Annotated in this window: 52 protein-coding genes (2 of these 52 only partly in view); 18 read left to right on the top strand and 34 right to left on the bottom strand. The window is 63.2% G+C overall.

The features are described from left to right. Both dkgB and ABB26_RS11805 read right to left on the bottom strand, forming a co-directional pair. Nucleotides 1-581, bottom strand: partial view of a 2,5-didehydrogluconate reductase DkgB gene (dkgB, locus tag ABB26_RS11810; protein WP_057634345.1) — the 5' portion only. Its footprint begins 220 nt before the window's first position; only the first 581 of its 801 coding nucleotides appear in the window; the start codon lies at nt 579-581; the stop codon falls past the left edge of the window. Between the two features lie 69 nt (nt 582-650). Beyond that, a complete protein-coding gene (locus ABB26_RS11805; protein WP_057634344.1) occupies nt 651-1865 on the bottom strand; it encodes an MFS transporter in 1215 nt (404 codons plus the stop codon). 126 nt (nt 1866-1991) lie between these two features. On the opposite strand from ABB26_RS11805, the gene ABB26_RS11800 reads away from it, so the two are divergent. After that, entirely contained in the window at nt 1992-2894 is a 903-nt protein-coding gene (locus tag ABB26_RS11800; RefSeq protein ID WP_057634342.1) for a LysR family transcriptional regulator, read from the top strand. Nucleotides 2895-3114: 220 nt separating this feature from the next. Here ABB26_RS11800 and ABB26_RS11795 read toward each other — a convergent pair whose 3' ends face one another. Both ABB26_RS11795 and ABB26_RS11790 read right to left on the bottom strand, forming a co-directional pair. Then, nucleotides 3115-3414 (bottom strand): hypothetical protein, encoded by a 300-nt coding sequence (locus tag ABB26_RS11795; RefSeq protein WP_057634340.1) that lies wholly within the window; start codon nt 3412-3414, stop codon nt 3115-3117. Between the two features lie 81 nt (nt 3415-3495). Then, nucleotides 3496-4455 carry an aldo/keto reductase gene (locus ABB26_RS11790; protein ID WP_057634338.1) on the bottom strand — a complete coding sequence of 320 codons (960 nt, stop codon included), beginning with the start codon at nt 4453-4455 and terminating at the stop codon, nt 3496-3498. Nucleotides 4456-4640: 185 nt separating this feature from the next. Here ABB26_RS11790 and ABB26_RS11785 point away from each other — a divergent pair, with 185 nt between their 5' ends. Continuing rightward, nucleotides 4641-5498, top strand: a complete 858-nt coding sequence (locus ABB26_RS11785; RefSeq protein ID WP_057634336.1) for a class I SAM-dependent methyltransferase — start codon at nt 4641-4643, stop codon at nt 5496-5498. 161 nt (nt 5499-5659) lie between these two features. Further along, nucleotides 5660-6196, top strand: coding sequence for a pseudouridine synthase (locus tag ABB26_RS11780; protein ID WP_057634335.1), 537 nt, complete (start codon nt 5660-5662; stop codon nt 6194-6196). A 173-nt stretch (nt 6197-6369) separates the two neighbouring features. Here the strand turns inward: ABB26_RS11780 and ABB26_RS11775 are convergent, their stop codons facing one another. The 3 genes from ABB26_RS11775 to ABB26_RS11765 all read right to left on the bottom strand — a co-directional run bounded on the left by ABB26_RS11775 (nt 6370) and on the right by ABB26_RS11765 (nt 10228). Then, nucleotides 6370-6726 carry a hypothetical protein gene (locus ABB26_RS11775; protein WP_057634333.1) on the bottom strand — a complete coding sequence of 119 codons (357 nt, stop codon included), beginning with the start codon at nt 6724-6726 and terminating at the stop codon, nt 6370-6372. A 211-nt stretch (nt 6727-6937) separates the two neighbouring features. Then, complete coding sequence (gene hrpB, locus ABB26_RS11770; RefSeq protein ID WP_057634330.1) at nt 6938-9553, bottom strand: ATP-dependent helicase HrpB; 2616 nt, start codon at nt 9551-9553, stop codon at nt 6938-6940. A 42-nt stretch (nt 9554-9595) separates the two neighbouring features. Further along, nucleotides 9596-10228 carry a hypothetical protein gene (locus ABB26_RS11765; protein WP_057634328.1) on the bottom strand — a complete coding sequence of 211 codons (633 nt, stop codon included), beginning with the start codon at nt 10226-10228 and terminating at the stop codon, nt 9596-9598. A 105-nt stretch (nt 10229-10333) separates the two neighbouring features. On the opposite strand from ABB26_RS11765, the gene ABB26_RS11760 reads away from it, so the two are divergent. Beyond that, complete coding sequence (locus ABB26_RS11760) at nt 10334-11128, top strand: TatD family hydrolase (RefSeq protein ID WP_057634326.1); 795 nt, start codon at nt 10334-10336, stop codon at nt 11126-11128. 16 nt (nt 11129-11144) lie between these two features. On the opposite strand, the gene panE is transcribed toward ABB26_RS11760, so the two are convergent. From panE to ABB26_RS11670, 18 genes are all read right to left on the bottom strand, one after another. Further along, the gene (gene panE, locus ABB26_RS11755; RefSeq protein WP_057634322.1) at nt 11145-12083 is read right to left on the bottom strand and encodes a 2-dehydropantoate 2-reductase; all 939 of its coding nucleotides are present in this window, start codon (nt 12081-12083) and stop codon (nt 11145-11147) included. Nucleotides 12084-12158: 75 nt separating this feature from the next. Beyond that, nucleotides 12159-12779: a hypothetical protein gene (locus tag ABB26_RS11750; protein WP_245626207.1), complete on the bottom strand. Its 621-nt coding sequence runs from the start codon at nt 12777-12779 to the stop codon at nt 12159-12161. Beyond that, nucleotides 12769-13446 (bottom strand): TadE/TadG family type IV pilus assembly protein, encoded by a 678-nt coding sequence (locus ABB26_RS11745; protein ID WP_057634319.1) that lies wholly within the window; start codon nt 13444-13446, stop codon nt 12769-12771. The genes ABB26_RS11750 and ABB26_RS11745 overlap by 11 nt, the downstream gene beginning before the upstream one ends. After that, nucleotides 13443-13832 (bottom strand): DUF192 domain-containing protein, encoded by a 390-nt coding sequence (locus ABB26_RS11740; RefSeq protein ID WP_057634317.1) that lies wholly within the window; start codon nt 13830-13832, stop codon nt 13443-13445. Before ABB26_RS11740 ends, ABB26_RS11745 begins: the two co-directional genes overlap by 4 nt. After that, on the bottom strand, nt 13829-14719 hold the full coding sequence (locus ABB26_RS11735; protein ID WP_057634316.1) for a type II secretion system F family protein: 891 nt from the start codon (nt 14717-14719) through the stop codon (nt 13829-13831). The genes ABB26_RS11740 and ABB26_RS11735 overlap by 4 nt, the downstream gene beginning before the upstream one ends. Continuing rightward, nucleotides 14716-15567: a type II secretion system F family protein gene (locus tag ABB26_RS11730; RefSeq protein WP_057634314.1), complete on the bottom strand. Its 852-nt coding sequence runs from the start codon at nt 15565-15567 to the stop codon at nt 14716-14718. Before ABB26_RS11730 ends, ABB26_RS11735 begins: the two co-directional genes overlap by 4 nt. Continuing rightward, nucleotides 15564-17261, bottom strand: a complete 1698-nt coding sequence (locus ABB26_RS11725; RefSeq protein ID WP_211261964.1) for a TadA family conjugal transfer-associated ATPase — start codon at nt 17259-17261, stop codon at nt 15564-15566. The genes ABB26_RS11730 and ABB26_RS11725 overlap by 4 nt, the downstream gene beginning before the upstream one ends. A gap of 8 nt (nt 17262-17269) precedes the next feature. Next, entirely contained in the window at nt 17270-18790 is a 1521-nt protein-coding gene (locus ABB26_RS11720; RefSeq protein ID WP_057634313.1) for a type II and III secretion system protein family protein, read from the bottom strand. A 3-nt stretch (nt 18791-18793) separates the two neighbouring features. Next, a complete protein-coding gene (gene cpaB / locus ABB26_RS11715; protein ID WP_057634311.1) occupies nt 18794-19582 on the bottom strand; it encodes a Flp pilus assembly protein CpaB in 789 nt (262 codons plus the stop codon). Beyond that, the gene (locus ABB26_RS11710) at nt 19579-19764 is read right to left on the bottom strand and encodes a hypothetical protein (protein ID WP_057634309.1); all 186 of its coding nucleotides are present in this window, start codon (nt 19762-19764) and stop codon (nt 19579-19581) included. The genes cpaB and ABB26_RS11710 overlap by 4 nt, the downstream gene beginning before the upstream one ends. A gap of 7 nt (nt 19765-19771) precedes the next feature. Further along, nucleotides 19772-20437, bottom strand: a complete 666-nt coding sequence (locus ABB26_RS11705) for a hypothetical protein (RefSeq protein WP_057634305.1) — start codon at nt 20435-20437, stop codon at nt 19772-19774. Then, the gene (locus ABB26_RS11700; RefSeq protein ID WP_057634302.1) at nt 20421-21218 is read right to left on the bottom strand and encodes a hypothetical protein; all 798 of its coding nucleotides are present in this window, start codon (nt 21216-21218) and stop codon (nt 20421-20423) included. The genes ABB26_RS11705 and ABB26_RS11700 overlap by 17 nt, the downstream gene beginning before the upstream one ends. Further along, nucleotides 21215-21985, bottom strand: a complete 771-nt coding sequence (locus tag ABB26_RS11695; protein WP_161809047.1) for a hypothetical protein — start codon at nt 21983-21985, stop codon at nt 21215-21217. The genes ABB26_RS11700 and ABB26_RS11695 overlap by 4 nt, the downstream gene beginning before the upstream one ends. A 17-nt stretch (nt 21986-22002) precedes the next feature. After that, complete coding sequence (locus ABB26_RS11690) at nt 22003-23511, bottom strand: pilus assembly protein TadG-related protein (RefSeq protein WP_245626206.1); 1509 nt, start codon at nt 23509-23511, stop codon at nt 22003-22005. Nucleotides 23512-23684: 173 nt separating this feature from the next. Further along, nucleotides 23685-23954 carry a hypothetical protein gene (locus ABB26_RS11685; RefSeq protein WP_057634298.1) on the bottom strand — a complete coding sequence of 90 codons (270 nt, stop codon included), beginning with the start codon at nt 23952-23954 and terminating at the stop codon, nt 23685-23687. 190 nt (nt 23955-24144) lie between these two features. Further along, entirely contained in the window at nt 24145-25173 is a 1029-nt protein-coding gene (locus ABB26_RS11680; protein ID WP_083490801.1) for an OmpA family protein, read from the bottom strand. Nucleotides 25174-25616: 443 nt separating this feature from the next. Then, nucleotides 25617-26411: an ABC transporter permease gene (locus ABB26_RS11675; RefSeq protein ID WP_057634296.1), complete on the bottom strand. Its 795-nt coding sequence runs from the start codon at nt 26409-26411 to the stop codon at nt 25617-25619. Continuing rightward, a complete protein-coding gene (locus tag ABB26_RS11670) occupies nt 26408-27361 on the bottom strand; it encodes an ABC transporter ATP-binding protein (protein WP_057634294.1) in 954 nt (317 codons plus the stop codon). The genes ABB26_RS11675 and ABB26_RS11670 overlap by 4 nt, the downstream gene beginning before the upstream one ends. Nucleotides 27362-27461: 100 nt before the next feature. On the opposite strand from ABB26_RS11670, the gene ABB26_RS11665 reads away from it, so the two are divergent. The 3 genes from ABB26_RS11665 (at nt 27462) to ABB26_RS19020 (ending at nt 31497) form a co-directional block, all read left to right on the top strand. Then, entirely contained in the window at nt 27462-28211 is a 750-nt protein-coding gene (locus ABB26_RS11665; RefSeq protein WP_083490800.1) for a ferredoxin--NADP reductase, read from the top strand. Between the two features lie 325 nt (nt 28212-28536). Further along, complete coding sequence (locus ABB26_RS11660; RefSeq protein WP_161809046.1) at nt 28537-29586, top strand: fimbrial protein; 1050 nt, start codon at nt 28537-28539, stop codon at nt 29584-29586. An 885-nt stretch (nt 29587-30471) separates the two neighbouring features. Next, nucleotides 30472-31497, top strand: coding sequence for a fimbrial protein (locus tag ABB26_RS19020; protein WP_152982655.1), 1026 nt, complete (start codon nt 30472-30474; stop codon nt 31495-31497). Between the two features lie 38 nt (nt 31498-31535). Here the strand turns inward: ABB26_RS19020 and ABB26_RS11650 are convergent, their stop codons facing one another. Then, complete coding sequence (locus ABB26_RS11650; protein ID WP_161809045.1) at nt 31536-34499, bottom strand: hybrid sensor histidine kinase/response regulator; 2964 nt, start codon at nt 34497-34499, stop codon at nt 31536-31538. A gap of 298 nt (nt 34500-34797) precedes the next feature. Between ABB26_RS11650 and ABB26_RS11645 the strand changes: the two genes are divergently transcribed. The 5 genes from ABB26_RS11645 to ABB26_RS11625 all read left to right on the top strand — a co-directional run bounded on the left by ABB26_RS11645 (nt 34798) and on the right by ABB26_RS11625 (nt 41787). After that, nucleotides 34798-36030, top strand: coding sequence for an EAL domain-containing response regulator (locus ABB26_RS11645; RefSeq protein WP_161809044.1), 1233 nt, complete (start codon nt 34798-34800; stop codon nt 36028-36030). Nucleotides 36031-36810: 780 nt separating this feature from the next. Beyond that, complete coding sequence (locus tag ABB26_RS11640; protein ID WP_057634286.1) at nt 36811-37338, top strand: fimbrial protein; 528 nt, start codon at nt 36811-36813, stop codon at nt 37336-37338. Between the two features lie 115 nt (nt 37339-37453). Continuing rightward, the gene (locus ABB26_RS11635; protein ID WP_057634284.1) at nt 37454-38206 is read left to right on the top strand and encodes a fimbrial biogenesis chaperone; all 753 of its coding nucleotides are present in this window, start codon (nt 37454-37456) and stop codon (nt 38204-38206) included. Nucleotides 38207-38422: 216 nt separating this feature from the next. Then, nucleotides 38423-40924: a fimbria/pilus outer membrane usher protein gene (locus ABB26_RS11630; protein WP_245626208.1), complete on the top strand. Its 2502-nt coding sequence runs from the start codon at nt 38423-38425 to the stop codon at nt 40922-40924. A gap of 173 nt (nt 40925-41097) precedes the next feature. Next, nucleotides 41098-41787: a response regulator gene (locus ABB26_RS11625; RefSeq protein WP_057634283.1), complete on the top strand. Its 690-nt coding sequence runs from the start codon at nt 41098-41100 to the stop codon at nt 41785-41787. Between the two features lie 21 nt (nt 41788-41808). On the opposite strand, the gene ABB26_RS19015 is transcribed toward ABB26_RS11625, so the two are convergent. Then, nucleotides 41809-42027: a hypothetical protein gene (locus ABB26_RS19015; protein WP_152982653.1), complete on the bottom strand. Its 219-nt coding sequence runs from the start codon at nt 42025-42027 to the stop codon at nt 41809-41811. Nucleotides 42028-42500: 473 nt separating this feature from the next. Here ABB26_RS19015 and ABB26_RS11620 point away from each other — a divergent pair, with 473 nt between their 5' ends. Beyond that, nucleotides 42501-43178, top strand: coding sequence for a response regulator (locus ABB26_RS11620; protein WP_057634281.1), 678 nt, complete (start codon nt 42501-42503; stop codon nt 43176-43178). Nucleotides 43179-43673: 495 nt separating this feature from the next. Here the strand turns inward: ABB26_RS11620 and ABB26_RS11615 are convergent, their stop codons facing one another. Continuing rightward, nucleotides 43674-43934 (bottom strand): hypothetical protein, encoded by a 261-nt coding sequence (locus ABB26_RS11615; protein WP_057634279.1) that lies wholly within the window; start codon nt 43932-43934, stop codon nt 43674-43676. A gap of 170 nt (nt 43935-44104) precedes the next feature. Beyond that, on the bottom strand, nt 44105-45481 hold the full coding sequence (locus ABB26_RS11610; RefSeq protein WP_161809043.1) for an amino acid permease: 1377 nt from the start codon (nt 45479-45481) through the stop codon (nt 44105-44107). A 142-nt stretch (nt 45482-45623) separates the two neighbouring features. Between ABB26_RS11610 and ABB26_RS11605 the strand changes: the two genes are divergently transcribed. Next, complete coding sequence (locus tag ABB26_RS11605) at nt 45624-46361, top strand: hypothetical protein (protein WP_057634278.1); 738 nt, start codon at nt 45624-45626, stop codon at nt 46359-46361. A 14-nt stretch (nt 46362-46375) separates the two neighbouring features. Here ABB26_RS11605 and ABB26_RS11600 read toward each other — a convergent pair whose 3' ends face one another. The 5 genes from ABB26_RS11600 to ABB26_RS11580 form a co-directional block, all read right to left on the bottom strand. After that, entirely contained in the window at nt 46376-46954 is a 579-nt protein-coding gene (locus tag ABB26_RS11600) for a methyltransferase family protein (RefSeq protein WP_057634275.1), read from the bottom strand. 110 nt (nt 46955-47064) lie between these two features. After that, nucleotides 47065-48207, bottom strand: a complete 1143-nt coding sequence (locus tag ABB26_RS11595) for a nitrilase-related carbon-nitrogen hydrolase (RefSeq protein ID WP_083490798.1) — start codon at nt 48205-48207, stop codon at nt 47065-47067. A 519-nt stretch (nt 48208-48726) separates the two neighbouring features. Next, nucleotides 48727-49233 (bottom strand): DUF3598 family protein, encoded by a 507-nt coding sequence (locus tag ABB26_RS11590; protein ID WP_057634270.1) that lies wholly within the window; start codon nt 49231-49233, stop codon nt 48727-48729. Nucleotides 49234-49279: 46 nt separating this feature from the next. After that, nucleotides 49280-49642 carry a hypothetical protein gene (locus ABB26_RS11585; protein ID WP_057634268.1) on the bottom strand — a complete coding sequence of 121 codons (363 nt, stop codon included), beginning with the start codon at nt 49640-49642 and terminating at the stop codon, nt 49280-49282. Further along, nucleotides 49639-50826, bottom strand: a complete 1188-nt coding sequence (locus tag ABB26_RS11580) for a class I SAM-dependent methyltransferase (RefSeq protein ID WP_057634266.1) — start codon at nt 50824-50826, stop codon at nt 49639-49641. Before ABB26_RS11580 ends, ABB26_RS11585 begins: the two co-directional genes overlap by 4 nt. A 458-nt stretch (nt 50827-51284) precedes the next feature. On the opposite strand from ABB26_RS11580, the gene ABB26_RS11575 reads away from it, so the two are divergent. The 4 genes from ABB26_RS11575 to ABB26_RS11560 all read left to right on the top strand — a co-directional run. Beyond that, nucleotides 51285-52139, top strand: coding sequence for a DUF1838 family protein (locus tag ABB26_RS11575; protein ID WP_057634265.1), 855 nt, complete (start codon nt 51285-51287; stop codon nt 52137-52139). Between the two features lie 90 nt (nt 52140-52229). Then, the gene (locus ABB26_RS11570) at nt 52230-54665 is read left to right on the top strand and encodes a TonB-dependent receptor (protein WP_057634264.1); all 2436 of its coding nucleotides are present in this window, start codon (nt 52230-52232) and stop codon (nt 54663-54665) included. A gap of 183 nt (nt 54666-54848) precedes the next feature. Continuing rightward, entirely contained in the window at nt 54849-56249 is a 1401-nt protein-coding gene (locus ABB26_RS11565; protein ID WP_083490796.1) for a flavin monoamine oxidase family protein, read from the top strand. A 56-nt stretch (nt 56250-56305) separates the two neighbouring features. Further along, a protein-coding gene (locus tag ABB26_RS11560) for an acyl-CoA dehydrogenase family protein (protein ID WP_057634261.1) crosses the window boundary here: on the top strand, nt 56306-57375 show its 5' portion. 103 nt of this gene lie beyond the right edge of the window; 1070 of the gene's 1173 nt are visible here — the first part of the coding sequence; it begins with the start codon at nt 56306-56308; its stop codon lies beyond the right edge, outside the window.

Below are 57375 nucleotides of genomic sequence, written 5' to 3'. Positions count from 1 at the left end.
GCCTGGATCACCGGGTCGTTCAGCACCGCGCCATACGCCAGACTCATGAACGCGGTGACATGGATGCCTTGTTCGCGCAGGTAAGCGATCAACGCGCGGTTCTGCAGATACGGATGCACTTCGATCTGGTTGGTGGCGATGGCATCGGCACCGAGGATATCGATGGCCTGGCGGGCCAGGTCGATGGTGAAGTTGGAAATGCCGATGGCGCGGGTCAAGCCCTGCGCTTTTGCTTCGGCCAAGGCGCCGAGATACTCGCGAATCGGCACCTCGTTGTTCGGCGACGGCCAATGGATCAACGCCAGATCGACATGGTCGGTACGCAGCTTGTGCAGGCTTTCGCGCAGGCTGGCCAGCAGGTCGTCGTGGTGGAAGTTGCTGATCCAGACCTTGGTGGTCAGGAACAGTTCTCCGCGCGGCACATTGCCGCTGGCCAGCGCAGCGCCGAGGTCGGCTTCGTTGTCGTAGATCTGCGCGGTATCGAAGGCGCGATAGCCCAGGTCCAGCGCGTTGTGCACGGAATCGGTGAGTACCTGGCCTTTCAGGCGGTAGGTGCCAAGGCCGATGGAAGGAACAGTCATGGGAGTCTCCACAATGGTGTCGCGATACAGGCTGCGCCGCGTATCGCGAACGGAAAGTAACGGGGGATGTCAGTGCGCGGCGACGGCGATGCCTTCGGCGCGGTCGTCGATGCCATCGCGGCGATCCAGGCGGCCGCTGAGCACGGTCAGCCCATAAGCGCCCACCACGACCAGCGCGCCCAGCCATGGCGTGTGCATCAGGCCGACGTGGTCAACGACCAGGCCACCGAGCGATGCACCCAGGGCGATGCCGACATTGAACGCGGCGATGTTCAGGCCCGAGGCAACATCGGCGGCCTGCGGAACGAAACGCTGCGCCTGCTTGACCACGTACACCTGCAGGCCCGGCACATTGCCGAAGGCCACCGCGCCCAGTGCCAGCACCGTCAGCAGCACCAGCCAGGTGTTGTAGGCGGTGAAGGTGAGCACGAACAGCACCAGCGCCAGCAGCGCGAAGATACGCTTGAGCGCGGGAATCGGGCCCATGCGGTCGGCAAGGCGGCCGCCCCACAGGTTGCCGATGGCTACCGACACGCCGTACACCAGCAGCACCAGGCTCACCGCATTGGCGGAAAAACCGGTCACGTCCTGCAGGATCGAAGCCAGGTAGGTGAAGGAGAGAAAGGTGCCGCCGTAGCCCAGCGCGGTGATCGCGTACACCAGCAGCAGGCGCGGTTGTGCCAGTACCGCGAACTGCTGGCCGAACGTGGCCGGTGCGCTGCGCGGCAGGTTGCGCGGTACGAACAACAGGCTGCCGACCAGCGCGATCACACCCAGCGCGGCCACGGCCAGGAAGGTCGCACGCCAGCCCAGGTGTTGGCCGATGAAGGTGCCGAGCGGCACGCCGGTGACGAGTGCAACGGTCAAGCCGGTGAACATGATGGCAATCGCGCTGGCGGCCTTTTCCTTCGGCACCACCGAGGTGGCGATGATCGAGCCGATCGAGAAGAACACACCATGCGCCAGGCCGGTCAGCACCCGCGCCACGATCAGCGAGCCGTAGCCTGGCGACATCCATGCGATCAGGTTGCCAACGGTGAACAGCACCATCAGCGCGACCAGCAGCGCTTTGCGCGGCACCCGGCCGGTAAGTGCGGTGAGCACCGGTGCGCCGACGGCCACACCCAGCGCATAGAGCGACACCAGCAGGCCGGCCGAAGGCAGGCTGACGTGCAGGTCGGCGGCGATGGTCGGAATCAGCCCGACGATGACGAATTCGGTGGTGCCGATGGCAAACGCGCCTAGTGTCAGCGCCAGCAGGGCAAGGGGGATGCCACGGGACATGGGATGTTTCCGGGAAGGGACAGGCTGCGAAGTCTGAGCGCCCGACTCTTGCTGAAAAAGCGGTCTTCACGCCAATGACTGTTGAGTTTCAGTCAATAATTGGCCGTCCCCCCCGAATGCACGCCGATGAAAACCACCCTCGATGAGATGCAGGCCTTCATTGCGGTGATCGACGCCGGCTCGATCACCGCCGCAGCCGAGCAACTGGATCAGACCACGTCCGGGGTCAGCCGGGCGCTGGCGCGGCTGGAAGAGAAGCTGGGCACCACGTTGCTGACCCGCACCACCCGGCGCCTGCACCTGACCGAGGAAGGCGAAGCCTTCCTGGAGCAGTCACGCGCGATTGTCGCGTCGGTGGAAGCGGCCGAGGAGCAGATCGCCGCGCGTCGCGAGCGTCCTTCTGGCCGTTTGCGGGTGGATGCGGCCATGCCGTTCGTGTTGCATGTGATCGCACCGTTGGTCGCCGGTTACCGCGCCCGTTACCCGGAAGTCGCGCTGGAGCTCAACAGCAGCGAGCGCTATATCGACCTGCTCGAACGCCGCACCGATGTCGCCATACGCATCGGCCCCTTGGCCGATTCCACGCTGCACGCAAGGCCGTTGGCGCACAGCCGGCTGCGCGTGCTGGCCAGCCCGGTCTATCTGCAGCAGCACGGCGTGCCGAAGAACCTGGCGCGGTTGCGCGAACACTCGCTGCTCGGTTTCAACGAGCCGGATTCGCTGAACCATTGGCCGCTGCGGGATGAGGACGGCACGTTGCTGCACGTACGTCCGGTGCTGGCGGTGTCCAGTGGCGAAACCCTGCGCCGGTTGGCGTTGGAAGGCGTCGGCATCGTCTGTCTGTCCGACTTCATGACCGAGCGTGACCGCGAGGCCGGCACCCTGGTGGAAGTGCTGCCGAAACAGACCGTGGAAGTGCGCCAGCCGATCCACGCGGTGTACTACCGCAACACGGCGGTATCGGCGCGGATCACCTCGTTCCTGGATTACCTGGCGCAGGCGATGGTGAACGCACCATTCGCCCGGTGACTGCAGCGCTGCTGCGTTGCTTTTGCTTAAGCCCCTCTCCCCTTGCGGGAGAGGGGTTGGGGAGAGGGGAGCCGACGTCGCGCTGATGGCCGAGTACCTGTCTTTTCGAAGCCAATCAAAAAGCGCAGAGCCCCCTCATCCGCCCCTTCGGGGCACCTTCTCCCGCATGCGGGAGAAGGGAGGAGCCTTGGCCCAAGCCAGAGCCAGCTCTTTCAACTCCTCAATGCAGTCCCCGGCCCGACTCCGCGTGGTGCCATGCATGCCGCACCAGCCAGCGGGCTTCATCCCATGGCACGGCCAGCGACGGGTTGTGCCGGTGATAGCTGTCCTGCAGCACACGGTAGAGCTGCTCTTCGTTGGCGCGGGGATACGCCTGATAGACGTCGTAGCCCATTTCCAGCAGGCGCTGGTAATGGTCGAAGTCGTGTTGGCCAAGCCGACCGATGGCGTGGACGCCGCGCCAATAGGCAAGTTCAGCGTCACGGTCGATGGTGCGTTGGGCTGCGGATGTGGTCTTCATGGGTAGGACTCCATTCGCGGTCTACCCCCCTGTCCGGAGATGCTACGACGCGGTCAGTGCCGCGTCCAATCACCAGCGCATTCAGTCTTGTTCGGTGCTGGCCCCATCCAACTGGACGATGTCGGCTTCTGAAAGCGTCAACCGTGCTGCAGCCAATACATCGTGCAACTGCTCCACGCCGGTCGCACTGACGATGGGCGCGGTGATGCCGGGGCGGGCGATCAACCATGCCAGTGCCACCTGCGCCGGCGTGGCCTTGTGCCTGGCGGCCAGGTCGTCCAATGCCGTGAGGATGCGCAGGCCGCGCGGGTTGACGTAACGCTCCACCACTTTGGCACCGCGCGCGCTGCTTTTTGCCGCATCGTCGGCGCTGCGGTATTTGCCGGTGAGGAAGCCACTGGCCAGCGAGTAGTAACTGATCACGCCCAGCGAGTGTTCGCGGGCCAGCGGTTCCAGTTCTGCTTCGTAGCCTGCGCGGTCATAGAGGTTGTATTCCGGTTGCAGCGTCTCGTAACGCGGCAGGTGATAGTCGGCCGAGACCTTCAGGGCATCGCGCAAGCGCGCGGCGCTGTAGTTGGAGGCACCGATGGCGCGCACTTTTCCGGCTTCGATCAGGCGTGCGAACGCGCCCAGCGTTTCTTCCAGCGGTACTGACTCATCGTCTTCGTGTGCCTGGTACAGATCGATGACATCGGTCTGCAGGCGGCGCAACGAGTCTTCGACGGCTTCGTTGATGTTGTCGGCCGACAGGCCGGGGTGCTCGGCCCACTTGGCCACCTTGGTGGCGATGAGCACCTTGTCGCGTTTGCCGCTGTGTTTGAGCCAGCGGCCGATGATCGTTTCCGATTCACCTCCGCGGTTGCCCGGCACCCACGCCGGGTAGACGTCGGCGGTGTCGACCAGGTTGAAGCCGGCATCGACGAATGCGTCGAGCAGCGCAAAGGAGGTTTTTTCATCAGCACTCCAGCCAAAGACGTTGCCGCCAAAAGCGATGGGGCTGGCCTGCAGGCCGGAGCGACCAAGTTCACGGAGCTGGGTCATGGGCTTCTTCCTGTTTTTTTCTCAAGCCTCGCAGCATAGACGCAGATCGTTCCGGTGCGATGGCAGCAACGAAAAAACAGCGTTCCGCATTGCGTCATGACGCTAACGCAATGTGAACATTTGCGCCGCATTGCCAGCGGTTCAACGCGTGCTAGGCTCGCGCCACACCCTTGCCGGAGTACGTGATGAACAAGCCAGTCCCGTTGCTGTGTGCCTGTCTGTTGGGCGTGGGCACATTGATGTCCAGCCTGCCCGTGTTGTCCAAGGATGCTGCAGTTGCCGCTACCGACATCCATGTGTCGCCGCAGCTGCAGGCCGCAGTGGCCAGCAGTAGCCGCACGCCGGCCAATGTCGTGCGCGATGCGTATCGCCATCCGGCGCAGACGCTGGCGTTCTTTGGCCTGCAGCCGCAGCAGACGGTGATCGAAATCACCCCGGGCGGCGGCTGGTACGCGGAAATCCTTGCGCCGTATCTGCGCGAGAGTGGCCAGTACGTGGCCGCGGTGGTCGATCCCACGGCATTGCCGGCCGGTGGCGGCCGTGATTACCAGCAGCGTTCACGCGATGGGCTGGCCAAGAAGTTCGCCGAAGCCCCGGCACTGTTCGACCGCGCCACCGAAGTGGCCTACAACCCGGCGGCACCGGTGCTGGGCAAGCCGGGCTCGGCGGATGTGGTGCTGACGTTCCGCAACGTCCACAACTGGCGTTCCAGCAACCAGGCCGAAGGCTTGTTCCGCGCCTTCTTCGATGTGCTCAAGCCCGGCGGCGTGCTGGGTGTGGTGGAGCATCGTGCCAAGGCCGACGTGCCCGCTGACGACAAGAGTGGCTACGTTGGCCAGGCGCAGGTGATTGCCATGGCCGAAGCGGCCGGCTTCAAGCTCGACGCCAGCAGTGAGGTCAACGCCAACCCGCGCGACACCAAGGACCATCCCAACGGCGTATGGACGCTGCCGCCGTCCAACAACCATGACGCCGCCGATGCCGCCAAGTACAAGGCCATCGGCGAGAGCGACCGGATGACGCTGCGGTTTGTAAAGGTTTAAGGCAGGGATCAAGCGGGGAGTGGGGAACAGGGAATGCGGCAGTGCTGCGGCTGTGGGTTCATGCGGCATCGCCGCTGAAAGCGGGAGCTGATTTCTGGCTGCTCTTGCAGCACGCAGTAAACTTTCATTCCCGATCCCCGCTCCCCCAATCCCCGCATTCAATGCTCATCGCCTTCAACAAGCCCTTCAACGTGCTGTGCCAGTTCACCGACCGCAGCCAGCCGCCGCGCGCGACGCTGGCCGGTTTTGGCCTGCCGCCCAACGTCTATGCCGCCGGGCGGCTGGACTACGACAGCGAAGGGTTGTTGCTGCTCACCGACAACGGCAGCCTGGCCCATCGCCTGACCGACCCGAAGCACAAGCAGCCCAAGACCTACTGGGTGCAGGTGGAGGGCGTGGCAAGCGAGGACAAACTGCAGGCGCTGCGTGATGGCGTGCAGCTCAATGATGGCCCGACCTTGCCGGCCCGGGTGCAGCTTCTGGAAGACGCACCGGCGTTATGGGAACGCGATCCACCCGTGCGTTTCCGCAAGACCGTGCCGGATGCGTGGTTGGCGGTGACGATTACCGAAGGCCGGAACCGACAGGTGCGGCGCATGACGGCCGCTGTCGGGCTGCCGACGTTGCGGCTGGTGCGCGCGTCGATGGGGCCGCATGCCCTGGGCGATCTGCAACCGGGGCGGTGGCGGGAGGTTTGACTGTGAAGTGAGCCATCGCGCGCTCACTCCACTTCACTCAGGCCTGCATCAACGTTGCTCGGCAGGTGAGAGCCGCGGGAAGCCAGGAGCGAGTAAAGCCTGAAATCAGAGCAGCGTTGCTGTTTCGCCTGTCTCACTTCTCACGCTTCTTTACTCACTCCTGCTTAAAAAAATCAGGCGTCGCTACCGATATCGCTGGTTTCATCGGTGACGCTGGCGGCGTGGCGACGGCGCTGGGCAATCTGGCGCGACTTGGCTTCGACCGCTTCGTTGTCACGCTTGTTCTTGCGGTACAGCGCATAGCCGAGCAGGCCCAGGCCGACGGCGGCCACGGCGATGGTGGCAGTGGGGTTGCGCTTGGCGACGCGGGTAACGGCCTTGCCGCTGGTTTTCATCGCACCGATGGCAGCACCGGCCTTGAGCCACTCGGCGGCATTGGCACCGCCACCCTTCAGGCTGCCACCTGCGTGGTTGACCAGTTCCATGGCGCGCTCCAGCGCCGGACCAGTGATATCGCTGAACTTGCTCATGTGGGGAGTCCTTGTTGTCGCGGGTCAGATGCCCATCTTCGCTGCATGGGCGTGTAGGGGATGTTAGCCGCTACTGCGGGAGTCGGGAGCGACCCACGCTGAATGAAAAGAGTGCGGCGTGATTGAGGCAACAGCAGGAGCAACGGCCTCTCTTCCCGACTCCACCCTTGCCAGCTTCTCTTCACGCACTCCGGGCCTGCCTGCAGCACCCTCAGGTCCCGCGTGGTTTCGCCCGATGCGTCGCCGTCGCACTCCACGGATCGTCCGGCCACGGGTGACGGGGATAGCGTCCCTTCATTTCCTTCTTCACCTCGGCATAGGTGTTCTGCCAGAAGTTCTTCAGATCGCCCGTCACCTGCAGCGGCTTGCCACCTGGCGAGAGCAGGTGCAGCAGCAGCGGCACGCGGCCATCGGCGATGCGCGGGGTATCTGCCAGGCCGAACAACTCCTGCAGCTTCACCGCCAGCACCGGCGGGCGCGGGGTGATGCCGTCATCGTCCAGTGTGTAGTCGATGCGCCGATCCATGCCTGAAGGCACACTGATGCGCACCGGTGCATGGCGATCGATCAACTGCCGCGTGTTCCAGTCGATGCCGGACTTCAGCGCTTCACCGAGCTCTTCTTCGGATAAGGCATCCAGCCGCGTCTTGCCAGTGAAGGCAGGCAGCAGCCAATCGTCCAGCGTTGCCAGCAGGGCGGTGTCGGAGAGATCGGGCAGTTCGAGTTCCGACATCCAGTGACGCAGGCCCATCACCCGCCCACGCCATTGCTGCAGGTTCTCGGTCCAGGGCAGGGCATCGAGGCCCAGCTCGCGCACGGCGTCGGTCAATGCGCGTGCAGCGTGCGCTGGATTCACCTGGCCGGCGGGACGGCTGTCGAGCACGATGCGCTCGAAGCTGCTTTCCCTGCGCGCTTCCAGCGCACGCTTGGCGCTGTTCCAACGCACCACGTCCTGCTGCCGGAAGCGCTCGGGGAAGTCGCTGCGCAGGCGTGCCTCGTCCACCGGTGCGGCACGCAGGATCAAGGCATCGCGTGGGTCGTGGCGCAACTCGCTGATGACCAGCCACGGCTCGCCGCGCAGGTCGCTGTTGTCGAACTGACGCGCGCTGCGGCCATTGGCCAACTGGTAGCGCATCGGGTCACTCGGGTGCTGCACGGCAATGCGGTCGGGGAAGGCATGCGCGAGCAGGTCGCCCAGTTCGTGCGCTTCGATATCGGCCGGTGGCGCGCCATCGCAGCGCAGGCGTCGGCGCCATTGCTTGGCCGCCGCGTCGATGGCGGCCAATGCGCTGCGATTGGCATCATGCGGTGCGCGGCCACTGCGGAAGGCGGCGAGCGCGCGCCAGCGGGCGGCCAATGCATCGCCGCCCTGGCGCAGTGGATCACGTGCTTCCAGCAGCGCGGCCAGATCCGCCGCCAGAGCCTGTTCGCGGGCATTCGTCGCCGACAACAGCATCGCGGCCATGCGCGGATGGGTGCCGAGGCCGAGCATGCGTTTGCCCAGCGCGGTGATGGTGTTGTCCTTGCTCAGTGCGCCCAGGCGTTGCAGCAGTTCGCGTGCGGCAGCCAACGCGCCCGCTGGCGGTGGATCGACGAAGCGCAGTTCATCGCTGCCCCAGGCGGCCAGCTCCAGCGCCAGTGAGGCCAGCTCGACCTGCATCATCTCCGGGCGTCGTTGTGGTTCCAGTCGCTGCGATTGCGGCCACAGGCGCCACGCCCAGCCCGCGGCGACGCGCCCGGCGCGACCGGCGCGCTGGTCGGCCGAAGCCTGCGAGATGGCCACCGCATCCAGCCGCGAGAAGCCGCTGTTGGGGTCGTAACGTGGTTCACGTGCCAGGCCGGCGTCGATCACCACGCGCACGCCAGGCAGCGTCACCGAGGATTCGGCCACGTTGGTGGCCAGCACCACGCGGCGGCGGCCGTCCGGGTCAGGTTGCAACACGCGCGATTGCTGCTCGATCGGCAATTCGCCGTGGAGCGGGAGCACTTCGTACCCTTCTCCCTGCGGGAGAAGGTGGCGCGCAGCGCCGGATGAGGGTGCGGACGAAGCCTGGTGCTGTTGAGAGTTGTGGGAGGCTGCGGCTCCTACCCTCTCCCCAACCCCTCCCCCGGAGGGGGAGGGGCTTAAGGCAGCCTGCACCTTGGCGATTTCCCGCTGCCCCGGCAGGAACACCAGCACATCGCCGGGATGCTCGGCCAATGCCTGCTCCACCGCGCGGCGGGTCTGCGCTTCCAGTGCTTCATCGCGCCGGGCCGGGAAGTGGCTGACCTCTACCGGGTAGCTGCGGCCTTCGCTGGACAGGCGCGGCGCATCGAGGAAGTTGGCGAGGCGTTCGCCGTCGAGCGTGGCCGACATCACCACGATGCGCAGGTCGTCGCGCAGCTGGCCTTGCACGTCCAGCGCCAAGGCAAGGCCCAGGTCGGCCGACAGGTGGCGCTCGTGGAATTCGTCGAACAGCAGCGCGCCCACGCCTTCCAGTAGTGGATCGTCCTGCAGCATGCGGGTCAGGATGCCTTCGGTGACCACTTCAACGCGGGTGCGTGCGGACACCTTGTTCTCGAAGCGGATGCGGTAGCCGACCGTCTCGCCAACCGGTTCGCCCAGTTGCCGGGCCATGAACAGCGCGGCGCTGCGAGCGGCCACGCGGCGGGGTTCGAGCATGATGATCCTGCGCCCGGCCAACCACGGTGCATCCAGCAGCGCCAGCGGCACCTGGGTGGTCTTGCCGGCGCCGGGCGGGGCTTCCAGCACCAGGCGGGTATGGGTTTCCAGCTGCGCCAGAATCCGCGGCAGCAGGGGAGTGATGGGAAATTCGGTGGTGCTCATAGCCGCGCAAGAATACGCGCTGGCGCGGGAGTCTGCAGATGCTCAACCGACCTTTGCTGCAGCCTCCGGCTCGCAGGTGATGAACACCTTGTTGGGGTCGAACAGCGCTTCGGCCTGGCTCTCCGGCACCAAGGTGCCCTGCTCGGTATCACCCAGCGTGGCGAATACCTCGCTGCGCAGGGCAGGGTCCAGGATGCGGAAAGCGCCGTCTTCTTCCAGCTGGTGAACCATGCGGTTGTTTGCGTCGAAGGCCATGACGCCGGGCAAGAGTACGCCCCGCTTCGGTTCAAGCAGGCGCCCACCGCCAAAGCTGCGGTGAATGAAACGCTGCATCAGCACACCGCTGATCAATGCCTTGGCCGTGAAGCGTGCAACGCTTGGAGTGTCATATAGCGTGGTGGGGTAGGGAAGACAGGCCAACGAGCGGCGCATCGCGGCTTCCGCGCGCTGCAGAGTGGCTTCGTCCGGCTCCCACTGGTTACGGTGTGCTGACAGATATTCATATATCGCCGGCGACAAGGTCAGCTGGACCAGCTTGTCGACCTCGGGTATGTCCCCTGCAAGCTGAGAGCGCAGGATGGGCGTGTCGTTCCGGTAAGCAACCACCTCGTCGGCGAAGACGGTCGGCACGGCAAGCAGCAACGGCCAAAGTAAAAAGAAGACCAGGCTTCGCATCGGCAATCTCCGCAGCAGCTTCGCGCGAATCTAGCATAAAGACGCGGTCCCGGCGGAACCAGGGCGTGGCGGTAGAATGTCGCCTCCTTGGACGTTCCCCGCACCATGCAACTGATCGACATCGGCGCCAACCTTACCCACGAATCCTTTGATCGCGACCTGGACGCGGTGCTTGAACGCGCGCGTGCGGCCGGCGTGGTGCAGATGCTGATCACCGGCGCCAGCCGCGAGCATTCGCCGATGGCGCTGGAACTGGCGCAGCGCCACCCCGGTTTCCTGTACGCCACGGCTGGCGTGCATCCGCATCACGCCAGTGAGTATACCGACGAATGCGATGCGGAGATGCGCGCGTTGCATGCGCACCCGGAAGTGGTGGCGGTGGGCGAATGCGGGTTGGACTACAACCGGGATTTCTCACCGCGCCCGGCGCAGCGCAAGGCCTTCGAGCGTCAGCTGCAGATCGCCAGCGAGAACGGCAAGCCGCTGTTCCTGCATCAACGTGACGCGCATGACGATTTCATCGCGATGATGAAGAACTTCGATGGCCAGATCGGCCCGGCGGTGGTGCATTGCTTCACCGCCGAACGCCGTGAACTGTTCGATTACCTGGATCGCGACTGGTACATCGGCATCACCGGTTGGCTGTGCGATGAGCGCCGTGGCGCGCACCTGCGCGAGCTGGTCAAGCACATTCCGGCAGAGCGTCTGTTGATCGAAACCGACGCGCCGTACCTGCTGCCGCGCACGATGCGGCCGTTGCCGAAGGACCGCCGCAACGAGCCGGCGTTCCTGTCGCATATCGTGGAAGAACTGGCGCGTGATCGCGGCGAGGAGGTTGCGGTCACGGCCGCCAACGCCACCGCTGCCACGCGCGCGTTGTTCCGCCTGCCGCCAGTCTGACGGCAGGCGCTTTCAGTCACGCCGCGCGCTGCGCCTCGTAGGCCTGCAGGTGGCAGTACGCCGCCTGCAACAGCGGTGCCACATGACCGGCAGCAAGCGCACGCTCCAGCATGTCACCGACGATGTGCGCCGCTTCCACGCGTTGGCCGGCTTCCAGGTCGCGCAGCATCGAGGCCTTGATCGGTGAACCCGGCTTGGTCACCGCGCCGACTGCGATGTCCTGTGCTTTGGCCGGGATCGGCTGCCCGGCCTGCGCGGCGACCGCCACACATTCGGCGTACAACGCCTGCATCAACGCGGTGCCGTGATCGGTGGCGACGATGCTGCCGACATCGGCGCGCATCAGGCAGGTACCGGCGGCCAGCGCGGTCAGGAACGTGTACTTGATCCATTGCTCCTGCGCGATATCGGCCGAGGCGACATGATCGAGGTTGGCGCTTTCACACGCGGCTGCCAATGACGCAACGCGTGCGCTGATCGCGCCGCCATCGCGCTCGCCGAAGGTCAATTTTGCCGGCTTGTCCAGGTGCAGCACGGCACCATCATCGGCCTTGGTGGCACTGATGAAGCACAGGCCACCCAGCACCTTGTCGCGACCGAAGCGCGCATCCAATGCAGCATAGTGGCGTAGACCATTGAGGATCGGCAGCACCGTGGTGTTGGCGCCAACGGCCGGGGCAATCGCATCGACGGAGCTGTCCAGGTCGTAGGCCTTGCAGCTGAGGATCACCAGATCGAACGGCCGCGCGTGCGCCAGTTGCGGCAATGCATCGGCGGTGACGTGGGTTACCGGGAAGGTGGCATCGCCGAGCGGGCTGCGGATCACCAGGCCATCGCGATCCAGCTGCGCGGCGCGGTTGGGCCGTACCAGGAACGTCACATCGACTCCGGCCTGCGCCAGGCGGCCGCCAAAGTAACCGCCGGTGCCACCGGCGCCAAGAATCAGAATACGCATCTGTGGGGAGTACCGTTCAACAGGAGTGTGCGTCCTCATCATAGTGAGTAAGCCCACTCATTGGCAGCACGGCACTCAGTCCTTCATGCCCTTGGGCGTGTTCAGTTGTGTGGGCATTGCAAACAGCGTGGCGTCGACGGGTTCGTAGCGGACTTGGCGTGCGCGGAAACTGCGGGTGTCCTGGCGATTGCCGACAGTGCCGCGGTAAGCCAGCAGCAAGCCGGTTTCAGTGTCGATCCACAAGGTGCCACGCGTGGTGCCATCCGGGCCGTTGCGGGCGTCCTGGTAACGCAGTGCCTTGGCCAGACGGCCTGCAATGAACTCACCGGGCGCAGCCGAGCAACGTCCCTGCACACTGTCGCAGGGGCGACGGACGTCATACCAGTAGGGCCCGCTGGCATCGGTGACCGGGATCATGTAGTTGCCACGCGGACTGATCCACCAGGCACGTGGTTCGCCGCCGCGTTTCAACAGGTAGACATCCGAGCCGCTGCCATCGAAATGGAAGTCCACGCGCAGGTTGTCGCTGCTGGTGTGCAGGGTGATGTTGATCGGCTTGTCGGTGCCGCGCGGGGCGAGGTTGCCATAGCCTTCGATGGTGGCTTCAATCCGCGCCTGGATATCCTGTGGCTGCGCCTGCGCCGCTCCTGCGGCAAGGAGCACGGCAACAAGGAATGACCAGGATTCAGCGCGCAAGCCGGTTGCTGTCATAGATGGGTGTCTGCATGCGGACGACTGCATAGGATTCGATGGGAAGGCGGCGATGGCCGCTCACTGGCTCCTCGATCAGCATCGATGCGGGACGGTAGCTCTCGCCCTCGGTGAGCAGTGAGGAGAAGCCGGCAATCACCCGGTCGGCGAAGGGGACGATCAGGGGAAGCTTGTAGGTGACTTTGATCTTCAGCAGGTTGGCGTCCTGGACACTCACGCCACTGGAGCCGACGCGGTTGTCACGGAAGGCGAGGCTGTCGTTGGGAAGGGCGTAGCGGCCGTCGTACTGTCGCTCGCGATGCTCGTTGAAGGCGGCGCGTGTCGGCGCGATGACATCGATGCTGGCGAACAGCCGTGTTTCAAGCTCGGCCTTGGCGCGGGCGCGCGCCACGCCGGCGACATCCGGGGAGGTTGCCAGCAATGGGGTCAGGCCGAAGGCAAGCGAGCTCTGCATCTTCGAGCGGTCCACGCCACTTATCGAACCGGCACGGGCTGCCTGGAAGGCGGCATAGTCCAGGGTCGTTTTCGCACGGTAGATCAGCACCAGTTGAAACGTGACCAGGATCAGAAAGAGAAAGGCCGGCACCACGATGCAGAACTCGACCAGGGACTGTCCCGATTGCGCGCGTCGGGACGCGTGGCTTTGCCTCATGGAAAACCTCCGGATGCTGGCTGGACGTGAAGGGGCGTGGGGGCGGCTTGCCACCGCAGACGCTCCCCGATCTGTGGTGCCATCGCGGTGAGCGCACCGGCCGGCAATTCCAGGGTGCTGCGGGCGCCCCGCAGAGAAGCGGCACGCCACGGGGCGAGGTTTTCGCGCCAGCCAAGCACCTGGTTGTCGGGAGAAAGAAACAACAGATCGAGCGGGTATCGCATGCCCAGGGTGTGGACGCTGGCGCACGGTTCGATCAGCAGGCCGTGGCCCTGGCCCAGCCGTGGCAGGAGCAACAACCCGAACAGGCGTTGATGCCAGTACCGGGCATGAAGCACATGCGGCACCAGGCAGGTTGATCCGCGCAGCAGGGACAGCGTCTTCATAGGATTCCCTGCTGCTTCATCTGCAGGTAGATGAAGTAAGCCAACACCACGAAGATCAGCGGGAAGAAGAACATCACCAGCGGCAGCATCATCTTCACCGGTGCTTCCAGTGCCAGCTTCTCGGCCCGGAGAAAGCGTTCTTCGCGGCGTTGGTTGGCTTGGGCACGCAGCGTATCGCTGAGGTTCGCGCCCACCTTGTCGGCCTGGATCAGCGAGCTGGTGAAGCTGGTGACCTGCGAGATATCCATGCGGTCGGACATGCGCCGCAGGGACTCGGAACGCGGCAGACCTGCACGCATGTCGCGCAGCATGCGCGAGAACTCCTGCGACAACGGCCCGGTCGGGCCGCGCTGCACGGACTGCTCGATCGCACCGGAGATGTTGAGGCCGGCCTCCACGCCCATGGTGATGAAATCCAGGAACACCGGCAGGTCGCGCACGACGTACTTGGTGCGCACCTTGCGCCGCTCACCCAGCCACAGCGAGGGATACATCCAGCCGATGGGAATGCCCAGGCAGATGCAGAAGAACAGTGTCGCCATGCTGGCCTTGCCCAGCATCACCACCAGCAGCACCAGGAACATGGCCACCACGCCGGCAGAAACAATGCGGGTGCCATACAACTCCTCGGGCGTCAGCACGAAATCCTGTCCCGCCGAAGTCAAGGCGCGGTGTGCCCGCTCCAGCTGCGCCGCCTTCAGCCGTGGGCCTACCGCATGCGTGGCGGCAACCACCACCGGCCACAGCAGGCGCAGCATCAGTGGCAAGGGATCCTGGTAGTTGCGGTCGCTCTGCGGCACCTGCTGCAGGATGCCGCGCAGGGCGAGCATCACCAGCACCACCGCGGCCACGGCCATCAATGCAACGAGTGCGATGATCCAGTTCATATGTCGATCGTCATGATTTTGCGGCACATGCGATACCCCAGATACTCCAGCACGAAGATCAGGGCGATGACGCACCAGCCCTGCCACGTGTGGAACATCGGGTTCATTGTTTCCGGGTAGAACAGCACCAGGAAGCCGACCAGGCCGGCCGGCAACATCGCCATCACGATGCCCTGCAGCCGACCCTGCGCGGTGAGCGCCTTGACCTTGCCTTCCATCATCAATTTTCGGCGCAGGGTCTCGGCCAGTGTGGCCAGCGTCTCGGCCAGGTTGCCGCCGACCTCGCGCGAGATGGTCACCGCGGCGACGAACAGCTTGGCGTCATCGATGGGAACGCGTTGGGCAAAGTGCTCCAGTGCCTCCTCGGTGCGCACGCCCATGTGCTGCTCGCGCAGGATCAGCGACAGCTCCTGTGCCAGCGGCGGTTGCCCGTCCTGGGCAAGGGTTTCCAGCGCGGGGTTGAAGCCGACGCCGGCGCGCAGGCTGCTGGCCAGCATCAGCAGGCCATCGGGGAGCTGCTGCTGGATGCGATCCAAGCGTCGCTGCTTCAGCCACAGGTAGATCTTCCGCGGCAGGACCGCCAGCAGGAGCAGCACGATGATGGGCAGCAACAGGTTGCCGGTAACCACCCAGAGCACCAGCGGCAACAGAACCAGCAGAAGGGCGTTGCCGACGAACAGCGAGCGCGCGTCCACGAACAGGAACATGTCGGCCAGGTTCAAACGCGCCTGGTTCATGAAATTTTCGCGATAGCGCTCCATGAAACCGGCGCTGCTGCTGGCCAGATACATGCCGGCCAGCGCGAAGCTGCCGAACGCAAGCAATGCGATCAGCCATATCTCATTCATCCGGGAGCTCCCGTGCGGAAGATGCTCAGGTCGACGTTCACCCCACGCTCGGCCAGCATTTCGTAGAACTCCGGCACCGCGCCGGTGGCACGGAAATCGCCGACCACCTTGCCGTCGCGACCACCATAGGAGCGGGCATTGAACAGGAAGATGTCCTGCAGCTGGATGGTGCCGCTTTCGATGCCGGTGACTTCGGAGATATGGCTGACCTTGCGCGAGCCGCACGGGTACCGCTTCTGATGGACGATCAGATCCACCGCCGAGGCGATCTGCTCGCGTACCACCGTCATCGGCAGTTCCATGCCGGACATCATCACCATCACTTCAAGGCGAGACAGCGTTTCACGCGGGTTGTTGGCGTGCGCGGTGGTCAACGAACCTTCGTGGCCGGTATTCATCGCCTGCAGCATGTCCAATGCTTCGCCGCCACGGCACTCGCCGACGACGATCCGGTCCGGGCGCATGCGCAGGGCGTTCTTCACCAGATCACGGATGGTGATCTGGCCCTTGCCCTCCATGTTCGGTGGGCGGGCTTCCAGTGCCACCAGGTTGGGCTGGACCAGGCGCAGTTCGGCGGCATCCTCGATGGTGACCACGCGGTCGTCATCGGGGATGAAGTTGGACAGGATGTTGAGCAGGGTGGTCTTGCCCGAGCCGGTGCCGCCACTGACCACGATATTGCGGCGTTCCTTGACCGCCATGATCAGGAATTCAAGCATCGGCGGATTCAGTGAGCCGAACGTCAGCAGATCCTTGCCTTCGAGCTTGCGCTTGGAGAACTTTCGAATGCTGATGCTGGGCCCGCGCAAGGCCACCGGTGGGATGATCGCGTTGACACGCGAGCCGTCTTTCAGACGGGCGTCAACCATCGGCGAGCTTTCATCGATCCGCCGGCCAAGTGGTGTGACGATGCGTTCGATGGCCGACAGAACCGCACGGTCGTTGGTGAAGTTGACCGTGGACTGCTCGATGCGGCCGGCGCGCTCGATGAAGATCTGGTCGTGGGCATTGACCATGATTTCAGTCACGCTGTTGTCGTCCAGCAGGTCTTCCAGCGGGCCGAGGCCGATGGCCTCATCCAGCACTTCCTTGGCCAGGCGTCGTCGGTTGATGGTCTTGGGCAGGTCGTTGAATTCCTTCTCCATCACGCCGTCGATCAGCTTGATCGTGGTGGAGCGCAGGATGTCGTCGGACATGCCGCGTACATCGACGCGGCGCAGGTCCATCTGCTTGACCAGCGCGGCGTGCACTCTCGCCCGCCATACCGTTGCCTCCACCGCGAGCTCATCGGGTTTTGCCAACGCTTGCGAAGCGGATTTGGTTTCACTGATGGGTTCGTTCGCCGGAGGGGGCGTCTCGGCCACGGTCGCCGGCACCTCCTGTGATCGGGTTTCCGGCGGATCTTCATCGATCACCTGCAGGCGGTAGTCACCAATCTCCACCTGGTCATTGCTGCTGAGCGGGCCATGCAGCGCCTGCACGTGCTCGCCGTTGACCCGCACCGCCGTGCGTCCACTCAGGGTCTGGATGAAGATGCCGTTGGCTTCACGCTTCAAAGCCGCGTGTTGTTGGGCGATGCTCCAGCCCTGCAGGACGATGAGGTTGCCATCGCCGCGGCCGATGCCGCATTCGCGATGCATGCAGCGGACGCGGCGTTCTTCCCGATTCGAGGTGGTGATCAATACATTGAACATGGCGGTCCTTACTGCATGAACTCTTTGTTGCGACGAGGCATGGCATCCCTGCCACGCTCCTGGATGTTGTTGCCACGTTCAATCGCGTCGAGGTTCTCCTGCGAGTCGGGTGTGATGATGCGCGGGGTCACGAACATCACCAGCTCGGTGCGGTTGCCACGGAAGCCGTCGGAACGGAACAGCTTTCCGAGAATCGGGATATCCCCGAGGAACGGGAATTTTTCAGCACTCTTGGCGGCATTGCTGTCCACCAGCCCCGAGACGACGATGGTTTCGCCGGCGCGCACGTTGATCTCCGAAGAGGTGCGACGGGTCGTGAAGCCAGGGACACCCTGCACCATCACCGACGGATCGATGCGGCTGACTTCCGCCATGAGCTGCGTGGATATCTCCTGGTTCGAGTTGACCAGTGGCTCGATGTCCAGCTTGATGCCGTATTCCTTGAAGTCCACGGTAACCTGGCCGAAGCCCTGCGGGATCGGGATCGGCACTTCACCGCCGACCAGGAATTTTGCCGAACCGCCGCTGCGTGCGCTCAACTGCGGCGATGCAAGCATGAACGCCTTGCCCTTGTTCATCAGCAGGTTGATGCTGGAGCCGATCGTGGTCGCGATGCCGAAATAGGCCTGGGTGCCTTTGAGCGCGGTCGGCAGCGGAGGTTGCAGGCTCTCGAACGGTGAGCCCTCGGGCAGCACACGGAAGTAATCGTTGGTGGTGAAGTCCTTGATCAGGCCTCCCATCGGGCCACGGATCACGTTGTCCCATTTGATGCCGAGCTCTTCCAGTGCGTTGGAATCGAACTCCATGATCTTCACGTCCATCAGCACCATCGGGCGCATGCCAACCGGATCGGAAGAGGTGAAATCCAGCAGCTGCGGGTAGATCTCCTTCAGGCTCTGGATGCGCGCGGCGATACCCGGATGAACGTCCTGGCCGGTGACGACGACACGGTCGGCAACGGTATGCACACCGATGTTGCCGGCGTCGGCGAGCAGCGTACGTACGGTTTCGGCAAGGCTTTCGGTGTCGTTCTCGCCGATGCTGACCGGTACGTCGATCTGGCTGCCGTCCTGCATCCACAGGTGGATCGTGCTGTCGCCGGTTTTGTTGCCGATGACGACCAGCTCGTTGCGGCCGATGTTGGTGACCTGCAGCAACTCGCCGTTGCCGACGGCCACGCGCTTGAGCGCACGCGGCAGGCGATACACCTTCGCTTGGCCGACATACAGCCGAGCGCGCTCGGGTAGCGGTACGGCTTCGCGATTGGATGCCGGGCGGCTGTAGGCGCCATTGGTGGTCGGGGCGGGGAACGCGCGCCCGGGAACCAGCGAGCCGGCCGCCGCATTGGAGGCCGGTGCCGCGCGGGCGTTGCTTGCCGGCGTCACCACCACCGGTGCGCTGGGGGCCGTTGGTGAGGTGCTGGGCGTTGCTCCCGGGACGAAGTCCACCTGTTGTGCGGAGGCGGTGCTGGAGAAGGACATGGCGACGAGTGCGCCGAGCATCGAAAAACGTGAGGTGCGAATACGCATACTTCAGCCCTTGCCTCCAATGATGAAATGAACGCCGCTGCCTTGCGAACCGCTGGACTGGCTGCCTTTCTGCAACAGTTGCTTCTGGGTCAGACCACCGAGGCCGAATGAATCCGAATCCTGGCTTTGACGCAGCATCACCCGCAGGACGCCGGCCTTGCCGGCCACGGTCAGGCGCTCGGCCTCGCGCGGTGCCAGTTCCAGGGTGATGTTTGAATAGCCGGGGTTTTCCGGATCGACCGGTTGTTCGCCCACGCGGTTGCCGGTGGCCAGCACGTTGATGTTTTCCAGCAGTGGCAGCACGCGTGCGCCGCCGTGGTCCTCATCGACGGTCAACAGGATGTCGACATGATCGCCCGGGCTGACCATGCCCGAGATGGAGTTGGTTTCATCCACCGACATCGTGTAGGCCACGTTGCCTGCCTTGATCACCGAGGAAAACTGCTCGTAAAGCGGCACCAGCGCAGCACCCGGCACAGGCGCACCCTGCGGCAGCGGCGCACGCAGCACGCGGCCGACGTACTGGTCGTAGTTGTCCGGCGTGATCGCATCGGCGGGTACCAGATCCACCGGTACCGGGCGCGCGGCCAGATCATCGGAGGTGATCTGCGTCCCCTGCTCAAGACTCTGCTTTGGCACGGCGACGATCACGGTTTCGCCATCGTCCTTGGTGCGTTCGGCCACGGTCTTCTGCACGTAGTTCACCGCCAGCAGTGCAGCCAGGCCACCCAATGCCAGGGCGACGATGATGAAGATGAGGTTGCGGTTCGGCTTGATGTTGATTTTCTTCATACCCATCCAAGCGATAGTGCGTAGACGAAGCTCGAATAGGCATTGCGCAGCGCCTGGACCAGTTCGAGGATGATGTTGGGCTCGGCAACCAGCACGATGATCCCGAGCACGGTAACGATGGTGTATTCGATGAGCGCAGCACCGCGTTGCGTGCGTCTGCTTGCCGTTGGTGGATGTCTCATGGCGTGGCTATCTCGATATCTGGTTGACCACCACGTCGGTGGTCTCGCCATTGCGGTTGAAGGTCAGGGTCAACTGTTCCTTGCCATTGCTGTAATTGGCGATGCAGCTCAGGGCCATCATCGGGCAGGGCTTGTTGTCCTCGTTGCGCCAGCCGCGATCGGGCAGGCGTGACTTGTAGAACGTGTCGGCCTGGAACGGGGACATCTGCGCGTTCATTGCCAGCGTGCGGCCGGGGTTGTCGATGTAGACCGTGTCGGTGATGACGCGGGTGCCCGATGGCTTGAGGAAATCCGCACCGGGCTCGGTCCTCGGCTTTTCCTTCAACACCTCGACGATGCCGATCTGACCTTCGCTGCCGGTCGCGCCACCGCTGATCTCGATGGTGAAGAAATGCTGCTGGGTGCCGTGGGCGACGATCTTCTTGCTGCCCAGGTCGGTGACCGTCACCTGGCCGGGCCAACGCTGTTCGTAGTACCGCACCAGCTGCGCCGGTGTCAGCCTGCTCTGGAAGCGTGCTGCGCGCATCGGCACGCCGTTGTGCACCATGTGCCGCGAAACCCACTCGCCCTGCGTGTCATCGGGAAGCGGCAGCTCCGGCCAGTTGCTGGCAGTTGCGTGTTGGCTGGCTGCGACCAGCAGCACAATGCACAGAGCATCACGGACGTGGCGCATAACGCTCCAGCTTGTCCATCGGCACCACATCCGGCTCGATATGGCCCGGCTTGAGATCGCCCAGCACGCCGAACAGCGGCAGCGACGACACACCTTTCAGCATCTGCGCGCCCTGCTCGAGATTGCTGGTCGGCACCATGTTGCGGATCTGTGCCTTCACCGAGCGCGGGTTGTTGCCGGTGATGCCGGCACCGGCCGCGTTCCACGGATCGGTCAGCAGGGTACTGCTGGTCTGCATGCGCAGGCCGATCGTGTCGAACGGCTCCAGGTACGCGGCGGCACTACCGTCGGCGGTACGCAGGTCGCGGATCCGCATGTCCATGCGGGCGGTGATCAGGCCGCGCTCATTGGGCGGGAACGGCCCCGGTAGTTTCGAGATCAGGCCGCTGAGCTTGCCCATGATGCCGGGCTCGCGATCATTGCGGTAAGCGTTGAGGGTGATGTCGCTACGCTGCAGCAGTGGCTGGTCGGAGAACGTGTTGAGCAACGGGTCATCCAGACGCTCGGCGGTGGTGCTCGGCGCGGTGCTGGTGATCCTGCTGTCGGCCGCGCCGAAGTGGCGGGCGATCAGCTGTGGCCGTACCTGAGCGTTGGATGGCACCGCATAGGAGCGTGCGCTGGTCGCTTCCCAGGCCGCCGAGCGGGTGGCCTGTTGCGACTGCTGGCGGATATGGATGTACTTGCCAAGGATCGGGATCAACAGGAACAGTGGCACCAGGACCAGGCACAGCACCACCATCTCGACCATGCTCTGGCCCCGCTGCAGGCGGCGGAAACTCATTGGCGTTTCTCCGTTGCGGCGGTTGGCGCGGCGAATGCCTGCCCGGCGGAGAGCACCTGCGTGACCACCCGGTAGCCGTTGCCGTTTGCCGGCTCGGCTTCGAGCACGATGCCGTTCGACGAAGGACGGTAGTCGTCGCCCCGGGTCGAACCGAATCCCCAGGCCCTGCCGCCGGACCACACGCAGAAACGGTTGTCGTCAGGCGTCGTCCATTCCTCGCAAGGCTGTCCGGCCACCTGCTTGGCGACCGGTCCACGGAAGCCCTCTGGTGCCTGTTCGTCCTGCGCGGCGATGGCGAAGCGTTGCATCGGTTCCGCGGCGACGGTCTGTTCCTCACGCTGGCCGGTGGCCAGGTCCTGCTCGACGAAGGTATCGGCGGTGCTGCTGGAAAACGTGCCGCTCAGTTCCAGGCGGAACTGGCACAGCGCGTCGGGGGATTCCTGGCCGGCATCCCATGCCCGCGTCTGGGTTGTTTCACTGGTGCCATCGAGCCACATCTCATAGCGGGTGACGCCGACCAGTTCGACCTCCGACGCACTCAGCCGCCGTGTGGGTATGCCACCGGCCTCGCACGCGTCGGCGGCCTGCATGTATGCCGTACGCGCTGCGTTCTCGCCATCTATCAACAACTCGGCGGTCTGCTCCAGATGGATCGGCGGCATGTTCTTGACAACGCCTGGCGTGTTGGCATCACTGGCGTCGCTGTTGCACGCCACCAGCAACATGCCAGCGGAAATTGCCAGCGTCAGGCAGCGGAGACCGCGCAAGGGGGCGTGCTTGCTGGTCATAGGCGGGTGATTCCCAGCAGGGCTTCCACCGAGTTCGGTGTGTCGGTCAGGCGCGCCTGCCAGTACGGGCTGAACAGGTTGCCTACTTCCAGGCGGTTGTCGCCGCGCTTGAACAACGCGTAGTTCGGCGGGCGGTTGAAGTAGACCTGCCCGGAGGCATAGGCCGAGATCTTGCCGCCGGCTGCCTTGTCTTCCAGTGCCATTGGCGAACCCGCCGGTCCACCGATGCCATCGATCGCGGCACTGGTGCGCGCCTTGGCGACGTCGGTTTCCACGTGCACGGTGAAGATCGGGCCGGTGTTGCTGGCCGGATTGGCGCGGCTGCCGGGTTCGGTATACGGGCGCAGTGCCTGGCCCGCCTTCACGTCGTCGTAGTCGCGCAGCCCCTGGTATCCGGTGAAATACGCGCCCTTCTTCTGCCCGTTGTCGAGGCGGACATTCGGGTCGCTGTCGATCATGCTGCTGGCCGCGCGGTTCTCGCGGCGGATATCACCGTAAGGCCGATAGCGACGGTTGTTGTTGAATTCCGATACCCAGCCGCTGCCGTTGCCAAAGCCGGACATGAAGCGTTGCTGCTGATAGCGCTCGACCGCCTGCGCGCCGCCCCAGCCCAGTGGGATGTTGATGTCATCCAGTGGCCACGGCAGGCTGATTTCCAACCCCATGGCATCGGCGGCGACCCAACGGTTGTAGTCGACCATGTCGGTGCCGCCGGACTGGTTGAACTTGATCAGGAACAGGTTCAGGTCATGGTTGCTGCGGCTCCACGAGAACGGATCGCGCGATTGCATCACCACATTGCGGAAGCGGTCGGCACCCTTGCGATCCTGCGCCGAACCGGCGCTGCCACCACCTGCCCGTGAGCGCGGAATGCGGTAGCTCTGCAGGAAGCTGCTGTTGGCGCTGAGCAGCTGCGAGGTCAGCACGCCGGTACCCACTGCACTGAGCGAGGCGTCGGCGGAGTTTCGTTTGACGATGTCCCTGGCCACGATGATGCCGTCTATGCGTGCGACCGCATCAAGGATGGTTCGTGAAGAAGTGGCCAGCGCACCATTGAGCATGTCCAGCGCGCTCACCGCCGCCTGCGCAACGCCGTGATACGCACGGCGTATGCCTTTGAGTGCCTGGCCGATGGCTTTGAACACCGATGACAAGGCCTGGAAGATCGGCCCGACATACGGGATCTTGGCCAGCACGCTCATCACCTTTTCCAGCACGATGGAGGTGGTGTGGAACTGGTTCATCCATGAGTACAGGCCGATCACCTGTGCGATGGCGACTTCATTGGCCACGCGTGCGCGGTTGGCATACGCGGCGTAGTTGAGGGCGCGTGCCTCCTGCACGGCGACGCTGTAAGCGGCGGCGTCGGCGGCATTGACCAGCTCGACTTTCTTGCTGACGGTCTGCCCGGTATCAAACAGGACGATGACGCCGACGCAGAGCACCAGCAACATGACCAGGCCGAGCACCATCGCCTGGCCGGCCATGCTGCGTCGTTGACTCACGGAGTTCATTTTCTGGGTACAGAAAGCGTGTGCTCTGGCACGAGGACTCATGATCTTCACCGGGCAAAGACCGACCATCGGCGCTCACATCGTGAGCACCTGGGACGAAATTGAACGACGGAAGACATCACGCGCAGCGGGCGCTGCGCGTGACGTGGGAGAACGAGGGAGGCTTACTTGTTGCCGTAAGCGTCCATGCCCTTGTCTTTGTCCGCTTCCTGCTGCGCCTTGTTGGAGACGTTCTTGGCGCGGTTGATCGATGCCGTTGCGCTCTGGCCGGAGAGTTCCTTGGCCATACCGGCAACCTGGCTGCGCGCGGTTCCACCGAAGTAGGTGAAAGCGGCGATGGCGGCAATGGCCACCAGTGCGGTGATGATGATGTACTCGGTCATACCCTGACCGCGTTGCTTCTTGAAACCAAACTTGCGGGGCGTGTGATGCATGGGCTTTCTCCTAGTGATTGGCGTTGCAGTGCGATGAGTCGCACTGCGTTGCCGTCCTGGTACTTCGGAAATTAAGTCAATGCCACCAGTCGCTAATGACGCCCCCTGAACTGATGCGGGCTCGATATAAGCACGGCTTTATTTCATGTTCAAGACGATTCTTATTTAGATAAGTGATAGTGAAGTTAATTCAGATCTTCACAAGCTCAACGCGTCGATTGCGCGCCTTGCCGTCATCGGTGGTGTTTTGTGCAACTGGTTGGGAGTCGCCAAAACCGCTTGATTCAAGCCTTTTTTGATCGATTCCGGCAGCGATTATGAAGTCGCGAACGGCGGCTGCACGATGTTGTGAGAGCTGTAGATTGTGTGACGCACTGCCCGTGTTGTCGGTGTGTCCATTGATTGAAAGACGCAGTGCGGAATTTTCATTCAACAGCGAAATGACCTGCTCGAGTTGTGGTTTCGAGGTCGGCAGGATCGCCGCCTGGTCGGTTTCGAACTGCACCTGGATGGCCACCTTGCCCGCTGCATCGAGTGATTTCTTCAATTCATCGGCAGGCAGCGCCTTGGCGGTGATCGCTACCGGTTTGGTCTCGGCGATCAATACGCCAGCCTGGTTGCCGTTCTTGGCAACGTGCAGCCAGATGTCGCGGTCCGCGCGGTGAATGACATAGACCTCCGCGCTTTCGTTGTAGATATCACCGAGCGCATCGACACGATTGACTGCCGCATCGGAAGCCTGGATGCCCTCCTTGCCTTCGGCCGGAATCCTGCCGCTGAACACGCGCTGCCCGCCGAGGCTTTCAACCAGCGCCTGGATATTGCGGTTCAATTCCAACTGCGAGAAAGGATGATCGCCCTTGGCCTGGACAAGCGCACCGTAGGCCTGGCCCTCGACCCATTCCAGGCGATCGCCTGTCCAGAACGGCACGCGTTCGAATGTGTTGGTTTCTGGACGAAGCGCTTCATAGCCATCGGGTAGGCCGATATACGGAAATCCACCCAGCGTCGCGGTGGAAACGGGCACGGTGCTGATATCGAAGGCATTGCTCGTGGCCTTTGTCTCCTGCGCAACAGCCTGCTCTGCCGATGCCGATGCGTCGGCAACGGGCGAGGTGGCTTCGCTGGGCGCTGGGGTGCGGTTGCATGCCGCACCCAGCAGCAGGGCGATGGTCGAGGCGGCAAGGACGGTGCGCTTGGAAACGGTAAGTGGCTTCATGCGTTGCTCCGGCAATGGAATCGAGCCCGGTCGACGCGTCTGGTCGTCCGGGATTGGAAAGGAAGCGAGTGTGCGGGGGGAGAGCATCAGTACGGTGTCAGCAGCCGAACAACGGCATGCGATCGATCGAGCGGACCTGCACCGTGGCGGCATGTGCCGACCCCAGGATCGCGGTGGGCGCGGGCGTCATTGCGATTGCAGGCAGCATGGCTGCCGTTGTGGGACTGCGTGGTGCTGCGGTCATTCAGTGCCCTGTCGACGTCTGGTCCAAAGAGCCCCCTGTCGGCGCAGCATAACAACAGCATCGTGGCATCAGAAGATGGCACCGCCGAAGGTTCAGGGGGCGCATTGAAAATGTCCTGGCGACGACGTGCCGGGGGATCGACAAAAAAAGGGCGGGGCCATTGCGGCCCCGCCCTCATATCCTGCATGGGTGGCGTGGATCAGCTGCGCAGGCCAACACCACGCTTGAGCAGCCACAGTGCCAATGCGGTGAGCGCAGCCACGAAGCCGAACATCAGTGCATAGGAGATCCACAGCGGCACGTCGCTGCTGCCCAGCAGGCCATAGCGGAAGGCGTTGACCATGTAGAAGATCGGGTTGGCATGCGTCATTGCCTGCGCCCAGCCCGGCAGCAGCGTCACCGAATAGAACACGCCGCCCAGGTAGGTCAGCGGGGTCAGGATGAAGGTCGGCACGATCGCGACGTCGTCGAACTTCTTGGCGTAGACGGCGTTGATGAAGCCGGCCAGCGAGAAGATCGTCGCGCCCAGCAACACCGTGGTCAGCGTCACCAGCGGGTGCGGGATGCGCACCGGGGTGAAGAACATGGCGATGATCAGCACGATCACGCCGACCATCAGGCCGCGCAGCACCGCACCGGCGACATAGCCACCGAGGATCACCCAGTTCGGCATCGGGCTGACCAGCAGTTCTTCGATATGACGGCCGAACTTGGCGCCGAAGAACGAGGAGCTGATGTTGCCGTAGCTGTTCTGGATGACGCTCATCATGACCAGGCCAGGCACGATGAACTGCATGTAGCTGTAGCCGCCCATGTCGCCGATCTTGGAGCCGATCAGGCCGCCGAAGATCAGGAAGTACAGGGTCATGGTGATGGCCGGCGGCACCAGGGTCTGGCCCCAGATGCGCAGGATGCGGCTGACCTCACGGCGGACGATGGTGCCCAGCGCCACCCAGTTGCGGCTGCTGTCGGTCACGGGAACGGGGGTACTCATGCTGCGGTGGTCTCCAGGTTGCCGGTAAGACGCACGAACAGCTCTTCCAGGCGGTTGCTCTTGGTACGCATCGAGCGCACACGGATGCCGGCGTCGCCCAGTGCTGCGAACACGCGGTTCAGATCCATCGCGCGCGGCATGTCCAGGTCCAGCGTGTGTGCATCGGTGGCCAGCAGCGTGGCACCTTCGATATGCGGCAGCTGCGTGGGCAGTTCACCGTCGATGTCGAAGATGAAGCCTTCCACATCCAGCTTGGCCAGCAGGTCGCGCATCGGGCCCTGCTCGACGATGCGGCCGTGGTTGATGATGGCCAGGTTGCGACACAGCTGCTCGGCTTCTTCCAGGTAATGCGTGGTCAGGATGATGGTGGTGCCGGCGGCGTTGATTTCCTGCAGCGTCTTCCACATGTCGCGGCGGATTTCGATGTCCACACCGGCCGTGGGTTCGTCCAGGATCAACAGGCGCGGGCGGGTCATCATCGCGCGGGCGATCATCAGCCGGCGCTTCATGCCGCCGGACAGCGTGCGGCTCATCATCTGCGCCTTGTTCCACAGATGCGCGCGCTTGAGTTCCTCTTCGGCGCGCACTTCGGCCTCGGCACGCGCAATGCCGTAGAAGCCGGCGTAGTTGACCAGGATGTCGAAGGGCTTTTCGAACAGGTTGAAGTTGATTTCCTGCGGCACCAGCCCGATCAGGCGCATGGTGGCGCTGCGGTTGCTGACCAGGTCGGTACCAAACACTTCCACCTGGCCTTCACTCAGGTTCACCAGCGAGGAAATGATGCCGATCATGGTCGACTTGCCGGCCCCGTTGGGGCCCAGCAGGGCGAAGAAGTCGCCCGGGGCAACCTCCATCGAGACGCCCTTGAGCGCCTGCACGCCGTTGTCGTAGGTTTTGCGGAGATCGTGGACGCGCAATGCGGGCGCGATCGGGGAGGTTCGGGAGTCCAAGCTCGGGCCTTCGCGCCAGGGTCACGGCGCCGGATAAGTGCAAGGCCGCTATTATAGGTGGCCCCGTGGCCCATGCCCGGCTACACACTGTTCCTCCCCCGTGCCAATCCAATTCCCCCTCAAGCTGGTCGGCCGCCACATGCTGGCGCCCAGTGTCGGCCATTACCAGTTCGTCCGTGACGACGGCCAGCCGCTGGATTTCCAGCCCGGCCAGTTCATCCAGGTGCATTTCCAGTACGCCGACGGCACCGATACCAAGCGCAGTTATTCGCTGGCCACCATCCACGACCACGCCCTCGGGCCGGGCGACGCGGTGGATATCGCGGTCAGTTTCGTCCCCGGTGGCGCCGCCACGGCCTTGTTTGAAGGGCTGGAGCTGGGCGGCCACATCACCGGCAGCGGTCCATTTGGGCGCTTCTGCCTGAACCCGGGTGACCACAACAGCCGTTACCTGCTGATTGCCACCGGCACCGGCGTCACCCCGTACCGCTCGATGCTGCCGCTGCTGCGCAAGGCCATCGAAGAGCGCGGCGTGGAAGTGGTGCTGCTGCAGGGTGCCCGAACCCCCGCCGAGCTGCTGTACAGCGAGGACTTCCGTGCCTTTGCCGAAGCCACCCCGGGCTTCCGCTACATGCCGTGCCTGTCGCGCGAGCTGCCGGACAACCCGCATCCGGACGTGCGCCAAGGCTACGTACAGCAGCATCTGGCCGAGATCGGCCCGGACCCGACCCGCGACATCGCCTACCTGTGCGGCAACCCGGACATGGTCGACGCCTGTTTCGAAGCGCTGAAAGCCGCAGGACTGCCGATTCCGCAGGTCCGCCGTGAGAAGTACGTCAGTAGCAAGTGAAGCCGCCGCAGGCCGTATGTCGACGGCCGCTGATCCCCGTGATTACCGGCGGGGTTGCGCGGCAGCGCCGCCGCCACGGTGCGCTCAGGGGGCGATGAACGCTCGCTCCCTGAGCGCCGCTCGACGATGACGATTTAGGACAAATCCTAGCTCGGTCCGATTCTGTTTCGGACCTCGCCAATACCGGCACAGACGGCGCTCGCCAATACTGGCGCCCGTGAGTTGTGGCCGGTGCTTTCGTAGTCATCTGGCCGCCAGACGACAACGCGATCTCTGACGAGGAAGTGCCGCCAGCGTCGATGACATGCATGAAGGCGAACGCCAAATGACAATCAAGAACTACCTGGCTTCGCGGCTGCTGCTTTTCCTTGGGTTGTGTGGAGCGGGCACGTCGGCCCATGCGCAGGCAATCAAGTGCTCGATCGCCGGCGGCATTCCGCAGCAGGAAACGTTCATACCGAACAGCAACATACCGATCAACCCGAATGTCGCGCTGGGAATGCCGATGGGTGAAGTCAAGGGAAGATTTTCACACGAGCTCAAGGCCTTCACCTGCACCGGCGTGCCCGAGTATTCGCTGGTGCCAATGATCTACGAGATGCACCGCCCGGCGGTCAGTCAGTTCCCCAAGGTCTACGCTACCGGCGTCGCCGGTATCGGCATGCAACTGACGGTGAAATCAAGCGGTGGCAACAGCTATGACATCGTGGCGCCGGACAAGGTAAAGATATCGGTGCCGGCCAACGCGAATACCGGCATCTACGATTTCAGGATCGTGCTGATCAAGACGGGAGACATCGCTGTCGATGGGCCGATCAGCCTTTCGCTGGGCACGTTCGCATCGATCAGGACAGATCCTACAAGCGGCAGCATCAACAACACCACGTGGCTGCAGTTCGTGCTGGGGAAAGCCATCACGGTGGTGCCCAAGGTGACCACCTGCACGGCGAAACTCGCGGAGATGAGCGTGCCGATGCGGCCGGTGATGACGCGAGAATTCACCGGTATCGGCAGCTTCTCGCCTGAAGATGATTTCAGGCTGGGGTTGAACTGCGGTGGTGGCGGGGAAGGCAGCACCGTTGCTGTACATGTGGTGCTCACCGATCAGGTGGATACGAACAACCGGTCCGATGTGCTCTCCATCACGTCGCAATCCAGTGCCAGCGGCGTTGGACTGCAGTTGCTGAAGAACTCGACGGTGCTCAGGTTCGGACCTGACTCGAAGGCGAGCAGCGCCGACAACCACTGGTTGGCGGGCAGCACCGGTGATGGCGAGTTCGATATTCCGCTGACGGTGCGGTACGTGCAGACGGCGCCCCAGGTAAAGCCGGGATCGGTATTCGGACGGGTGACCTTCACCCTCAGCTATCAGTGATGAATGCCGGGCGATGTAGTACCGCCCTGCATTTCACTCTGCGCGTCGTGAAGGTGCGTCACGTGCCAGCTTTGTGCGTTCTCCCATCAGGCCGGTCAGTGCGCCCGCGCCTTTGCCCGCAAATCGGTGTTCGAGCCCTGTGCGAGATCAGGCTACTTTGACCCCGTGGATGAGAGCGAAGGCACCATGTACTGAAAGCGCGTGATCGTCGATGTCGGCGCGACACCCGGCGGGTGTCACCGCAATATGCTGCGTGCCGACGGATCAGGCTGATCCGTCCAATCGCTCGACTATTTGTCACTGAGCTGCGATTCGGTGGGCACAGGTATAGGCGTGAGGATACTGCTGAACGGGGAAGTGCCCGGCTATGGACCGGATTCGACGGTGCCCGGTGGCGGGAGCCATTGGTTGGCCAACGCACGTGCCACATCTACTTTGAACTACGAATAGCGCAGCGGCTCCATCTGGACAGGGTTCCTGCAACGCCTACCGGCGTGAGTTGGAACTCTCATTCTGGACAAATACCCGGCAGCGATGCTCCTGCACGGGCGTCATGCGTTTGCGCGTATGGCAATGGCTCCCGCCGGAGCAACTCTTCAGTCCCAGGCCGTCGCCGGCATTGATCATCAACTGGCATCGAGGCTTGTCTGCGCTGGGCGCAGCAAGGATTGAAAGACAGGTATCGGGTCCGTGCTCTCAATGAGTGCAGATACCGCACGTCCTATGTTGCGCAGGGCCGAATTAGGACGCGGCTGATTTTCCCGTACTCGGCGCACGCCAATACTGTGCCAGCTGCGCACGACAAGGCGACCAGTCGTCTCGACGGAATGTGCGAATCCTTGCTGGCAGAGGGCCTGCTTCGGCCCGACTACGAGAGTGCGAAGAATGAAGACGATCTTGCGGATGCTGGTGCTGCTGACAGGAGCCCTGATGGTGTTCCCGTCGCTCGCGCAGATGTCCACGTGTACATCTGGCTCCGGCGGGCCATTGAACGTGCCTCTCTACAATCTGAATGGCCCGGTGGTCGTTGACGCCAGTGCGCCGCTAAACTCCGAGATCGCGAGGATATTGTTGGGACATAACGCAAGTACTCAGTTTCTGGTGACCTGCAAGGGAGAGACCAACACCGGACACATTCGGAGCTCGCTGACGGTCACGCGGCCCAAGATCGCGGGCACGAACCTGCATGAGAGCGGTATCCCCGGCATCGGCATGCGTATCCAGATGCGCTCGGTGAGTGGCTCACCGTCGTATCTGTCAACGTCGGTAACAAACGACTACAAATGGACACCTCTGCACTTTGTTCCGGAGACGGAGATACACCTCTTCCGGGTTGGGGAGATCGAGGTCGGCAGATCCCTCGCGTTGGGGGAGATCGCGGAAGCTCGTACGATGGGGGGCGGCATCACCAATGAACTGAAGTGGATGACCTTCCGCTTGATGGATGTCATCCAGGTGATTCCTCAGGTGATGACCTGCGGGGTGATAAAACCGGAGATGCAGGTCCGGCTGCCAAGTGTCCAGGCAGCCTCATTCAATGGCGTCGGCTCAACGCTGGCAGGAGAAGCTTTCCAGATCGGAATGAAATGCAAGGATGGCGTGGCGGGTGCCAAGCGGAATGTCCATGTGGTGTTGACGGACCAGAGCAATCCGGCGAACCGCTCAGACACACTTTCCCTCAGCGATGGCTCCGACGCGCGAGGCGTTGGACTTCAGATTCTCAAGGACACCACGGTGGTCCGATACGGACCCGACTCCAGCGAGGCCAGTGCGGAGAATCGATGGTTGGCGGGCAGTGCAGGCAACGGCGACTTCAGCATCCCGTTGACGGCTCGCTACGTGCAGACCGAGACGGAGATACAGCCGGGGAGTGTGACCGCACGAGCGACGTTCACGATCAGCTATGACTGATCGGTGACGAAAGAACCTATCTGCAGGGTTGAGGAACGTCATGGGGCGTTCGACGCTTCAGGCCCACAGGAAGTCCCGACAGATAGTGAAACTGACCTGCGTCGTTGCAACGCTTCGCGACCGAGTGTGTGAAGCGCGTTCAGATCGGACGTGAGTGATTCCACGTCGCCATTTCGGGCTTGCTTCTCCATGCGCATGCACAATGTGGCCACTTCAGCCTCATGTATCAGTGAAAAAGCACCGCGAATGGAATGCAGATGGCCGCCGATGTCGGTCAGGTGGCGCTCTGTTCCGGCTGCCGCGCCGGATGTGGCGGCCATGGCAAGAGACGCACGGATACTCGCCAGTGAGTCATCCAGTGAATGCAGCAGTGCATCATGTACGGCCGCCGGAAGTGGTCCGCGCGTGATGTCGTTCCGCGGCGGTCCCTCGTATGGTGGCGTGGCGCTGCCGATGAGCCGTTGAGCGATGCTGCGCTCGAGCGCTGCCAGGAGAATTGGCTTGGTCAGCACTTCATCAATGCCCGCTTCACGGCAGCGGCGATGCTCCTGCTCGGATGCATGAGCGGTGATGGCAATGATGGGAACGCGAATGCCTTGCTCGCGCAGGCAACGTGCCAGCGTATAGCCGTCCATGCCGGGCATGTTGAGATCGGTCAAGACCATGTCGTAGCGCTTCTCCGCGAACAGCGCGAGCGCGGAGTTTCCATCTTCCACTTCATCGGAGACGTAGCCCAACGTCTGCAACTGCAGATGGATGAGTTGCCGGTTGGCCGGATGATCGTCGGCGACCAGAACGCGAAATGCAGTTCTGACAGCGGCATCGTGTGGTGCCCACGTCATGGGCGCATCCACGTCAGCGGGGGCATCCGTGCTCAAGCGCAGTGGCAATGTGACGATGAAGGTGCTGCCTGCATCCACTTTGCTGTGCACGCTGATGCTGCCGCCCATCAGTTGGGCAAGTCGTCGGCAGAGTGCCAAGCCAAGCCCGGTGCCACCGTAGCGGCGGGCGATGGATGAATCGGCCTGCGAGAACGTCTGAAACAACCCCGCCTGCTGCTCCGGCGTCATTCCTATGCCGGTGTCGCTTACGCCGATGATGATGGGAGACCCAGCCTGCGCTTCATCTTGCAGGTAGATCTCCAGCAGTACGTCGCCATGTGTTGTGAATTTGATGGCGTTGCTGACCAGGTTGTAGATGATCTGGCGGATGCGCATGGGGTCACCGACATAGGCCGGTCGCAACGCATCATCAATGCTCAGTTCCAAGCCCAGGCCCTTGCTTCTGGCAATCGGTGCGAAGAACGCGGTCACCTGCTGGCCGAGTGCGCCCAGGTCGAAGCTGATCGCCTCGATGCTCATTTGCCCGGATTCGACTTTGGAAAAATCCAGAATGTCATTGATGATGCCAAGCAGCGAGGAGGATGACGACGTCACCGTATGCAGCTGCTGCAGCTGCGCATCGGAAAGCGGCGTGCGTTCCAGCAGCTCAAGATTTCCGAGGATGGTGTTGAGCGGCGTACGGATCTCGTGACTCATCGTGGCCAGGAATGCAGATTTCGCCTGATTGGCGTCGTCCGCCGCCTGCCGTGCCTGTTCGAGTTCATGCTGGGTTTTCTTGCGCAGTGTGATGTCCTTGAAATTGCACAACAGCACATCCGCACCCTGGTACTTGGTACGCACGCCGCTGACCAGAAGGTCGCAACTGGATCCATCTTCCAGCGCCAACTCGAATTCACGTTCGCTTTGGGTCCCGAGGCTTTGCGTACTGCCGCCAAACAATGCCAACAGGCGCATGTGCAATGGTGGGTCGCTGCGTCGCGCATCCTGGGCATAACCTCGCATCGCTGCGTTCTGCAGCAATACCTCGCCGCTGGATACCGAAAGCAACGCCAGACCGAACGGAGCCGTTGTCACCATTGTGCGATTGAGGTTCTCGCTTTCAGTGATGCGCTGTGAGCGTGCAAAGCCGGGCCGGAAGACCTTGCGGTCGATGAACAACAGCACGCCCCAGACGAAACCGATTGCCAGCAGCATCGCGCCCACATAGCTGAGCAGGCGTGGCCACAGATCGGCCAGGATCGTGCGCCAGGAGAAGGCATGCACGATTTTCCAGCCGGCACGGGAAATGCTGTCGCTGACGACGAAGTAGCCATCGCGGTAGATCAGTGTTGCCGGTGCCGCGGCTGCCAGCGCGTCGGAGATGCGCAACACGTCAGCCTGCGTGTCGGCCGGGGCCTCGCCCAGCAGCAGATTGTTGCGCGGATCAACAATCAAGGATGCCTCATGCCGGCCTTTGCCAGCCAATAATGGTGTGAGCAACTTCGTTGGGTAAGAGGCCACGAATACTGCAAACAACGTGCCTTCCGAAGCGGCGCCCTGCACGAGCCGGATCGATGTCCCTGCGGTCATCGGATCGGGCGCCGGTGGCAACCACCACGGCGTGTCGGCGTCGAGTAGACGGCTGATGTCTGCAGGCGTGCTGAGCTCGCCCAGATCGGCCGCCACGCGCTGGAGCAGGCCAGTGGCGCCGTCCTTACCCATCGCGAGGGTGGCCGGGTCGTTTGGTACCGGCCCCATGCCGATGAAATGGCGGTCGGGGCTGAAGAAATAACCGGTAGACATCAATGCTTGTGAATAGGCGCCAGCGTGGTAGCTGATGTCATCGGCCATGCGCAGGTAAGGCGCGTAGTGCTCGACCGGCTGTCGGGGGGATATATCGGCCAGGATCAGCACCGGCGGGAAGCTGCTGTTGCGTTGAAGCACCAACCGGCCGTTCCCGCGAACCAATTCCGCCATCAGCGCCGGGTCGGGCTTCTGCCGCGATTCCCAAGCGAATTCTTCCTGCTTCACGCTGATGCGCATTGCGCCCTCGCGTATCGCGAACGCCCCTCGCAGTGCTGTTCGTTGCATCACGAAGTCGGCGTAACGGCTGGCGATGTAGTCCTTGACCTGCGAATGCACGATCACTGCAGTGACCGCTGCAAGAATCAGCGAAGTCACCACGCCGCCGGTATACAGCAGCAGACGCTGGCGGCGACTGAGCAGCTTGAGCGCGCCCTGTCCGCCGTCGGCTGATCCAGGGCTGTCAGGTGAAGACTGGGCCAGCTGCGTTGTCATCTACCGCCTTCCCCGGGCTGAATGGGATTCATCATAGGCCCGTAGGGCTGATTACGGCACTGTCCTACCCGGGGTTGGGCAGATTAAGACTTGACCGATATGGCCGATCCCAAGGCGCTGGAACAATGGTTCACATCGAAACGCACCGATGTCCATCGCCCCGCACCGGGAGGAGCCACGCATGAACGCCCTAGTACGCGCTGTACAGCCCATCGTTCAAACACGCGTCATCCGCAGCAGTCTCGTGGTGGATGGCAACGAACTGCACCAGGCGCCGCTCGTCAATGCGCTGGTTCGCACGGGCGTGGCCAATGTCAAGGGTGTTCAGGATGGCAGCCGCGCGGTTGCCGCACTGCGTGACCAGTCATGGGACGCTGTTTTCCTGGATCTGGATGTGCAGGACATCACCGGCATGCAATTGGTCGACATCCTGGTCGATCGCGGCAGCAAGGCCGGTGTGGTGATCATGAGCAGCCAGCCCAGTCGGCTGCTGCATGCGGCCAGCGGCTATGCCCGTGCCCGTGGTTTGAATGTAATCGGTGCGCTGCGCAAGCCGCTGGAACCGCAGGCAATCCGTGACTTGATTGATGATTTTTCGCTGTCGCAAGGCGTCGCAGCCCGCGGCGTGAGCCTATCCACGCCGCTGCCGGATCTCTCCGCAGAAGCACTTCGCCACGCGTTGATGGCGCAGGAGATCAAACCGTACTTCCAGCCACAGCACAACGCTTCCAATGGCGCGTTGCGCGGCGCCGAGGTGTTGGCACGCTGGCATCGTGCTGACGGCACCGTGCTGTGCCCGGATGTGTTCCTGCCAGCGTTCGAGCGCGCCGGCCTGTTGGAGAGCCTGACCAACTACATGCTTGCCTGTGCGTTCGAGACCATGAGCACCGATGCGCATGGCAGCGGCCGCCTGTTGGCGATCAATGTGCCCGCCACGGTGGCCCGCTCGACCCATTGGGCGCAGAGCATTGCCGACCTGGCCGGCGTGGCCGGGGTCGATCCTGGCCGTGTGGTCATCGAGATCACCGAAGATGGCGGCGCGCTGTGCAATGCGGCGCTGTCGGGTGCGGTGACGCAGTTGCGTCTGCGCCGCTTCCAGTGCGCCATCGATGACTTCGGCAGCGGTGATTCGTCGCTGGATAGACTGCTGTGCGTGCCATTCAACGAGATCAAGATCAACCGCAGCATGTTGCAGCAGGCGCGTGAGCATCCGCATGCGCGCAGCGTGCTCGCCAGCATCATTGCCATGGGCAAGCAGCTGGTGGCGACCGTGGTTGCAGAAGGTATCGAGGACGAAGAAGACCTGCAGATGGTACGTAACCTCGGTTGCCATGTGACACAGGGCTATCTGCATGGCCGGCCAATGTCCCGTGCGGCATACATGGGTTACCTGCTGCGCAGCGGAAACCGCTGATCCAGCCAAGGCTATCGACCTGCAGTAGCTAGAACGATTGCCGTGATGGTGGGACATGGAAAGGAACCGATGCCGGAAGCGTGAATCATCGCGCTTCCGGAATTGCGTCGTTCGAGCTTCGCTCTCGCTGCGATTGATCCGCATGCTCGTGGCTGGAAAGAACGCAGTGCATTCTGGATGGGTAGATTCCTCGAAGCGATCAGCCGTTGGTGAGGCATGGCTCCCAGGATGATTCTATGACCGGTTCCATTGGCGCAAGCGCAAGCCCATGTTCACGCCCGCGCTACCACGCGAAAAGTACGGAACCGAGAACCACGACGGCATGCAAAGGCAGCGCTAACGCATTGGAAAACAATGCAGGCCTCAAAGCCAGAGACACTTGATCATCCGTATCGCCTCGGCGCGCTATCCCATATGGCGATGCCCCGCATCGAACACCGCAAACGGGGCTCGCCTGCGCGCTATGTGCCGGGTCTGGAAGCTCCGGCATTGTCCGGCGACTTCCGAGTTTCCATGCTCCGGTCGACATGTTTGCAGATGGCATGCCTTGCGAACTTACCTGTGTCGTACCCCAGATTGATGAAAGTCGGGACAGCTCGATCCGGTGATTTAGGAATAGTCCTATATCGGGAGGCTGTGATTTGAGCCCTGCCCGATTACCTGAAAACAAGACGAATCCTAGACTTTCATCGCGCTGACGAGAACCGGTCATTGCGCTGGAAATCACACAGAAATGCTGTTTCTTAAGGCTCTTCCAATCCTCCAATCAGGACTACTGAAATGAACAAGCTCTCCCTCGTTGCCGCCATCGCTTTTGCTGCCGCCATGATGGCTCCGGCTGCACAGGCCGCTGATGGCACCATCGAATTTTACGGTGCCGTGACCGGCGTTACCTGCAAGATCAATCAAGGCGCCAGGGACATGACCGTGGTGCTGCCGACGGTGTCCACCGATACCTTGAAGCATGCTGGTGCCCAGGCAGGCCGTACGCCGTTCGTGATCGAACTGACCGACTGTGACGCCGGTGCCGGCACTGTTTCGACTGTTTTTGAAGGCGACAGCCACATTGATGCGAACGGCAATCTGAACATTGATGCCGGCGGCGCTGCGAATGTGCAGGTTTCGCTGCTTGATGAGAACCACAAGAAGATCAAGGTGGGCTTCAGCAAGAAGGACCAGGATTCGCAGCAGGTCAGCGTTGTCGGTGGTTCCGCATTGCTGAACTACTACGCTCAGTACGAAGCGACCGATGCCGCCGGCGAGGGCGCGGTCGTGACCCGCGTCCGTTACAGCATCTCGTACGAATAAGTCGCAGTAGGCGATGCCTTCCGCGCATCGCACCATGCACGGTCCAGTGCTCCTGCCGAAGGGCGGGAGCGCTGGGTGCCCGGCATACAGAAGGGCTAATCCTCGGAGAAAACGCATGAACCATGGTATTCGCAAGCTGATGGTGTTCACGCTGGTCGCGCTGTCCACAATCGCGCTGCAGGCGCAGGCGAGCGTGGTGATCGAGGGGACGCGTGTGATCTTTCCTGGGCAGGGATCTGAAGTCACGGTCAAGTTGAAGAACGTAGGCAATCATCCTGCTTTGGTACAGAGCTGGCTGGATGATGGTGACGCCGCCGCATCGCCGGAGACCCTTGACGTTCCGTTTATATTGACCCCAGCGATGTTCCGCCTGGACCCGAGCAATGCGCAGACGCTGCGCCTGATCCATACCGGCGCCGGGATGGCGAACGACAAGGAAACCCTCTACTGGCTCAATGTGCTGGAAGTGCCGCCGAAGTCGCACGAAGATGCCAACCGTCTGCAACTGGCGATACGCACACGCATCAAGATGATGTACCGGCCGCCCGGTCTGCCAGGCCTGGCAGCGGACGCGCCCAAGGCGGTGCGTTGGGAGCTGGTACGCAACAGCGGCGGCAAGGGCTATGCGCTGAAAGGCAGCAATCCCACTGCATATTTCGTCAACCTTGGCAAGGTCAAGCTGAGTGCCGGAGCGGTCGAGTTTGACGCCGGTGCTGGCCACATCGCGCCCGGTGATATGGCGTTGTTTCCGATAGGCGGGTTGGAGAATGCACCAAGCGCGCCGGTCGAAGTGCATTTCAGCGCACTCAACGACTGGGGCAGTGCCGTACCAGGCACCCAGGCACTGGCCGCCTCCGCGCCGAACTGACCGCAGTGCCTGCAGCCGCAGGCGTCGCACTCCTTATCGCATCCCCGCATCGTCCTGATCGTCGCATCGGGACGCTGGAGGCGAGCAACCGTCATTGGTCTGCGACGCCGCATCGGGGCAGCGGACATCCAGGTGAACAACGTGATCACTGCCACTTCCCGCCTTGTGCCCCGTACCTGCCTTCCGCGTCGGCAGCGCTTGCCTACATTGATCCTGGTGGCGCTGGCTGCGCAATGCTTCGATGCAGTGGCAGCCGAGGTAGCCATGTCGGCTGTGGCCATGGCGCCGGTGCAGTTCGACAGCGAGTTCCTGGTGGCCGGCGGCAGTCGGAACGCGGACCTCTCACACTTCGAGAAGGGCAACGCGGTGCTGCCGGGCAGCTATCGCGTGGATATCTACGTGAACGCCGACCATCGTGCGCGCGTGGATGTTCCGTTCCGGATGATTTCCGGCCACACGGAAGCGCAGGCCTGCTTCGATGCCGCTCTGCTGCAGCGGGTGGGGGTGAACATGGAGCGTCTGCCCGACGACATCCGTACCCAGCTGTTGACGCAGGAACAGTGCCTTCCACTCGCGCAGGCAGTGGCTGATGCCCGGGCGGATTTCGATTTCGGAGTCCAGCGATTGAACCTGAGCGTGCCGCAGGCGGCGCTGCTGCATCGTCCTCGGGGCTATGTCGATCCCTCTGCCTGGGATGCGGGCATCAATGCCGCGATGCTTGGATACAGCCTCAACATGTATCGCCAGGACAGTTCGTCGGCGGGCTCCGCAAGCATGCAGGGCCATCTGGGCTTGAATATGGGCGTGAACGTAGCCGGCTGGCGCTTTCGCCACGACGGCTCTTACCGCTTTGATGACCGTGGCAATCATCGTTACCAGGCCATCGCCAGCTATGCCAAGCGCGAGGTGACCTCGTTGGCGGCCGAATTGACCGTGGGCGAAACCTATACGCGCGGCGAGCTGTTCGACTCCATTGCGTTTCGTGGGCTGCGTCTGGAAACGGATGAGCGCATGCTGCCGGATTCCCTGCGTGGCTATGCGCCTACCGTGCGCGGTATGGCGCACAGCAACGCCCGGGTCACCATTCGGCAGAACAACGTGCTGATCCACGAATCGACGGTGGCTCCGGGCGAGTTCGAGATCAATGATCTGTATGCGACCGGTTACGGCGGCGACCTGCAGGTCACCGTGCAGGAAGCTGACGGTAGCAGCCGGGTGTTCTCGGTGCCGTTCGCTGCGGTGCCGATGTCACTGCGTCCGGGCAGCAGTCGCTTCAATGCGGTGCTTGGGCAGATGCGAGATGCACCCGCCACGGATGAGAGTTTGTTCGTGCAGGGCACGTGGCAGCGAGGCATCTCCAACCGCACTACCGGCTACACCGGGCTTACCCTGGCTGCCGGCTACGTCTCCGGCATTATGGGCGTGGCGCTTAATACGCGACTCGGCGCTGTCGGCGCGGACATCACCCAATCTTCCACGCATTTTCCGGGCAAGGGCACAGAGCAAGGCGCCAGCTACCGTTTGAGCTATGCGCGTGATGTCGCCAGCACCGGCACAAATGTTTCCTTGGCTGCTTACCGTTACTCGACAGGCGGCTTCTACGGTCTCAACGAAGCCGTAGCGGCGCGTGCTTTCGCCAGCCGCGAGGCTGAGCTCAGCCCGCAGCGGCAGCGTAATCGTGCATCGTTGACTCTTGGTCAGCGCCTGGCTGAGCGCGGCGGACGACTGAGCGTGACCGCGTCGGTGGCCGACTACTGGAACCACGGTGGTTCGGACGTCAATTATTCGGCCAGCTACAGCGGTCATTTCCGCACAGTCGGCTATAGCCTGTCAGCCAACCGCTCCTACCTGGGCAGTGGCCGGGCTGATACTCAGTACTACGCCAACTTTAGCCTGCCGCTGGGCAGGACCCGGCCGCAGACGTTGAACAGCAATTTTTCACATGTGAGCAACGGCCGCAACCAAGCCCAAACCACTTTATCTGGTGCTGCCGGCGAGGGTAGCAAGCTTTCCTATGGCCTGACCGCCACCCACACGCAGGGCGGCGGCATCCCGTCGGATTCGGGTGCCAGTGCCAATATCACCTACCGCGCCCCAAAGGCAGAGCTGTCGGCCAGTGCATCTGCCGGTAGCGGGTACTCGCAGATGTCCCTGGCGGCGCGAGGTGCTTTGGTCGTCCATTCCGGTGGTTGGACATTGTCGCAACCCATATCTGAAACCTTCGGCATTGTCGAAGCCGCCGACGCCGAAGGTGCTCGTTTGCTCAGTGCCTCCGGGGTCAGCGTAGATCGACGCGGCTATGCGGTAATCCCGTACTTGACCCCCTATCGCATGAACGCTGTCGAGCTGGATCCCAAAGGGCTCTCCACCGATGTCGAGCTTAAGGCTAGTGGACAGCAGGTCGCGCCGCGTGCTGGCGCGGTGGCTTTGGTCAAGTTTGCGACCGCGTACGGACGTTCGGCCGTCCTTGAGGTCAAACGCGCCGACGGAAGCGTGCTGCCATTCGGTGCGAATGTGCTGGATGAAGACGGCCGGGAAATGGGCGTGGTTGGCCAGGCCGGTCGAGTCTTCGCTCGCGGTTTGAAGGAGCAGGGGCGCTTGACCGTCCGGTGGAGTGATGCGGAGACCAATGTCTGCAGCATCGACTACGCCCTGCCGCAGCGGCAGGACAAGACGGAGGGTATCCAGACCGTTTCGGGCACCTGCCGGCCCGGGTGACCCTGCAAGGGAAATCTGCCGCCCGGCACGGGGCCCAACCGTGCCGGGCGCGGAAGTCATCCATGGACTTGGCTGTTGTCATAGAATCCGTTGGCACATGAGCCTCATGTGTGCTGATGGGCGGAGGCGGAGCCATTGCCCTCCAGTTCGGCGTGCTGCCCAGAGGGGATGTGATGGAAGACTTCCGGATCCGCGTCGTACTGGCCGATGACCACCCCGGCATGATCGCGGGCGTACGCCACGAGCTTTCTTCCGTGCAGACGATAGAACTGGTGGGCACTGCCAGCGATTCCACCTCGCTGATCGCCCTGCTTGCGCAGACGCCTTGCGAAGTGGTTGTGTCGGACTACGCCATGCCAGCCGGCGAGGTGGGTGACGGCATTGCCCTGTTCGGCCAGATCAACCGTCGCTATCCGGATATCCGACTGGTCGTGCTGACCATGCTCGACAATCCTGCGGTGTTGCACATGCTGGTGAAGCAGGGCGTGCGGTGCATCGTAAGCAAATCCGATGCCATCACCCACCTGGTACCTGCCATCCACGCTGCACGCACCGAAGGCAAGTACTACTCGCCGTCGGTGGAAAAGATAATCCGCGACGCCGATTCAAAGCGCGTTGGCCGCAATCCGGAGGGTGTGCTGAGCCAGCGCGAGGTTGAAGTCGTGCGGCTCTACGCCTCAGGGCTGACCGTCAACGAGATCGCCGAGCGTCTGCATCGCAGCAAGAAAACCATCAGTACGCAGAAGGCCATGGCGATGGACAAACTCTCCATCGAGCGCGATATCGACTTGCTGCGCTATGCCATGGAGAACGGCTTGGTGCCGCCGGCAGGTGTTGCCTCGAGTCAGGGCGAGAACACCTGAACGTTGCGTGGGCGACTTGGCTCACCACGCGGCCTGTTCCCCTGCAATCTTGACCGACGTGCGGGTACCGGTAGCGTTGGTGGAAACATTCTGCCACTCGCGCATGATCTTCTGCCTGCGTTGCGGCGATGCAAACATGAAGTGATTGAGGGTGTCGAGGAACTGACTTTTCTGCCGTACAGAAAGGTGTGAGAACTCGATAAGAAGTTGTCGTACTTCAACGAACTTTGTATTGGTCAAGGTAGGCCCTCGTTGAGGCAGTCCTGCTGCGTGTCGATACCCATGCTGAATACCGGCGATTGTATTCTGGCGCTCCTGCAATGGAGTAGCGGAGCCGGAGACAAGCTAGTGCCTGGCACTGCCTTCGTCCATCAGACGAACGCGGAAATAGTCCGGCAATTTTCGGTCCATCGGAATGTCGCTTGGAGCCGGGTGCAAATGCCATGTGGCGAAAGGGTTTCTTGGATCCGCGAGGATGTTGTAGTGCTTTGAAAGCAGTATTCCGAAAGCAGATATCGGATTTTTCCTAGCCCTGCTGCTCGTGTAATAGGACTCGGTCTGCTTACTTGGAACTGCATCTCGGCCTACAGTTTCTCTTTGAATCTGATCGGTTCCGACGCAACCGTTCCTGCGTTGAAGGCCGCTGATGTTCAAGCCGCTGTGCGCGGCCGTCACACTCTTACTCTTCCGCCGGAAAGTCCAATCGATTCGCCATGAAACCATTCAGTCTCCGCGTCGTTGTCGCCGATGACCATGCCGCCGTACGTGCAGGAATCCACCACGCAATTTCTTCCGGCGGGGCGGCTTCCATCATGGGCACGGCGCGGAATTCAACCGAGCTGTTGGACGTGCTCGGCAAGGGCGCATGCGATGTGCTCGTCTGCGACTATTCCATGCCTGGTGGCCGGTACGGTGACGGCGTCACGCTGTTCCGGTTGGTCAAACAGCGTTATCCCACGGTCAAGATCGTCGTACTGACAATGCTGGAAAACCCGGGCATCGTGCATTCGCTGTTGAAGCTGGGCATCACCTGCGTGATCAGCAAAACCGACTCCATGAGCCACCTGATGCCGGCCGTGCATGTCGCCTACGCCGATGGGCGATACCTGTCGCCGACCATCACCGCGATCATGGACTCGGTGGCCCCGGGCGGCCCCGAACTGCACTCGCTTACCGGCCGCGAACTGGAAGTAGTGCGGCTGTATGTGTCCGGTTTGACCGTCAACGAGATCGCCGAGCGGCTCAACCGCAGCAAGAAGACCATCAGTACCCAGAAGGGCGCCGCCATGCTCAAGCTTGGCCTACGTCGTGACGTGGACCTGCTGCGTTATGGCATTGAAACCGGCCTGGTCGCTGCCGACCCGGGGTCGCTGCCGCAGCGCTTCCAGTAGGCCTCATTGCCGGTGTTGTGGGCGCTTCCTGCCTGCGGCGGAAGGGCCGGGCAGCTGCAACACCGCATCCACTCCCCGCTGTGTTCGATGCATGACTATCGAGCCGGCGTGTGTCGGACTTTCATCCACGGTGTCCGTTCTCCTGCCAAGGACAGGTTGTCGGCAGCATCCGCGTGGCGATACGAGCTGTGCCGCTGATCCTGCCGCGATACGCAGAGTCGGGGCTTGGCCGATGACACCGGAAAGGTGGGGGCGCCGACGCCAGCGGCGTCTGCACGATGGTGCCGGAGGGAACAGGTCGAAGCGAGCAATCAGCCGAGGCGGAGAGAGCCAGCCAGCGCTGACCTGATCGGCTTCTCAAAGCGATGGCTTCGCCGCCGCGCCACCGTATGCGGTCCATGTGTCTACCGTGGATGCTTCCGGCCGGAAGATCTCAGGGCGCCGCGGGATCCAGAGCGATTCGCCGCAGCCTTTCTGGCGTTCTGCTCGCGGGGTTCAGATCTCGGGGCGGTTGAGCGCGGCGGTCATTGCCGCGGCGTCTTCACGGGACAGGAACAGGTACTCCAGTTCGCAACCGCCGAACTTGTCTTCCAGTTCGTGCTGGCGCACCGGATGGCTGCCAAAGCGGTAGTGGGTGCTGCCGTCATCGGAATCGATGACGTAAACACCAAACGACGGCGGATTGGTCAGGGTGCCTTCCAGCTTGACGGTTGAGGGGTCGATGGCGCGCTGGATAAGGTCTTCTAGGTCGATCATGGCGTAGCAGCAAGAGGGGGTGAGGGGAATGGGGCGCTCGCAGGCCGGGCCTCACCCGCCGGGTGAGGCACTGGCGAGGTGCGCTTCCAATGCGCGCAGCCTGCCGTCAGTCGCTCCTTAAAACAAGCCCGCCATGTAGGCGGGCTCGTCAACAGCCTGTTTCGGCATGATCAGCCGTTGCGACTGCGCCGGGCCAGCCCGCTGCACAGCGCGATGAAAGCGGTCAGCGCGGTCATCGAGAGGAACTGCAGGCGGGTTTCCGGGGCGGCCATCAGCAGCGCGAAGATCACCGCCAGAATCACCAGCGCCAGCACCGTCAGGTACGGATAGCCGGCCATCTTGAACGGCAGCACGGTGCCCGCCCGTTCGGCACGGCCGCGCAGGATCAGCTGCGAGACCAGGGTGATGGTCCACACCAGCAGGCAGGTCGAGCCAACCACGTTGAGCAGCACCGGCAGCACCTTGTTGGGGTACAGCAGCTCCAGCACGGTGGCGCCGAAGCCGAACAGTACGCTGGCCAGCACTGCCAGCACCGGCACCTGGCGGACATTGGTGCGGGCCAGCCAGCGCGGTGCCTCGGCGCGCGAGGCCAGCGAATACATCATCCGCGAGGCGCCGTAGAGGTTGGCATTGAGTGCCGACAGCAGCGCGATCACCGCGATCAGGGTGATGGCCGTAGCTGCACCGGGGATGTTGGCCACGCTCAGCACGGCGGCGAACGGTGACTTGAGGGTGTCGCTGGTCCAGGGCACCACGGCGATGATCACGCCGATCGAGCCGATGTAGAACACCAGGATGCGCCAGGCCACGGTGCGGATGGCACGCGCCAGGCTGCGCTCCGGGTCCTGGGTTTCGGCGGCGGCCACCGCCACGATCTCGGTGCCACCGAAGGCGAAGATCACCACCAGCAGCGCCGCGCCGATGCCGGCCAAGCCCTTGGGCATGAAACCGCCATGACCGGTGAGGTTGGACAGGCCCGGTGACGCCACGCCAGGCAGCAGCCCGCACAGCAGGGCGATGCCGATCAGGATGAAAGCAATGATGGCGCCGACCTTGAGGATGGCGAACCAGAACTCGAACTCACCGTAGTTGCGCACGCCCATCAGGTTGATCACGGTGAACACCACCATGAACGCCAGCGAGGTCAGCGGCACCGAAAGCTGTGGCCAGACCGTGGCCAGCAGGCCGGCTGCGCCGACGGATTCGGCAGCGATCACCACCACCAGCTGCGCCCACCACAGCCAGCCCACGGTGGCGCCGGCGGTCGGGCCCAGGGCATCGGCGGCATACACCGAGAACGCGCCGCTGGTGGGCCGTGCGGCGGCCATCTCGCCCATGGCGTGCATCATGATGATGACCAGGGTGCCGGCCACCAGGTAGGAGATCAGCACCGCCGGGCCTGCGGCCTGGATGCCGACACCGGAGCCAAGGAATAGGCCGGCGCCAATGGCGCTGCCCAGTCCCATCATGATCAGCTGGCGCGGCTTGAGCGCACGCTCCAGATTCTGCGACGGCGCGGTGGCCGGGGCGGAAGGATTGGCGGGCATCGATATCATTCGGAAGTATTTGGAGGCCGACACGATACCGCGTCCGCCAGCCATCGTGACGCCCGGATCGCCTGTGAAACGGCGCATGCCGGTACGATGAACGTCTCGGCGTCGATGTGCGCCTGCAGCATGCGGAGCTCCGATGCGCGGTCTGGATTTCAGCTCATGGCAGGGCCTGCTCTCGACCCTGGTCGGCCTGGCCATCATCACCTTGATCGGCGTGGGCATCCGCCTGCTGGTCATGCAGGCAGTGCAGCAGAAGCGCGAGGCGGCCAACCGGCAGATCAACGAGCGGCTCAAGACCCTGATCGCCGCCTACAAGACGCTGGGCGGCTCGTTCACCGGCAACCTGAGCGTGGACCCCAGCCACCTGCGGGAGTTGCGGCTGCGTGCAGCTGCGCTGGCCGCCGGGCAGGCGGTCGCCGCGGCCGAGGAGGCGGTGCTGCTGCCACAGGTGGGACAGGGCGAAGCTGGCGACCGCGCGCGCCGCATCCGTGATGCGGTGGAGGGCGCGCTGTCGGATGTGATCCTGCTTGGCACCGAGGAGCAGGTGCGGTTGGCGGCGCGCGCTGCCACGGACATGGTTGAAGGACGGCCGATCCACACCGCCGAGCTGGTGGTGTCGCTGCGCGACTTCATCCGCAAGGTGCTCGACCTGGACACGATTTCGCCGAGCGTGGCGATCCCGCGGCAGGGGCCATCGCGCCCGGCCAGTAGTGGCGGCGGCAAGGGAGGCGGCGCCAAGGACGCGGAACGTGGCGCTGGCAAGGGCGGTGGAGGCGGCGGCGCGGGAGGCATGGGTGCCGGTATGGGAATGGGCGCCGGGCTGGGCTACGGCGCTGGCCGTGGTGGCGGCGAGAACGATGACGGACGTGCGTGAGGGCGCGATTTCTTTCAGAGCAGGCCTGGAATCAGCCGCCTGGTGCGCCGTGCATAGTCGAGGTAGGGCGCGCCGAAATGCCGGGCGAGGAAACGTTCTTCCTGGTGCAGCTTGAACCAGAATGAAGTGAACACGATTGCCACCGCGATGATTCCGCGCCAGTCACCGACCATCAGTGCCGTGCCGCAGAACAGCAGCAACAGGCCGCTGTAGATGGGATGCCGTACCCAGGCGTAAGGCCCGTTAGTGATCAGTACGTGCTCCTGCTTGATCTGGACATTGCCGCTCCAGTTGCGGCCAAGCTGGTGACGGGCCCAGATGGCCACCACCGCACCGGCCGCGCCCAACAACAGCGCGATGGCGAAGACCGTTGTGGAGTGCGGCACGAACTGCTCGCGCAGCCAGCTGTGTCCAAACCAGTGGCCAGGGCCAAGCAGAAACACCGCGACGGCCAGTGGCAGCCAGTACGCGAGCAGTTGTCTGCGACGTGATTCGTTGCGTGCGACGGGTTTGGCATGCAGCGCGCTCCCGCCCCAGTAGATGAGCACCACGAGCCAGCACAGCATCAGGGCGGCTTTGAGGTAAGCAGGCATGGTGCAACCCGGGGTTGGGGGATGGGTTGGACTCTACCCGGATCCGCCGGTGGTGCCGGTGTTGATGCTGCCCCCTTCCCCGTCGGGCAAGGGGGCGAAGCAACACGGCCTTACTTCCAGCGCGACTTGCCGCGGATGTAACGCGCGGCATCTTCCAGTGAAGTGGGCAGGTATTCGGACCACAGGTTTGGCGGGTAGGCGTTCTGGTAGGTGTCGTAGACGTCGCGGAACAGATCCATGTGCACCACCGGTTGGCGCTTGCGGGCGCGCAGTTCGGCAATCGGCACGCGGCCGAGCACCAGGGTTTCTTCCTTGCTCTGTGCTTCGGCGATGGCCTTGCCGGTCGGATCGTACAGGGCGGTGCCACCTGAGCCCGGGTCGTCGAAATACGGGCCGTTGTCCGGCGAGATCGAGTTGTTGACGATGGACGAGTAGACGCCGTTGTACATGGCACACGCGGCCACATCCATTTCCGAGAAGCCGCCCGAAGCGGTACGCAGAAACACCTCGGCTCCCTTGAACGCCATCGCCCGGAACAGCTCCGGCTCGCGCTGGGTGGAACTGGTGCAGAGATTGCCCAACGGCGTGCGCGTGACCGGCACCACGGCGTCACGGCCGTACATTTCCACGTAGCGGTCGAGGACGTCGTAGGTGGTCGTGGTGAACAGCTCGAAATCCGGGAACGCACCCTTGAGGTTGCGCGCTTTCCAGTGTTTGTCCACGATCTCGCCCTTGTCGTTCATGATCGTGGTGATCGACAGCACGTGGCCCGGCCAGTCCGGGTCGGTGGCGTAGGCGCCGAATACAATCCATGTGCCGTACTGCCGTGCCTTCTGTGCGATGGCCTCGGTTTCCGCGCCGGGAATGGTGATGGCGAACTTGAGGATTTCATCGCGCGTCCACTTGCGCCAGCCGGTCAGCGGGAATTCGTGGAATTGCAGCAGATCGGGCTTGGCGTGGTAATGCGCCTTGTCGATCAGTTCGAGCATATGCGCCAGGTTGCGCTTGGTGCCTGCTTTCCATTCGCGGGCGTCGAAGCTGTGCACGCGCGACTGCACCAGGCCCAGCGTCCATGCCGGCTTGGCCAGTTCAACGGTGTCGTAGGTGCCGTCCGTACGCTCGTTCAATGCATCCGGGCCTTTGCCCATCGCGGCCTGTGCCGGTGCCGAGGTGCCCAGCAAGGCCGGGCCGACGGCGCCCAACGCGGCCAATCCTGCGGCGCTGCCAAGGAAGTGTCTGCGGGAATTGCTCATGTGTTGCCTCGTGGTTGGAGCGGCGGGTTGATGTTGTGTGTAGTGGGGCAGGTGGTGAGCGCGGGCAGGTGCCCGGCCGTAGCCGACACTCAGCCAATTGACCGGAAACTCCCTTCTCCCGCGCGCGGGCGAAGGTACCCAGTCGGATCCGACACTCAGCCAATTGACCGGAAGCTCCCTTCTCCCGCGCGCGGGCGAAGGTACCCAGTCGGATCCGACACTCAGCCAATTGACCGAAAGCTCCCTTCTCCCGCGCGCGGGAGAAGGTGCTCAGCCGGATCCGAGACTCAGTCAATTGACCGAAAGCTCCCTTCTCCCGCGTGCGGGAGAAGGTGCCCCGGAGGGGCGGATGAGGGGGGCTTTTTGGCTTTTGCTTGGACGCTTCCCCTCTCCCCAACCCATCTCCGCAAAGGGAGAGGGGCTTGAGCGGTCGAGTGCTCAAACAATCGCGGGGCGCTGCGGCGCCCCGAAATTGCATTGCATGTCATCCGGCCGAATCGAATCGGATCCAGCAGCTGATTAGATCGCCTCACCCGAAAAACTTGGGCCGGTGATCTTTTGCCAATCGCGGCTGACGAACTTTTCGTCGATCAGGGTGCGCTGTACCAGCACGCCGTTCTTGTACCAATGCCAGATGCGGTTGCGCAGCTGCCCGTCGTCGGAGAGCTGGATCATTTCGTACAGTTCCAGCCCGTCCTCGCCCTTGCGCTGCCAATACAGCATCAGCGTGCGGTGATGATCGTCTTCTGGAATCTCGGTGCACCAGCCGTAGATCAGCTCGTTGTCGAAGATGATGCGGCCGAACGAATAGGTGGTCTTGAAGTCGCGGACTTCGGTCTTGCCATCGGCCCAGCTGTAGTGGTTGGTCTGATGGTAAGGGGCCTGGTCATCGCCGGTGATGCGGCAGACCAGCCGCGACTTGTGTTCGTCGATCTTGTCGCCGTTGGCGTCGTAGTAGCGGTACATCCCGTCCCAGACGCCTTCATGTTTGGCGAGGTAGGGCATGTGTTTCTGCAGATCGGTCATGTGCTTTTCCTTGGTGTGAACTTTGATGGGCGACGCGCGTGGCGCCTTACTGGTCGCGAAGTTCATCCATGACTTCTTCCATCGGCACGTCCATAGCACCGCTTTCCAACGCTTCGGTTTCCTGCTGCACGATGCGCAGCACCCGTGCGATGTATTCCTTCATCCACAGCGTTCGCTGTGCTTCTGCTTCCCGATCCGGACGGAACTGGTCCAGCTCTTCGCGGCTGAGCAGGCCCTTTTGCTCGATCAGGCGCTCCAGCGCGTCCAGGCGCTGGTGGGTGACTGCGTTCTCCATCGCGATGGCCATGGCGATGGACAGCACGCGCTCCACGTCCGGGTCCTTGAAGAAGTACGGGCGCTTGCCCCGGGCGCGGCTGCCGGCCAGGGCGATGGGGTCGATGCTGCTCATGCTTTCCACGCTCCGAACATGGTCCACAGCGCGGCGCGGCCGTGGTCTTCTCCGCTCTCGCTGGCCACCGGGAAGATGTCCCGGTCGACCACGCCGCGTACCTTGGTTTCGAAATAGCGTTCGGCGTCGAAGCCGGCCGCAGCCATCATCTGGCGCAGGTCGTACTCGTGCATCACGCTCCAGAATGGCTCGTTGTTGTTGTACGCATCCCAGTCACGGATGAACTGTTCGTACGGGTCCATGCCGTGGTACTGCGGCTGCTCCAGATGCGCGGTGAGTCCGCCCGGTGCGAGCAGCCGGTTGATCTCGTGCAGCTTGCGCGGCATCGCCTTCGACGAGCTCTCGTGCCAGAACATCGCGGTGGTGATCAGGTCGAAGTGGCCGTCGGGGTAGTCCAGCGCCTCGCCGTTGGCCTGCTGGAACACGATGTTGTTCACGCCCAGTGCGCGGGCGCGTGCATGTGCGTAGCGCAGCATCGGTGCGGCCACGTCGATGGCGATCACTTCGGCATCGGGAAAGGCCTGCGCGACCGGCACGATGTTGTGGCCGACGGTGCAGCCGACATCAAGGATGCGGCGCGGCATGAACTGCGGATGTTGTTCCTTCAGCCATTGCGCCAGTGCCTGGCCGCCGCCGTCGTTGTAACGACCGAGCATGCCGCCGGTGGTGGCGAAGATGCCGCAGTCGTAGTTGGCGGCGGCGGATACATCATCGGCCAGCAGCTCGGTGTGGTAGCCGCCGGGCATGCAATGGATGTCCACCGCGCTGGAATAACGCGGCACTTTCAAGGATGCATCCAGCTGCAGGCCGTCATCGGTTGCATTGAGTGCGCGGGTTTTTTCGATCAGCGCATCCACCTGCCTGAGCACCAGGCCGCGACCTGCCTGCTGGCGCATTTCCATGCTGCTGCGGCGCAGGGCGCTCCAGGTCTGGTAGACGGCGTCACCGGCCATCGCCTTGCGCACTTCGTGGCGGGTTTCCGGTGCGCGGCCTTTTTCCTTCTCGAACGCGGGCTTCACCCTGCGCTCGTAAGCGACCTTCACTTTGGGGCTGAGCTGGGTGGCCAGGTAGCCGTTGAGGTTGGCCAGGAAGTCGAAGCGCGCGGTGTCGTCGTGCGTGCTTTCGGGAAAGACCGCGTGGCGACCGACGTGCTGCCAACTCGGTGGCAGGGCTTGCTGGCTCATGGCGACTCCTGGGGACAGGGGAAGTAGGTTCTAAAGTTATATCTATATGTCATGTTGATCCGGACACGGTCAAGCGCCCGGACCAGACCTTTTCTGCTTTCTGTAATGGCGGTGCGCATTCATCCCCCGGCTATTTCGCGACATGTCGCCTGCTCCCGAACTTCTCAAATGTCCGGACAAAATTCCAGTGCCATTTCGCACCGGTTAGGGGCGAATTTGTGTTGCTAAGCAACATCTTGCGCAGTTCTGCCGACGCCGCACCGGGACAGGCTTTCAGTCCAGCCAGCAGGACCACGGCCTCCGTGACGAAGGTATTACGAATGATTGGACAATCATGTCCTAATGATATAGCTATATGTCATCTTAGCCGCGTCGGCAGCCCTGCCGGCCATGGTCCGGGGCAAGGGGCACGGCGGTTGTCCAGGCTCCACTCAAACGGGGGATTGCACGTGATTCGAATGTCATCGGTTTTGCTGGTTGCCGCAATTGCACTTTCGCCACAGGCAAAAGCGCTGGATCTGCAGTCCGAACAAGGCAGCGTTGAAGCGATGGTCAAGCTGCGCTGTTCGCTGGACCCTGCGCAGGAAGAACTGCTGTGGTGGGCCGGCACGCTGTTCGCGCAGGAGCCCGGTAAGAAGGCGGCGCCACTGATGGGCTTTGAGGGCTACAACATCTGCCGCGCCGAAAAGCAGGCCGACGGTGTGTGGCGCCTGGTCACGCGCGAACTCACGTTCTACCGCGATCTGAAGACCGGCAAGATCATCGACAGCTGGGACAACCCGTTGTCGGGTGAGCGCAACGACGTGGTGCAGGTGGCCAATGACCCGGTCAACACCGTGCTCAATCCCCCGGGGCGTCCGTTCCACATGCCGTGGGTGGAAGCCGGTGACCAGGTGATGTTGACGCTCAACATTCCACTGGCCTATCCCAACCCGCTGCAGCCGGATGAATTCCCGGCTGAATCCAGTGGCCCCACCTACATGGGCTCGGAGCACTTCATGTTCTTCGCGCCGCGCGCGGATCTGGAAAACCCTGCACTGAAGAGCGTGCCGGTCACTTATGGATGGACCCGCATCGGCCCTTGGCTGCCGTGGATGAAGCTGGGCATGCGCCCGGGCAACCTGCTGTACATCGCGCAGGGCAACAAGCGTGCATCGGTCAACGAGCTGCCGGCCGATGTCCAGGAACTGGTGCGCAGCCGTTACCCGGAATACGCCCGCGCGCCGGAAACGTGGGTGCAACCCAATGTCACCAGCTGGAGCTATTACAAGCAGCTCAAGCAGGGCGCTGCGGCGAAGCAGAAGCAGGACTGAAGTACGGAAACACAGGATGGATCCCTCCCCCAAGCGACGGCGCATCCAACCTCCCAATGCAGTTCCGATCAACCTCCAGTCGGTAAACCCATGAAGACCATCAAGCCAGACCTGTTGTGCGCCTCGATTGCCTTCGCGCTGCTGTTGTGTGCGAACAACGCCGCCGCACAATCCGCCGAAGCATCGAGTGCAACGCAGGCAGCCAGCAATGACGCCGTGTCCAGCCTCGACAAGATCACCGTGACCGCGCGAGGCGTATCCGAGCCGTTGCAGCAGATGCCGCTGCCGATCACCGCCATGTCCGAGCAGACCATCGAAAAGAAAGGGCTGAACGATGTGCGTGACATCGCCAACCTGTCGCCGAGCTTCTCGTTCAAGTCCGGCTACGGCCGTGGCTTCGACCGCCCGGTGATCCGTGGCATGTCCAACATCCAGGGCGAGTCCAACGCCTCGTTCTTCATCGACGGCGTCTATGTGGAAGGTGATATCTCCAGCTACGGGCTGGAGAACATCCAGCGCGTGGAAGTGATCCGTGGCCCGCAGTCTGCGGCGTTCGGCCGCCGCACGTTCTCCGGCGCGGTCAACTTCATCACCAAGCGTCCGGGCAGCGCGCCGGGCGGCAAGGTGACTTTGGGCGTGGGCAACTACGGCCAGGAAAAGATGGGCTTGTTCTACTCCGGCAGCAATGATGACGGCTCGTTCGGCTACGACATCAGCTTGAACAAGCGCGGCAACGATGGCGTGTTCTACAACCAGGCATCGGGCAGGAAGGACCTCAACGGTACCGAGACCGTCAGCGGCATGGCTGCCATTGCCTGGTCGCCGACCGACAACCTGGACATCACCGCGCGTGTGATGAAGCAGAAGAGCCGCGACCAGCATTTCGCAGCCGCGCGCCTGGGCAGCGACAACCTCAACTGCTACCTGCCGGAGTACACCGGTGGCCTGTACTTCGGCCTGTATCCGATTCTCGAATCACGCCGTCGTGGCTACTACTGCGGTGATCTGAAGGCGCCGTCCGACTACGCCATCAATACCAAGGAATTCGAGGCTGCCGGTTACTTCTCCGGTCGCAAGACCGACCTGCTGCGCACCAGCCTGGTCGTGGACTATCTGTTCGACAATGGCTGGAACCTGACCTCGACGTCGGCCTACAACAAGAACGAAACCTATTCGGCCAGCGATCAGGACTACAGCGCCATTCGCGGCTACGGCGGTGCGTTTGAGAGCTTTGCCAACACCGGCCTGAAGAACTGGTCGCAGGACATCCGCCTGAGCACCGACCAGAACCTGGCGGTATCGGGCATGTTGGGCGCGTACTACTACCACCAGCAGGCGCAGCCGGGCTGGGGCGGTGACCTGACCGGCTTCGTCCTGCCGGGCAACAAGTCGGTGACCACCATCGCGACCAACCCGGATGATGAGACCGTCAACAAGGCGATCTACGGCCTGATCAACTGGCACATCAACGACAAGTGGACCACCTCGCTGGAAGGCCGCTACGCTCGCGACGAAATCAGCAAGGGCGGCATCGACACGCGCGCACTGGGTTCCAGCATCTACACCCAGGCCTATGCGCTGAGCGAGACCTTCAGCAGCTTCACCCCGCGCTGGACGCTGAGCTACCAGGCCGCGGAGAACATCAACCTGTACGGACTTGTGTCCAAGGGCACCAAGCCGGGTGGCTTCAACACCGATGTCTATCGCGCCGACTTCCTCGAAACCGAGCGCGACGCGTTGATCGCGCGTGGCCTGGAGACCTTCAAGGAAGAAGAGGCCATCAACTACGAGCTGGGCATCAAGAGCGACTGGCTGGACGGCACCCTGCGCGTGAATGCCAACCTGTACCAGATCGACTGGACCAACCAGCAGCTGACCGAAACCGGCCCGGTAATCCGCAAGAACGGCTCGCTGTTCGCCACCAGCTACACCACCAACGTCGGTGAGTCGCGTATTCGTGGTTTCGAGCTGGAAAGCCAATGGGCGTTCGCCAAGGGCTGGCTGGCATCGTTGGCGTACTCGTACACCGATGCCGAGATCCTGAAGTTCCTCAGCCAGGACCAGGCCGATCTGTTCTCCGACAGCAACGCGCCGACGCTGGCCGACCCTGCTGCCAATGCAGCCGGTTACACGTTGCCACGCGTGCCCAAGAACAAGGCCACGCTGGGCCTGATGTATGACGGTGCGTTCGCCAACGGCTGGCAGTACACCGCCAACATGGATACCACCTACGAAAGCCGTCGCTACGTGCAGGTGGACAACCTGGCCAGCCTGGCGCCATCCACGCGCACCAACTTCCGCTTCAGCCTGCGTCCGACCGAGCAGCTGCAGGTGTCGGCCTATGTGACCAACGCATTCAACGACCGCACGCCGGAAGACGCGCAGCGCACCATCAATCCGGATGCCTACATCGCCATCCCGGCAGTGCCGCCGTTGACCGGTCTGGCGGTGAGCAACCTGCGTGACTTCGGCATCACCCCGTCGTTGCCGCGCATGTACGGGGTTGAAGTCAGCTACAAGTTCTAAGCGGGCGCAACAGGAAGAAAGCAGGACCGTGGGCCGGGATGACGCGCAGCGAAATCCCGGCGCTACGTCGGCGGTCTGGCAGGGCATGCGGGGTTTCATCCCCGCCTGCGTGCTGCCAGATCGCCGTTCCCCCGCTGCACGGCAACAGCAACGGCTTCATCTGGTCAGTGAACGGAAACAACGATGCAACGACGCCATTTCATCCAAGGACTTTCAGGCATGGCCGCACTGTCGCTGGTCCCGGGCATGCTGCGTGCAGCACCACTGGCCGGCGATGTGATCGTGGTCGGCGCCGGCCTGGCCGGCCTGGCAGCGGCCCATGCGCTGGAAGTCGGTGGTGCGCGGGTCACGGTGCTGGAAGCCAACCCGCGTGTCGGTGGTCGCCTGCAGACCGTGGAACGCAACGGCCTGCGGTTTGAAATCGGCGGCGTGGAAGTAGGCACCGGCTACGCGCGCGTGCATGCCCACGCCCAGCGCGTGGGTGTCGGCATCGTGCCGCCGTCGGCTGCCCTGCCCACCGCTGCCGGCCTGGGGCTGGTGCTGGGCGATGCGCTGGTGCCGGCGCCGCAATGGGGGCAAAGCCCGCTCAATACGCTGCAGGGCCGCGAACATGGCCTGCTGCCGCCGATGCTGCTGTCCACCGCGATCGGTGAACTGGGCCTGCCGGCGGTGGACAGCTGGCGCGACCCGGCCAATCTCACTCTCGATATCCCACTGTCCGAACTGATCGCCGGCAAGGGCTGGTCAGCGCAGGCGTTGCAGTGGATGGATATCGGCAACAGTTTTTCCTCGCTGCAGACCATCAGCGCGCTGGATGCATTGCGCCGCGATGCGCTGCGGCGGTTCGGTTCACGCGGCACCGGTTGGGTGCAGGGCGGCAGTCAGGCGCTGCCCGAGGCCATGGCCGCCTCGCTGGCGCAGCCACCGGTGCTGGGCGCGCAGGTGGTGCGGGTCGAATCCAGCGGCCGTGGTGTGCAGGTCCGCTGCGCCGATGGTCGCCGCTTCCGCGCCGCGCACCTGGTGCTGGCCCTGCCCAGCGGCCCGCTCAGTCGCATCGCCATCGACCCGGCGCCGCCGGCCGAACAGCGCGCTGTCTGGTCGGCGCGTCGCTCCAACGCGGTCACCACGGTTCACCTGCATCCCACCCGCAAGTTCTGGGAAGAGGACGGCCAGCCGCTGTCGTTGTGGGGGGATGGCGCGTTGCAGCGCGTGTTCGCAGTGCCGGGCGGGGATGGTGAGATCAACCGCCTGATTGTCTGGCTCAACGGCGCCAGGGCGCAGCAGGCCGACCAGCTCGACCGCGAGGCCCGCTTTGCGTGGGTCATCGATGCCATGGAGCGCCTGCGCCCGGCATCCAAGGGCGCCCTGCAGCCGCTGGAGACCCGCAGCTGGGGCAATGACCCGCTGGCCGATGGCGCGTTCTCGGAAATCGCCCCGGGCCGTTTCGCGCAGACCCTGCGCTGGAACAACACCCCGTTCGGGCGCATCCACTTCGCCGGTGAGCAGACCGAACTGCATGTGCCGGGCATGGAAGCGGCCGTCAGCTCGGGCGAGCGTGCGGCTGCAGCAATTCTTTCGGCCTGATTGAACTACCTTATCCCCTACCTTCCCGGGCGCGGACGCGCCTTCCAGAGACAGTAATGAGCCTGAAGACACTGAACCCCTACGATTTGTTCGACGTGCGTTCGCTGCTGAGCGAGGAAGAACGTGCGGTGCAGGATTCCGTTGCCCGTTTCACCGATGAACGCGTGCTGCCGATCATCGGCGACTGCTTTGACCAGGGCCGCTTCCCGACCGAGCTGATCCCCGAGATCGCCGACATGGGTCTGCTGGGCTGCTCGCTGCCGGAGCAGTACGGTGGCGCCGGCTTGAACGGCGTCAGCTATGGCTTGATCTGCCAGGAACTGGAGCGCGGCGATTCGGGTATCCGCAGCTTCGTCTCGGTGCAGAGTTCGCTGTGCATGTACCCCATCTATGCCTACGGTTCGGAAGAGCAGCGCATGCGCTGGCTGCCGGACATGGCGCGCGGCAAGGTCATCGGCTGCTTCGGCCTGACCGAAGCACACGGTGGTTCCGATCCGGCCGCGATGAAAACCCGTGCGGTGAAAGACGGCGGCGACTGGGTCATCAACGGTTCCAAGATGTGGATCACCAATGGTTCGGTGGCCGATATCGCCATCGTCTGGGCCAACACCGATGAAGGCGTACAGGGCTTCGTCATCGAGAAGGGCACCCCGGGTTTCACCACCCAGGAAATCAAGCACAAGATGAGCCTGCGTGCCTCGGTCACCGGGGCGCTGTTCTTCGACAACGTGCGCGTGCCCGATGCCAACCGCCTGCCCAACGTGAAGGGCCTGAAAGGTCCGTTGGGCTGCCTGACCCAGGCCCGCTACGGCATCACCTGGGGCCCGATCGGCGCGGCCATCGCCTGCCTGGACGAAGTGCTGGCTTACACCAAGGAACGCATCCTGTTCGGTCGCCCGGTTGCGGCCACGCAGAGCGCGCAGATCAAGATGGCCGACATGGCCCGGCGCATCACCGCCGGCCAGCTGCTGGTGCTGCAGCTGGGCCGCCTGAAGGATGCCGGCGTGATGCAGCCGCAGCAGGTGTCGCTGGCTAAGTGGAACAACTGCCGGCTGGCCATCGACATTGCCCGTGAATGCCGTGACCTGCTGGGCGGCGCCGGTATCACCACCGAGCACGGCGCGAT

The sequence above is a fragment of the Stenotrophomonas humi genome, assembly GCF_001431415.1.
GTDB lineage: Bacteria > Pseudomonadota > Gammaproteobacteria > Xanthomonadales > Xanthomonadaceae > Stenotrophomonas > Stenotrophomonas humi.
Note: the sequence above shows the minus strand (reverse complement) of the source record. Positions and strands in the feature narration are given on the sequence as shown.

Excerpts from the sequence above, each read along its gene's own strand:
- ABB26_RS11805 (WP_057634344.1), bottom strand. The coding sequence starts at position 1,865 with ATGTCCCGTGGCATCCCCCTTGCCCTGCTGGCGCTGACACTAGGCGCG.
- ABB26_RS11800 (WP_057634342.1), top strand. The coding sequence starts at position 1,992 with ATGAAAACCACCCTCGATGAGATGCAGGCCTTCATTGCGGTGATCGAC.
- ABB26_RS11795 (WP_057634340.1), bottom strand. The coding sequence starts at position 3,414 with ATGAAGACCACATCCGCAGCCCAACGCACCATCGACCGTGACGCTGAA.
- ABB26_RS11790 (WP_057634338.1), bottom strand. The coding sequence starts at position 4,455 with ATGACCCAGCTCCGTGAACTTGGTCGCTCCGGCCTGCAGGCCAGCCCC.
- ABB26_RS11785 (WP_057634336.1), top strand. The coding sequence starts at position 4,641 with ATGAACAAGCCAGTCCCGTTGCTGTGTGCCTGTCTGTTGGGCGTGGGC.
- ABB26_RS11780 (WP_057634335.1), top strand. The coding sequence starts at position 5,660 with ATGCTCATCGCCTTCAACAAGCCCTTCAACGTGCTGTGCCAGTTCACC.
- ABB26_RS11775 (WP_057634333.1), bottom strand. The coding sequence starts at position 6,726 with ATGAGCAAGTTCAGCGATATCACTGGTCCGGCGCTGGAGCGCGCCATG.
- hrpB (WP_057634330.1), bottom strand. The coding sequence starts at position 9,553 with ATGAGCACCACCGAATTTCCCATCACTCCCCTGCTGCCGCGGATTCTG.
- ABB26_RS11765 (WP_057634328.1), bottom strand. The coding sequence starts at position 10,228 with ATGCGAAGCCTGGTCTTCTTTTTACTTTGGCCGTTGCTGCTTGCCGTG.
- ABB26_RS11760 (WP_057634326.1), top strand. The coding sequence starts at position 10,334 with ATGCAACTGATCGACATCGGCGCCAACCTTACCCACGAATCCTTTGAT.
- panE (WP_057634322.1), bottom strand. The coding sequence starts at position 12,083 with ATGCGTATTCTGATTCTTGGCGCCGGTGGCACCGGCGGTTACTTTGGC.
- ABB26_RS11745 (WP_057634319.1), bottom strand. The coding sequence starts at position 13,446 with ATGAGGCAAAGCCACGCGTCCCGACGCGCGCAATCGGGACAGTCCCTG.
- ABB26_RS11740 (WP_057634317.1), bottom strand. The coding sequence starts at position 13,832 with ATGAAGACGCTGTCCCTGCTGCGCGGATCAACCTGCCTGGTGCCGCAT.
- ABB26_RS11735 (WP_057634316.1), bottom strand. The coding sequence starts at position 14,719 with ATGAACTGGATCATCGCACTCGTTGCATTGATGGCCGTGGCCGCGGTG.
- ABB26_RS11730 (WP_057634314.1), bottom strand. The coding sequence starts at position 15,567 with ATGAATGAGATATGGCTGATCGCATTGCTTGCGTTCGGCAGCTTCGCG.
- ABB26_RS11725 (WP_211261964.1), bottom strand. The coding sequence starts at position 17,261 with ATGTTCAATGTATTGATCACCACCTCGAATCGGGAAGAACGCCGCGTC.
- ABB26_RS11720 (WP_057634313.1), bottom strand. The coding sequence starts at position 18,790 with ATGCGTATTCGCACCTCACGTTTTTCGATGCTCGGCGCACTCGTCGCC.
- cpaB (WP_057634311.1), bottom strand. The coding sequence starts at position 19,582 with ATGAAGAAAATCAACATCAAGCCGAACCGCAACCTCATCTTCATCATC.
- ABB26_RS11710 (WP_057634309.1), bottom strand. The coding sequence starts at position 19,764 with ATGAGACATCCACCAACGGCAAGCAGACGCACGCAACGCGGTGCTGCG.
- ABB26_RS11705 (WP_057634305.1), bottom strand. The coding sequence starts at position 20,437 with ATGCGCCACGTCCGTGATGCTCTGTGCATTGTGCTGCTGGTCGCAGCC.
- ABB26_RS11700 (WP_057634302.1), bottom strand. The coding sequence starts at position 21,218 with ATGAGTTTCCGCCGCCTGCAGCGGGGCCAGAGCATGGTCGAGATGGTG.
- ABB26_RS11685 (WP_057634298.1), bottom strand. The coding sequence starts at position 23,954 with ATGCATCACACGCCCCGCAAGTTTGGTTTCAAGAAGCAACGCGGTCAG.
- ABB26_RS11680 (WP_083490801.1), bottom strand. The coding sequence starts at position 25,173 with ATGAAGCCACTTACCGTTTCCAAGCGCACCGTCCTTGCCGCCTCGACC.
- ABB26_RS11675 (WP_057634296.1), bottom strand. The coding sequence starts at position 26,411 with ATGAGTACCCCCGTTCCCGTGACCGACAGCAGCCGCAACTGGGTGGCG.
- ABB26_RS11660 (WP_161809046.1), top strand. The coding sequence starts at position 28,537 with ATGACAATCAAGAACTACCTGGCTTCGCGGCTGCTGCTTTTCCTTGGG.
- ABB26_RS19020 (WP_152982655.1), top strand. The coding sequence starts at position 30,472 with ATGAAGACGATCTTGCGGATGCTGGTGCTGCTGACAGGAGCCCTGATG.
- ABB26_RS11645 (WP_161809044.1), top strand. The coding sequence starts at position 34,798 with ATGAACGCCCTAGTACGCGCTGTACAGCCCATCGTTCAAACACGCGTC.
- ABB26_RS11640 (WP_057634286.1), top strand. The coding sequence starts at position 36,811 with ATGAACAAGCTCTCCCTCGTTGCCGCCATCGCTTTTGCTGCCGCCATG.
- ABB26_RS11635 (WP_057634284.1), top strand. The coding sequence starts at position 37,454 with ATGAACCATGGTATTCGCAAGCTGATGGTGTTCACGCTGGTCGCGCTG.
- ABB26_RS11625 (WP_057634283.1), top strand. The coding sequence starts at position 41,098 with ATGGAAGACTTCCGGATCCGCGTCGTACTGGCCGATGACCACCCCGGC.
- ABB26_RS11620 (WP_057634281.1), top strand. The coding sequence starts at position 42,501 with ATGAAACCATTCAGTCTCCGCGTCGTTGTCGCCGATGACCATGCCGCC.
- ABB26_RS11615 (WP_057634279.1), bottom strand. The coding sequence starts at position 43,934 with ATGATCGACCTAGAAGACCTTATCCAGCGCGCCATCGACCCCTCAACC.
- ABB26_RS11610 (WP_161809043.1), bottom strand. The coding sequence starts at position 45,481 with ATGCCCGCCAATCCTTCCGCCCCGGCCACCGCGCCGTCGCAGAATCTG.
- ABB26_RS11605 (WP_057634278.1), top strand. The coding sequence starts at position 45,624 with ATGCGCGGTCTGGATTTCAGCTCATGGCAGGGCCTGCTCTCGACCCTG.
- ABB26_RS11600 (WP_057634275.1), bottom strand. The coding sequence starts at position 46,954 with ATGCCTGCTTACCTCAAAGCCGCCCTGATGCTGTGCTGGCTCGTGGTG.
- ABB26_RS11595 (WP_083490798.1), bottom strand. The coding sequence starts at position 48,207 with ATGAGCAATTCCCGCAGACACTTCCTTGGCAGCGCCGCAGGATTGGCC.
- ABB26_RS11590 (WP_057634270.1), bottom strand. The coding sequence starts at position 49,233 with ATGACCGATCTGCAGAAACACATGCCCTACCTCGCCAAACATGAAGGC.
- ABB26_RS11585 (WP_057634268.1), bottom strand. The coding sequence starts at position 49,642 with ATGAGCAGCATCGACCCCATCGCCCTGGCCGGCAGCCGCGCCCGGGGC.
- ABB26_RS11580 (WP_057634266.1), bottom strand. The coding sequence starts at position 50,826 with ATGAGCCAGCAAGCCCTGCCACCGAGTTGGCAGCACGTCGGTCGCCAC.
- ABB26_RS11575 (WP_057634265.1), top strand. The coding sequence starts at position 51,285 with ATGTCATCGGTTTTGCTGGTTGCCGCAATTGCACTTTCGCCACAGGCA.
- ABB26_RS11570 (WP_057634264.1), top strand. The coding sequence starts at position 52,230 with ATGAAGACCATCAAGCCAGACCTGTTGTGCGCCTCGATTGCCTTCGCG.
- ABB26_RS11565 (WP_083490796.1), top strand. The coding sequence starts at position 54,849 with ATGCAACGACGCCATTTCATCCAAGGACTTTCAGGCATGGCCGCACTG.